Origin of the sequence: Arthrobacter sp. H-02-3, assembly GCF_003097355.1 — a bacterium.
Taxonomy (GTDB): Bacteria; Actinomycetota; Actinomycetes; order Actinomycetales; family Micrococcaceae; genus Arthrobacter; species Arthrobacter humicola.
The window spans coordinates 56,762-112,872 of record NZ_PYUI01000002.1; the positions used below are offsets into that span (position 1 = coordinate 56,762).

54 protein-coding genes (1 of these 54 cut by a window edge) are annotated in these 56,111 nt (G+C 68.7%); 41 read left to right on the forward strand and 13 right to left on the reverse strand.

The window, feature by feature from the left end; all coding sequences use genetic code 11:
* Positions 1-937: the 3' portion of a SulP family inorganic anion transporter gene (locus C9424_RS02665; protein WP_116765408.1), read on the forward strand. It extends 587 nt beyond the left edge of the window; 937 of the gene's 1,524 nt are visible here — the last part of the coding sequence; its start codon lies off the left edge, out of view; its stop codon occupies positions 935-937.
* Positions 938-1,067: 130 nt separating this feature from the next.
* Here the strand turns inward: C9424_RS02665 and C9424_RS02670 are convergent, their stop codons facing one another.
* Complete coding sequence (locus C9424_RS02670; RefSeq protein ID WP_116765409.1) at positions 1,068-2,063, reverse strand: LacI family DNA-binding transcriptional regulator; 996 nt, start codon at positions 2,061-2,063, stop codon at positions 1,068-1,070.
* Between the two features lie 107 nt (positions 2,064-2,170).
* On the opposite strand from C9424_RS02670, the gene C9424_RS02675 reads away from it, so the two are divergent.
* Together C9424_RS02675 and C9424_RS02680 are read left to right on the forward strand one after the other, a co-directional pair.
* On the forward strand, positions 2,171-3,292 hold the full coding sequence (locus C9424_RS02675; RefSeq protein ID WP_116765410.1) for a Gfo/Idh/MocA family oxidoreductase: 1,122 nt from the start codon (positions 2,171-2,173) through the stop codon (positions 3,290-3,292).
* On the forward strand, positions 3,289-4,080 hold the full coding sequence (locus tag C9424_RS02680) for a TIM barrel protein (protein WP_116765411.1): 792 nt from the start codon (positions 3,289-3,291) through the stop codon (positions 4,078-4,080). The genes C9424_RS02675 and C9424_RS02680 overlap by 4 nt, the downstream gene beginning before the upstream one ends.
* 160 nt (positions 4,081-4,240) lie before the next feature.
* Here the strand turns inward: C9424_RS02680 and C9424_RS02685 are convergent, their stop codons facing one another.
* Complete coding sequence (locus C9424_RS02685) at positions 4,241-5,347, reverse strand: GTP pyrophosphokinase (protein ID WP_116765412.1); 1,107 nt, start codon at positions 5,345-5,347, stop codon at positions 4,241-4,243.
* A 245-nt stretch (positions 5,348-5,592) separates the two neighbouring features.
* On the opposite strand from C9424_RS02685, the gene C9424_RS02690 reads away from it, so the two are divergent.
* The 10 genes from C9424_RS02690 (at position 5,593) to C9424_RS02735 (ending at position 14,854) form a co-directional block, all read left to right on the forward strand.
* Positions 5,593-6,390: an alpha/beta hydrolase gene (locus C9424_RS02690; protein WP_116765413.1), complete on the forward strand. Its 798-nt coding sequence runs from the start codon at positions 5,593-5,595 to the stop codon at positions 6,388-6,390.
* 151 nt (positions 6,391-6,541) lie between these two features.
* Positions 6,542-7,894: a Na+/H+ antiporter NhaA gene (gene nhaA, locus C9424_RS02695; RefSeq protein ID WP_116765414.1), complete on the forward strand. Its 1,353-nt coding sequence runs from the start codon at positions 6,542-6,544 to the stop codon at positions 7,892-7,894.
* Positions 7,895-8,032: 138 nt separating this feature from the next.
* Positions 8,033-8,335: a rhodanese-like domain-containing protein gene (locus tag C9424_RS02700; RefSeq protein ID WP_091255568.1), complete on the forward strand. Its 303-nt coding sequence runs from the start codon at positions 8,033-8,035 to the stop codon at positions 8,333-8,335.
* 16 nt (positions 8,336-8,351) lie between these two features.
* On the forward strand, positions 8,352-9,710 hold the full coding sequence (locus tag C9424_RS02705) for an MBL fold metallo-hydrolase (protein WP_116765415.1): 1,359 nt from the start codon (positions 8,352-8,354) through the stop codon (positions 9,708-9,710).
* Between the two features lie 122 nt (positions 9,711-9,832).
* A complete protein-coding gene (locus C9424_RS02710) occupies positions 9,833-10,792 on the forward strand; it encodes a carbohydrate kinase family protein (protein WP_116765636.1) in 960 nt (319 codons plus the stop codon).
* A 58-nt stretch (positions 10,793-10,850) separates the two neighbouring features.
* On the forward strand, positions 10,851-11,384 hold the full coding sequence (locus C9424_RS02715; RefSeq protein ID WP_116765416.1) for a YbhB/YbcL family Raf kinase inhibitor-like protein: 534 nt from the start codon (positions 10,851-10,853) through the stop codon (positions 11,382-11,384).
* 156 nt (positions 11,385-11,540) lie between these two features.
* Complete coding sequence (locus tag C9424_RS02720; RefSeq protein ID WP_116765417.1) at positions 11,541-12,359, forward strand: HAD family hydrolase; 819 nt, start codon at positions 11,541-11,543, stop codon at positions 12,357-12,359.
* Positions 12,360-12,492: 133 nt separating this feature from the next.
* Positions 12,493-12,741, forward strand: a complete 249-nt coding sequence (locus C9424_RS02725) for a hypothetical protein (RefSeq protein WP_116765418.1) — start codon at positions 12,493-12,495, stop codon at positions 12,739-12,741.
* A gap of 82 nt (positions 12,742-12,823) precedes the next feature.
* Positions 12,824-13,678 carry a glycerophosphodiester phosphodiesterase gene (locus tag C9424_RS02730; protein WP_442862008.1) on the forward strand — a complete coding sequence of 285 codons (855 nt, stop codon included), beginning with the start codon at positions 12,824-12,826 and terminating at the stop codon, positions 13,676-13,678.
* Positions 13,679-13,729: 51 nt separating this feature from the next.
* Positions 13,730-14,854, forward strand: a complete 1,125-nt coding sequence (locus C9424_RS02735; protein WP_116765419.1) for a glycerate kinase — start codon at positions 13,730-13,732, stop codon at positions 14,852-14,854.
* 90 nt (positions 14,855-14,944) lie between these two features.
* Here C9424_RS02735 and C9424_RS21605 read toward each other — a convergent pair whose 3' ends face one another.
* Entirely contained in the window at positions 14,945-15,130 is a 186-nt protein-coding gene (locus C9424_RS21605; protein ID WP_133247472.1) for a DUF6766 family protein, read from the reverse strand.
* A gap of 155 nt (positions 15,131-15,285) precedes the next feature.
* Positions 15,286-16,635, reverse strand: coding sequence for a uracil-xanthine permease family protein (locus tag C9424_RS02740; RefSeq protein ID WP_116765420.1), 1,350 nt, complete (start codon positions 16,633-16,635; stop codon positions 15,286-15,288).
* Between the two features lie 203 nt (positions 16,636-16,838).
* On the opposite strand from C9424_RS02740, the gene C9424_RS02745 reads away from it, so the two are divergent.
* The 4 genes from C9424_RS02745 (at position 16,839) to C9424_RS02760 (ending at position 21,015) form a co-directional block, all read left to right on the forward strand.
* Positions 16,839-18,119, forward strand: a complete 1,281-nt coding sequence (locus C9424_RS02745) for a M20 metallopeptidase family protein (protein WP_116765421.1) — start codon at positions 16,839-16,841, stop codon at positions 18,117-18,119.
* Between the two features lie 182 nt (positions 18,120-18,301).
* The gene (locus C9424_RS02750) at positions 18,302-18,907 is read left to right on the forward strand and encodes a malonic semialdehyde reductase (RefSeq protein ID WP_116765422.1); all 606 of its coding nucleotides are present in this window, start codon (positions 18,302-18,304) and stop codon (positions 18,905-18,907) included.
* 258 nt (positions 18,908-19,165) lie between these two features.
* Positions 19,166-19,699, forward strand: a complete 534-nt coding sequence (locus tag C9424_RS02755) for a 2'-5' RNA ligase family protein (protein WP_116765423.1) — start codon at positions 19,166-19,168, stop codon at positions 19,697-19,699.
* 155 nt (positions 19,700-19,854) lie between these two features.
* Positions 19,855-21,015 (forward strand): GGDEF domain-containing protein, encoded by a 1,161-nt coding sequence (locus tag C9424_RS02760; protein WP_116765424.1) that lies wholly within the window; start codon positions 19,855-19,857, stop codon positions 21,013-21,015.
* Here C9424_RS02760 and pgm read toward each other — a convergent pair.
* Positions 21,005-22,666, reverse strand: coding sequence for a phosphoglucomutase (alpha-D-glucose-1,6-bisphosphate-dependent) (gene pgm, locus C9424_RS02765; RefSeq protein ID WP_116765638.1), 1,662 nt, complete (start codon positions 22,664-22,666; stop codon positions 21,005-21,007). The two genes, C9424_RS02760 and pgm, sit on opposite strands and share 11 nt — an antisense overlap.
* 147 nt (positions 22,667-22,813) lie before the next feature.
* On the opposite strand from pgm, the gene C9424_RS02770 reads away from it, so the two are divergent.
* Positions 22,814-23,533 (forward strand): DUF4190 domain-containing protein, encoded by a 720-nt coding sequence (locus C9424_RS02770; RefSeq protein WP_116765425.1) that lies wholly within the window; start codon positions 22,814-22,816, stop codon positions 23,531-23,533.
* A gap of 62 nt (positions 23,534-23,595) precedes the next feature.
* On the opposite strand, the gene C9424_RS02775 is transcribed toward C9424_RS02770, so the two are convergent.
* The 3 genes from C9424_RS02775 to C9424_RS02785 all read right to left on the reverse strand — a co-directional run bounded on the left by C9424_RS02775 (position 23,596) and on the right by C9424_RS02785 (position 27,216).
* Entirely contained in the window at positions 23,596-24,459 is an 864-nt protein-coding gene (locus tag C9424_RS02775) for a phosphotransferase (RefSeq protein WP_116765426.1), read from the reverse strand.
* Between the two features lie 4 nt (positions 24,460-24,463).
* Positions 24,464-25,933 (reverse strand): peptide MFS transporter, encoded by a 1,470-nt coding sequence (locus C9424_RS02780; protein WP_116765427.1) that lies wholly within the window; start codon positions 25,931-25,933, stop codon positions 24,464-24,466.
* 161 nt (positions 25,934-26,094) lie between these two features.
* On the reverse strand, positions 26,095-27,216 hold the full coding sequence (locus tag C9424_RS02785) for an alcohol dehydrogenase catalytic domain-containing protein (RefSeq protein ID WP_116765428.1): 1,122 nt from the start codon (positions 27,214-27,216) through the stop codon (positions 26,095-26,097).
* A 351-nt stretch (positions 27,217-27,567) separates the two neighbouring features.
* On the opposite strand from C9424_RS02785, the gene C9424_RS02790 reads away from it, so the two are divergent.
* From C9424_RS02790 to C9424_RS02800, 3 genes are all read left to right on the forward strand, one after another.
* Positions 27,568-29,454 carry a sialate O-acetylesterase gene (locus tag C9424_RS02790; RefSeq protein ID WP_161958188.1) on the forward strand — a complete coding sequence of 629 codons (1,887 nt, stop codon included), beginning with the start codon at positions 27,568-27,570 and terminating at the stop codon, positions 29,452-29,454.
* A gap of 318 nt (positions 29,455-29,772) precedes the next feature.
* Positions 29,773-30,141: an ArsR/SmtB family transcription factor gene (locus C9424_RS02795; protein ID WP_116765430.1), complete on the forward strand. Its 369-nt coding sequence runs from the start codon at positions 29,773-29,775 to the stop codon at positions 30,139-30,141.
* A gap of 41 nt (positions 30,142-30,182) precedes the next feature.
* A complete protein-coding gene (locus C9424_RS02800) occupies positions 30,183-31,319 on the forward strand; it encodes a cation diffusion facilitator family transporter (RefSeq protein WP_116765639.1) in 1,137 nt (378 codons plus the stop codon).
* Between the two features lie 7 nt (positions 31,320-31,326).
* Here the strand turns inward: C9424_RS02800 and C9424_RS02805 are convergent, their stop codons facing one another.
* Positions 31,327-32,754, reverse strand: a complete 1,428-nt coding sequence (locus C9424_RS02805; protein ID WP_116765431.1) for an amidase — start codon at positions 32,752-32,754, stop codon at positions 31,327-31,329.
* Between the two features lie 312 nt (positions 32,755-33,066).
* Here C9424_RS02805 and C9424_RS02810 point away from each other — a divergent pair, with 312 nt between their 5' ends.
* The 3 genes from C9424_RS02810 to C9424_RS02820 all read left to right on the forward strand — a co-directional run bounded on the left by C9424_RS02810 (position 33,067) and on the right by C9424_RS02820 (position 34,711).
* Positions 33,067-33,393 carry a rhodanese-like domain-containing protein gene (locus C9424_RS02810; RefSeq protein ID WP_116765432.1) on the forward strand — a complete coding sequence of 109 codons (327 nt, stop codon included), beginning with the start codon at positions 33,067-33,069 and terminating at the stop codon, positions 33,391-33,393.
* Positions 33,394-33,411: 18 nt separating this feature from the next.
* Complete coding sequence (gene pheA / locus C9424_RS02815; RefSeq protein ID WP_116765433.1) at positions 33,412-34,395, forward strand: prephenate dehydratase; 984 nt, start codon at positions 33,412-33,414, stop codon at positions 34,393-34,395.
* 94 nt (positions 34,396-34,489) lie between these two features.
* The gene (locus tag C9424_RS02820; RefSeq protein WP_091255530.1) at positions 34,490-34,711 is read left to right on the forward strand and encodes a hypothetical protein; all 222 of its coding nucleotides are present in this window, start codon (positions 34,490-34,492) and stop codon (positions 34,709-34,711) included.
* A 41-nt stretch (positions 34,712-34,752) separates the two neighbouring features.
* On the opposite strand, the gene C9424_RS02825 is transcribed toward C9424_RS02820, so the two are convergent.
* On the reverse strand, positions 34,753-35,817 hold the full coding sequence (locus C9424_RS02825; protein WP_116765434.1) for a diacylglycerol/lipid kinase family protein: 1,065 nt from the start codon (positions 35,815-35,817) through the stop codon (positions 34,753-34,755).
* Positions 35,818-35,895: 78 nt separating this feature from the next.
* Here C9424_RS02825 and serS point away from each other — a divergent pair, with 78 nt between their 5' ends.
* Both serS and C9424_RS02835 read left to right on the forward strand, forming a co-directional pair.
* Positions 35,896-37,176, forward strand: coding sequence for a serine--tRNA ligase (gene serS / locus C9424_RS02830; protein ID WP_116765435.1), 1,281 nt, complete (start codon positions 35,896-35,898; stop codon positions 37,174-37,176).
* A 148-nt stretch (positions 37,177-37,324) separates the two neighbouring features.
* Entirely contained in the window at positions 37,325-38,227 is a 903-nt protein-coding gene (locus C9424_RS02835; protein WP_202615751.1) for an HAD family hydrolase, read from the forward strand.
* Positions 38,228-38,281: 54 nt separating this feature from the next.
* On the opposite strand, the gene C9424_RS02840 is transcribed toward C9424_RS02835, so the two are convergent.
* The 3 genes from C9424_RS02840 to C9424_RS02850 form a co-directional block, all read right to left on the reverse strand.
* Positions 38,282-38,881 carry a MarR family transcriptional regulator gene (locus tag C9424_RS02840; protein ID WP_116765436.1) on the reverse strand — a complete coding sequence of 200 codons (600 nt, stop codon included), beginning with the start codon at positions 38,879-38,881 and terminating at the stop codon, positions 38,282-38,284.
* Between the two features lie 80 nt (positions 38,882-38,961).
* Positions 38,962-39,717 carry a DUF429 domain-containing protein gene (locus C9424_RS02845; protein ID WP_116765437.1) on the reverse strand — a complete coding sequence of 252 codons (756 nt, stop codon included), beginning with the start codon at positions 39,715-39,717 and terminating at the stop codon, positions 38,962-38,964.
* A 100-nt stretch (positions 39,718-39,817) separates the two neighbouring features.
* On the reverse strand, positions 39,818-40,309 hold the full coding sequence (locus tag C9424_RS02850) for an inorganic diphosphatase (RefSeq protein ID WP_091255519.1): 492 nt from the start codon (positions 40,307-40,309) through the stop codon (positions 39,818-39,820).
* Between the two features lie 144 nt (positions 40,310-40,453).
* Here C9424_RS02850 and dacB point away from each other — a divergent pair, with 144 nt between their 5' ends.
* The 15 genes from dacB to C9424_RS02925 all read left to right on the forward strand — a co-directional run bounded on the left by dacB (position 40,454) and on the right by C9424_RS02925 (position 56,058).
* Entirely contained in the window at positions 40,454-41,971 is a 1,518-nt protein-coding gene (gene dacB, locus C9424_RS02855; protein ID WP_116765438.1) for a D-alanyl-D-alanine carboxypeptidase/D-alanyl-D-alanine endopeptidase, read from the forward strand.
* A gap of 110 nt (positions 41,972-42,081) precedes the next feature.
* Positions 42,082-43,299, forward strand: coding sequence for a zinc-dependent metalloprotease (locus C9424_RS02860; RefSeq protein ID WP_116765439.1), 1,218 nt, complete (start codon positions 42,082-42,084; stop codon positions 43,297-43,299).
* Between the two features lie 98 nt (positions 43,300-43,397).
* On the forward strand, positions 43,398-44,435 hold the full coding sequence (gene tilS / locus C9424_RS02865) for a tRNA lysidine(34) synthetase TilS (protein WP_202615760.1): 1,038 nt from the start codon (positions 43,398-43,400) through the stop codon (positions 44,433-44,435).
* A gap of 30 nt (positions 44,436-44,465) precedes the next feature.
* Positions 44,466-45,017, forward strand: a complete 552-nt coding sequence (hpt, locus tag C9424_RS02870; RefSeq protein ID WP_091255514.1) for a hypoxanthine phosphoribosyltransferase — start codon at positions 44,466-44,468, stop codon at positions 45,015-45,017.
* A 197-nt stretch (positions 45,018-45,214) separates the two neighbouring features.
* Positions 45,215-47,293 (forward strand): ATP-dependent zinc metalloprotease FtsH, encoded by a 2,079-nt coding sequence (ftsH, locus tag C9424_RS02875; RefSeq protein WP_116765440.1) that lies wholly within the window; start codon positions 45,215-45,217, stop codon positions 47,291-47,293.
* A gap of 9 nt (positions 47,294-47,302) precedes the next feature.
* Positions 47,303-47,947: a GTP cyclohydrolase I FolE gene (gene folE, locus C9424_RS02880; RefSeq protein WP_116765441.1), complete on the forward strand. Its 645-nt coding sequence runs from the start codon at positions 47,303-47,305 to the stop codon at positions 47,945-47,947.
* An 11-nt stretch (positions 47,948-47,958) separates the two neighbouring features.
* Positions 47,959-48,900, forward strand: a complete 942-nt coding sequence (gene folP, locus C9424_RS02885; RefSeq protein ID WP_116765442.1) for a dihydropteroate synthase — start codon at positions 47,959-47,961, stop codon at positions 48,898-48,900.
* Positions 48,901-48,913: 13 nt separating this feature from the next.
* Entirely contained in the window at positions 48,914-49,273 is a 360-nt protein-coding gene (gene folB / locus C9424_RS02890) for a dihydroneopterin aldolase (protein WP_116765443.1), read from the forward strand.
* On the forward strand, positions 49,270-49,839 hold the full coding sequence (folK, locus tag C9424_RS02895) for a 2-amino-4-hydroxy-6-hydroxymethyldihydropteridine diphosphokinase (protein ID WP_116765444.1): 570 nt from the start codon (positions 49,270-49,272) through the stop codon (positions 49,837-49,839). The genes folB and folK overlap by 4 nt, the downstream gene beginning before the upstream one ends.
* Positions 49,836-50,360 (forward strand): DUF3180 domain-containing protein, encoded by a 525-nt coding sequence (locus C9424_RS02900; protein WP_116765445.1) that lies wholly within the window; start codon positions 49,836-49,838, stop codon positions 50,358-50,360. The genes folK and C9424_RS02900 overlap by 4 nt, the downstream gene beginning before the upstream one ends.
* Complete coding sequence (locus tag C9424_RS02905) at positions 50,341-50,853, forward strand: PH domain-containing protein (RefSeq protein ID WP_116765446.1); 513 nt, start codon at positions 50,341-50,343, stop codon at positions 50,851-50,853. The genes C9424_RS02900 and C9424_RS02905 overlap by 20 nt, the downstream gene beginning before the upstream one ends.
* Positions 50,854-50,871: 18 nt before the next feature.
* On the forward strand, positions 50,872-52,551 hold the full coding sequence (locus tag C9424_RS02910; protein ID WP_116765447.1) for a PH domain-containing protein: 1,680 nt from the start codon (positions 50,872-50,874) through the stop codon (positions 52,549-52,551).
* Complete coding sequence (locus tag C9424_RS02915; RefSeq protein WP_116765448.1) at positions 52,544-53,464, forward strand: Rossmann-like and DUF2520 domain-containing protein; 921 nt, start codon at positions 52,544-52,546, stop codon at positions 53,462-53,464. The genes C9424_RS02910 and C9424_RS02915 overlap by 8 nt, the downstream gene beginning before the upstream one ends.
* Before the next feature lies 1 nt (position 53,465).
* Entirely contained in the window at positions 53,466-54,368 is a 903-nt protein-coding gene (panC, locus tag C9424_RS02920; protein WP_116765449.1) for a pantoate--beta-alanine ligase, read from the forward strand.
* 193 nt (positions 54,369-54,561) lie between these two features.
* Positions 54,562-56,058, forward strand: coding sequence for a DHA2 family efflux MFS transporter permease subunit (locus tag C9424_RS02925; RefSeq protein ID WP_116765450.1), 1,497 nt, complete (start codon positions 54,562-54,564; stop codon positions 56,056-56,058).
* Positions 56,059-56,111: the final 53 nt, after the last annotated feature.

Sequence of the window (56,111 nt, forward strand, 5' to 3'; positions counted from 1 at the left end):
CATCACCGTCCTGGCCGCCGTCGCCGTTCCCACCGTGGGGGACAAGGGTGCGCTTCCGGACTCACTGCCCTCCCTGTCCCTTCCCGGTGTGCCGTTCACGTTCGAAACGCTGCAGGTGATTTTCCCCTTCGCACTGGCCATGGCCTTCGTGGGGCTGCTCGAATCCCTCATGACGGCGAAGCTCGTGGACGACATCACCGACACCCGCTCGCCCAAAACCCGCGAGGCCTGGGGCCAGGGCGTGGCCAACATTGTCACCGGCTTCTTTGGCGGCATGGGCGGCTGCGCGATGATCGGCCAGACCATGATCAACGTCAAGGCCTCCGGCGCCCGCACCCGGCTCTCCACCTTCCTGGCCGGCGTCTTCCTGCTCATCCTCGTGGTGGCTCTCGGCGGCATCGTGTCGCTGATCCCGATGGCCGCGCTCGTGGCCGTCATGATCTTCGTTTCCGTTGCCACTTTCGACTGGCACAGCATCAGGCCCTCCACGCTCAAGGCGCTGCCCAAGAGCGAAACGCTCGTCATGGTCGCCACTGTCGCCGTCACCGTGGCCACGCACAACCTGGCGATCGGCGTCGGCGTCGGCGTCCTGGTCGCCATGGTCCTGTTTGCCCGGCGGGTGGCCCACTTCGTCACCGTGGAGCGGTCCCTGGCGGAGGGCGATGGCGGCCAACTCGCCACCTACAAGGTGGACGGCGAACTGTTCTTCGCCTCCTCGAACGACCTCTACACCCAGTTCGAGTACGCCCTGGACCCTGGCCGCGTGGTTATCGACATGCGCGACTCCCATCTTTGGGATGCCTCCACGATCGCCGCACTGGATGCCATTACCGAGAAGTACCGCCAGCACGGCAAGAGCGTCGAAGTGGTGGGCCTCAACGACGCCAGCCTGGCGATGCGCGAGCGGCTCGCCGGAAAGCTCGGCGCCGGGCACTAGCAGGCCGGCGGTGGCGGCCTTGCTGGCGTCGGGGTTTCCCCGCCTTCGGAAGTTCCTGCCGGTGTGTTGCGCCGAACCGCCGGCGATTGGCGGCGTCGTGCGTCCAGAGGTGGGGAGACTCGGCGGCCGGTCAGTTTGGGCGCGCCGGTCCGGTGGTGTTGCGGACCACCAGATGCGGTGTCCTGACCAGGTGAGCCGGGGCGTCGGCTCCTGCCAGCCGCTCGACTGCCCTGTCCACGGCGGCAGTGGCGAGGAGGGGCGCGTCCTGGCTGACAGAAGTCAGTTGCACATAGCTGAGCCGCGCAAACTGGCTGTCGTCATAGCCGACCACCGACACGTCCGCCGGCACGCGCAGCCCTGCGGTCCGAAGGCCCTCGATCACCCCGAGGGCCGACCTGTCATTGAAGGCGATCACGGCGGACGGGGGGTTGCCCCGGAGCGATGCACAGGCCCTGAGCCCGTCTTCCTCGGTGAGGCCGCCCGGAACCACGAAAGGCTCCAGCCCCCGGCGGAGCATTTCGGTGCGAAAGGCATCCCGGCGCTGGTCGGCCGAGACCGCCGCCCCGCCGTCGACATGGACAATTCTTCGATGACCCAAGGCGGCGAGGTGTTCAACGGCCAGCCGGATGCCGGCGTGGTTGTCGCTGCTGACGGAGTCCACTTGGTCTCCGACGTCGTCGCGCAGGAGGCTCACCACCGGTGCCCGGCGTGCAAACCCCGCGAGCTCCTGGCTGCCCAGCGTCGGGGAGATGAGGATCAGCGCCTCGCATCCCATATCCAGGAGAGCCTCCGCCGCACGTGTTTCCGGCCGGCCGCTGGCAACCGCGCTCAAGGCGATTTCGTAGCCCCGTTCCGCGGCGCCGGCATAGGCGGCGTCGACGATCTCGGCGTGGAACGGCTCTGACGTGAAGAAGCTCAACCCGAGAAGCCTGGTCCGCGCGCTGCGCAACAGCCGGGCCCGGCTGTCCGGCCGGTAGCCGAGTTCCCGGGCCGCTTCGAGCACCTTCTTCCGGGTGGACTCGGCCGCGCCCGGGGCGCCGCGCATCACGATGGACACCAGGGCACGTGAGACGCCGGCGGCCTCGGCGACGTCCATGAGCGTGGGGCGGCGCTGCTGTTCGGTCATTCTTGCTCCTTGCTTTCAACCAGTCTATAGAACGTTCTAGACATTCACCGGCAGCAGGTGCATCATGGTTCTACTAGAACGATCTACAACCAAGGCTAGGAGTTTTCATGAGCTATCTGCAGCACCCGGTCAGCGACCACCGGCCCGTCCGCGTCGGACTCATCGGCGCCGGCTGGATTGGCAAGTTCCACGCAGAGACCGTGGCGCACCGGATTCCGGGTGCCCGTCTGGAGGCCATTGCCGATCCCGCCCTCCCCGCGGTCGAAGCCCTCGCTGGCCGGCTGGGAGTGCGCAAAATCAGCACGGACCCGGCAGACGTGATGAATGATCCGGACATTGACGCGGTCCTCATCGCGGCGCCGGCCCGGTTTCATTCGGACCTGATTGCTGCTGCGGCCCGGGCCGGGAAGGACGTGTTCTGCGAGAAGCCGGGCGGCCGGACTATTGAGGAGTTGGACGGTGCCCTTGATGCAGCCGACGCTGCCGGCGTCATTGTTCAGTTCGGCTTCAACCGGCGCTATGCAAACGACTTCGCCGCGGCACGGAAGCTGATTGACGACGGCGCCGTGGGAGTCCCCCAGCTGCTCCGGTCGCTGACGCGGGATCCGGGCACCGCGGCAGGCCTTGCCGCCCCCGAGCGGATTGCGCCGGGAACCATCTTTCTGGAAACCCTGATCCACGATTTCGACACCCTGAACTGGCTGAACCCGGGCGCCGTTCCGGTCCGGGTCCACGCGGTCGCCGACGCGCTGGTCGCCCCTGAGCGGAAGGCCGGCGGACTGCTGGACACGGCGGTGGTGACGGTGACGTACAGCAACGGTGCCATCGCGGTGGCCGAGGCCAATTTCAACGCCCTGTATGGCTACGACGTGCGCGGCGAAGTCTTTGGCTCGGCGGGCATGGTTACTGCCGGCGGGCCCCAGGCGTCCAGCGCGACGAGCTACACCGCGGCCGGCATCGCCTCCTCCACCGTGCGGCTGAACGTGGATCTTTTCCATGACGCCTACACCGCGGAACTGGCCCACTTCGTCGACGCCGTCAAGGCGCGCCGCGGGAACCAGGCGGCCCCCGGAACCCCGGGCCCCGGCGGCACCGACGCCCGCAACGCCCTGGCAGTGGCACTCGCGGCGATCCGCTCGAACGAAACCGGGCTTCCCGTGGAGGTTTCCTCGATCGCCGAACTGCGGGCCGCCGAGCCCGCGCTTCACGCCGTAGGGCAGGGAGAATGAGCTTCCGCCTGGCCGTTTGCGCCGAGATGGTCTATGGCGAGCTGGACCTCATCGAGAGGGTGCGGCGGATCCACGGACAAGGCTTCGAGGTGGAACTCTGGGATACGCGCGGGCGGGACATCTCGGCCCTCGCGGCCACGGGTGCCCGCTTCTCCTCGATGAGCGGCTACTTCGGCGGCAGCCTGATCGACCCCGAAAGCGCCGACGAGGTGGTGGCTTCGGCCGAAAAGCTGATTCCCACCGCGCTGGAACTCGGAGTCGAGCGGATGGTGGTCCACCCGGCCGAGCTCGGGGAAGGCGGCCGCGCCGTCCGGCCAACGTACCGGTCCACGGGCCAAATGTGGCTGACCGGCCTCCGGACCCTCGAACGCCTGTCAGTCCTGGGCGAGAAACACGGTGTGACGTTTGCGCTCGAGAACCTCAACACCATCCTGGACCACCCCGGCATCCCGCTCGCCCGGGCCAAGGACACCCTCACCCTGGTCTCGGCGGTCGACCATCCCCACGTGAAGATGATGCTGGATCTGTACCACGCCCAGATCGGGGAAGGGAACCTGATCGAACTCGTCAGGGCCGCGCTGCCGTGGACGGGGGAGATCCAGGTGGCCGACGTCCCGGGCCGGTTCGAACCCGGCACCGGGGAAATCAACTACCGCGCTGTTGCGGCGGCGCTGAGGGAAGCCGGCTACTCCGGCGTCATCGGCCTTGAAGCCGGCGCCGCCGGTGGGCCCGGACTGGCTGCAGCCGACGCGGCCCTGGCCGCGTTCCGGGCGGCGTTCGAGGGCTGAGCGCGGGGCCGCCGGGCCCCCTGCCGTGCCGGAGGTTCCCCACTGTTGAGGGCTGCGCCCCGTGCGTCGGGCCGAGCCGCCGGTGATTCCCGGCGTCGCTGCTTCAAAAGTGGGGAGATTCCGTAGGGGCAGGCCGCCCCCGCCCTGCGCGAGGCCGCCACTACCCCTGCGTCAGCCGGTAGCGTTCGATCTGCTTGAGCCGCCGCAGCAGGCTGTCGCGCCGGGGGTGGGGGACGGCGTCGGCCGGCTCGGCGGTGAGCTCGATGTGTTCGGTGCCGTACTGCCACAGCAGCAGGTCATCGAGCAGCCGGTCCGGGCCGGGGGAGTAGCGGTGGTCCAGGGCCTGGCGGACCTCGGTGATCCGGTTGGCGCTGAGAAGACCGGCGAGCTGCATGGTCTGGTTGAGCCCATGGGCTGCCATGAGTTCCGCAGCCCAGCCCCAGTCGTCGTCGACCTTCCGGTCCACGTGCGGCAGCAGAGTCCGCCAGACGTCGCGGATCCGGTTGGGCGTCAGCGGTGCGGCACCCTCGCCCTCCACATCCCAGTAACTGCGGACCTCCTCATAGCGCTCGTGCAGGTCCGAAAAGGCGCTTTCCACGGTTTCCAGCATGGCTGCCGTGGCGGTGAACTGGCGGTCGAAGTGCGGGGTCCAGGCCCGGGGGTCCTCGGCCTTGAAGCGAATGTCGTGCTCGATCTCGCTCCAGGCGTGGGCGAACACCGTGCGGATCTGGCATTCGAAGAAGTAGCTGCCGTTCGGCGGGACATCCGGGTTGAAGACCTGCTGGTAGTCCTTGACCGCCTCGTTTTGGATGGTCCGCAGGATCAGGTGCCGGCTGGAGTAGCCGTAGGTGCCGGACTCGATCGAGCCGATGTCCTTTTCGCGGTCTCCGCGGCAGTCGAAGAGCTGGCGCTGGCGCTTAATGAGGTTGGCCGCCACCGCGTTTTCCGCCGGCAGCTTGGTGATCACGCGGATGCCCACCATGTCGTTCAGGGTCCGGAAGGGGTCCGGGAACTTCAGCACCAGCGGCCCGCCCGGCTCCAGCGGTTTTTCCGTGCGGGAAATCTTCTCGCGGAAGGATTCGACGGTCTTGGTGCGGCCGGTGACGAACAGCGGCATGACCTCGGTGTCCTTGAACATGGTCCGCAGAGTGAGCAGGACCTCCCGGGTAACCAGTTTCAGCGCAGGCCGGACCCGCTCGTACAATTCCACGTTTTCCTGCACGGAATCGCGCAGGCTCGGGTCCAAACGCTCCCAGTTGCTCGCCATGCGTCCAGCTTACGGCGCACCCCCGACGTCGGGCGGCAGGCACTCCCGCGGCCGGGTCGCAGCCACCCCCGACGCCGGCGCCTCCGGGCGGCATGCAGGAGCCCGACCTGCGCGGGGCCGCGCGGCGTCCACTGTAGGCTCAGCACATGGCTGATGTGCGGCGGCGGACTTGGATCGCGGCCGCAGCGACGGTGACGCTGGGGGCAGTCTCCGCCGCCTGTTCACCGGGCCCCAAGGAGGACGCTGTGAAGAGGCAGAAGTATCACTATGGCGAGGACCCCAGCCAGTGGGGCGAGCTTTTCCTCCCGGACGTGGCCGCGCCCAAGGGCGTGGTGGTGGTGATCCATGGCGGCTACTGGCGTTCGCAGTATGGTGCGGAACTCGGCGAACCCCTGGCCAAGGACCTCGCCACGCACGGCATGGCCGCCTGGAACCTGGAGTACCGGCGGGCCGGCAACGGCGGAGGCTGGCCTAACACCTTTGCCGACGTCCTGGCCGGAATCGACAAGCTCGGCGAGCTCGCGGACGAGCACGGGCTCGGCCTGGACCGGGTGGTGGCCCTGGGACACTCGGCCGGCGGCCACCTTGCAGTCTGGGCGGCGGGACGCAGCCGGCTCTCCGGACTCGGCGCCCCGGACGCGGACCGTCAGCTGGCGCGCAGGGCCGACGACGGCGGCGCGGTGCACCTGACCGGCGTCGTGAGCCAGTCAGGGGTGCTGAACCTGGCGGCCGCCGAGCGGCTCAACCTCAGCAACGGCGCGGTCAGCAATTTCCTCGGCGGCTCGTCGGAGAAATACCCCAAACGGCATAAATACGCGGACCCCATGAGTGCGGTGCCGTTGAGCGTGCCGATCTATGCCGTCCACGGCACTGAAGACGACACTGTGCCGTTCAGCCAGTCCGAGACCTACGCCGGAGCGGCCAAGGCGGCCGGTGCGCCGGTGCAGCTGCTCAAGGTGCCGGGCGACCACTTCGCGCTCATTGATCCCAAGGCGCCCGCCTACCGGAAGTGCCGCGAACTGGTGCAGCAGATGCTGGCCTGACATCCGGGCTGCGAGGCCGGGTGGTGGATTTGTGCGGGCGGCGGCTCAGGCCGGCCGCCGCCCCCAGGGGGCCGAAAGCGCATAGACTGGAGCCCAGGTGCGCCGGGAAGTCTGGTCGGCATAGTTTCGTCGACCCCACTTTGAGGACCCCATGAGCGACCTGTCCCCTTCTCCCACACCACCTCGCCTCACCGTCTTCGCCCGCGGCAGCTACGCGGAAGCGCTGCGCATCGGCGAAATCCTCCGCAAGGAAACCGTCGGCGGCGCGCTTCTGGTCGCCGCGGCGGTGGCGGCCCTGATCTGGGCCAACTCGCCGGCGTCGGAAAGCTACTTCGCGCTGCGCGATTTCACTATCGGTTACGAGCCTTGGCACCTGGACCTGAGCCTGGGAGCTTGGGCCGCCGACGGGCTGCTGGCGGTCTTCTTCTTCCTGGTCGGGCTCGAACTCAAACGGGAGTTCGTCGCGGGAGACCTGCGGCAGCTGAGCAAATCCGTGGTGCCGGTGGCTGCGGCCGTGGGCGGCGTGGCCGTTCCCGCGCTCATCTACGCGGCCGTCAACGTTGCGGACGCCGAGACCCTGCGGGGCTGGGCGATCCCCACCGCCACGGACATCGCGTTCGCGGTCGCCGTGCTGGCGCTCATCGGTTCGCACCTTCCCAGCGCGTTGCGCATCTTCCTGCTGACCCTGGCCGTCGTGGACGATCTTCTCGCCATCACCATCATCGCGGTCTTCTACACGAGCGAACTCCACCCGCTCCCGCTTCTGTTGGCTCTGCTCCCGCTCGGCCTCTACACATTCCTGGTGCAGAAATACCGGCGGTTCTTCGGCACCCACGGGCTGGCCGCCTGGGTGATCCTGCTGCCGCTCGGCGCCGCAACGTGGGCGCTGGTCCATGCGTCCGGCATCCACGCCACCGTGGCCGGTGTCCTGCTCGGCTTTGCCGTTCCTGTGATTCGCTCCCGGGCCAGCGGCGGTCCCGAGGCCGGCCCCGGCCTCGCGGAGATCTTCGAACACCGGTTCCGCCCGATCTCGGCCGGCGTCGCTGTCCCGGTCTTCGCATTCTTTTCCGCCGGTGTGGCCATCGGCGGCCTGCAGGGCCTCGGCGCCGCCCTGACCGATCCCGTTGCGGTCGGCATTATCCTGGCCCTCGTGCTCGGAAAACCTGCCGGCATCCTGGGCACGACGTGGCTTATCACCAAAGCCACCCGCGCCCGGCTGGACGGCTCCTTCAAATGGATCGACGTCTTCGGCCTGTCGATCCTGGCCGGTATCGGTTTCACGGTGTCGCTGCTGGTGGCCGAGCTGAGCTTCGGGCAAGGCACTGTCCACGACGACCACGCAAAGGTCGGAATCCTCGCGGCCTCGCTGCTCGCCGCGCTGCTGGCCAGCGCGGTACTCCGGATCCGCAACACGCACTACCGCCGCGCGGAAGAGGAAGAAAGGATCGACTCGGACCACGACGGCATCCCCGACGTCTATCAGCAGGGCCATCCGGCAGGCTAGCGCTGCAGGCTAGCCGGGGGAGTAGATTTGGCGGTGGGGCCGAAGGCGACGCCCGGAGCACGTATGATACCCCAAGGGGTATCATTATTGAGCTGGATTAAGCGCGCCGGGCCACCGGCGCCCTCGAAAGGAACAGGCATGAAGAGCATTTCCGTCAAGGACCTGGCCGCCCTGGGCGAAGCCACTGAAATCGTCGATGTCCGCGAGGACGACGAATTCGCGGCGGTCCGCGTCCCCGGGGCCAGGAGCATCCCGCTCTCGCGGTTTGTGCAGTCCCTCGACGAGGTTCCGGCCAGCGGCACCATCTACGTCATGTGCGCCGCCGGGGGCCGCAGCGCCCAGGCCACTACGTACCTGGAAGACCAGGGGTACGACGCCGTCAACGTCACCGGCGGAATCATGCAGTGGCAGGATGAGGGACACCCCGTCAACCGGGGCTGACAGCCCGGGAGGGGCCATGGAAGTCGTTGTCATCGAGACCCCGCAGCTCGGGGACCGCAGCTACCTGGTCCACGACGGCTCGGTGGCGTTGGCGATCGACCCGCAACGTGACACGGACCGCATCGAAGCGGCCGCCCGCGACGCCGGGGTCACCATCACCCATGTGGCCGAGACTCACCTGCACAACGACTACATCACCGGCGGCCTCATCCTGGCCCGCGCGCACGGCGCCGACTACCTGGTGAACGCCGCCGATCCCGTGGCGTTCGAGCGCACGCCCGTCACCGACGGCCAGACGGTCCGGGTGGGCGCGCTCACCGTCAAGGCTGTCGCCACCCCGGGCCACACGCACACCCATATGTCGTACATCGTGGACGACGGCGTGAAGCAGGCCGTCTTCTCGGGCGGGAGCCTGCTCTACGGCTCGGTCGGGCGCACGGACCTCGTTGCCGCGGCGGACACCGTCGGCCTGACCCACGATCAGTACGCCTCGGTCCGGCGCCTCGTCGCGGAGGCCGGGCACGACGCCGCGCTGTTCCCGACCCACGGGTTCGGCTCCTTCTGCTCCTCCGGGCCGGCCTCCGGTGCCCGGTCTTCCACGATCGGCGAGCAGCTCGCCGCCAACCACGCCCTGACGGACCCCGACGAGGACCACTTCGTCCGCCAGCTCATCGCCAACCTCACGGACCACCCCTCCTACTACGCCCACATGAGCCCGGCCAACGTCCGCGGACCGGGCCCCGCCGATCTGGCAGTCCCCGAATCGCTCGACGCCGCCGAGCTCGCCCGGCGACTGGACGGCGGCGAGTGGGTGGTGGATCTGCGGCATCGTGTGGCCTTCGCCAGCAGCCACCTCCAGGGCAGCGTCAGCTTCGAATACGGCACGGGTTCCAGTTTCACCACCTACCTGGGCTGGGTGTTGCCGTGGGGTGAACCGCTGACTCTCGTGGGCTCGCAGGAGGATATCGAGAAGGCCATCCGCGACCTCTCCCGGATCGGCATCGAATCCCCGGACGCCGCCGTTGGAACCGACCCGCATGGCCTTGCGCCGCAGGCCGCACTCGCGTCGTACCCCCGCGTGGACTGGGGCGGTGTGCTGACCGGCCGGGCCGCCGGGGACACCGTCCTCGACGTGCGCCGTGCCGATGAATTCGCGGCGTCCCGGGTGGTGGGCGCGGTCAACATCCCGCTACATGAACTGCTGTTGCGCCTTGAGGACGTCCCTGCCGGGAAGCTCTGGGTGCACTGCACGTCCGGGTATCGCGCAGGGGTCGCCGCGAGCCTCCTCCAGCGCGCCGGCCGGGACGTGGTTCACATCGACGCCAGGTTCGCCGACGCCGGTCCCGCCGGGATCGCCGTGGACACCGCGGCCTGAGCCTGAGCGGCCGGGGCAGCCCGGCGTGCCGGGCTGCGCAGCCGCGCCCCGGACACGCGGGGAGCTGCGAACAGGTGCAGCAACACACGGCACCGGACCCGAATCTCTGGCAGAGTATGACCATGCTCACAGTTATTGGCGAGGGGCTGGTTGATGTTGTCCAGCGTTCCTCCGGCGTCCAGGCCCATGTCGGCGGCAGCCCCCTCAATGTGGCGGTGGGGCTGGCGAGGCTGGACCATCCGGTCCAGTTCATTGGCCGCTACGGCCGGGATGCCTACGGCGAAGCCCTGGCGGCGCACCTGAAGTCGAGTTCCGTGCTGCTGCCGCTGGCACCCGACGAGCTTCCCACCAGCGTGGCCGCCGCACTGATTGACGACGCAGGCGCCGCCACCTACACCTTCGACCTCGCCTGGGAGCTCCCCGGCGTCGCGGCGCGCCTGCCGTTCCTCCTGCAGGGAACCACGCTCCTGCACACCGGCTCCATCGCCACGATGCTGGCGCCCGGCGCGGCCGAGGTGCTTGCCGCCGTCGAGCGTGCCCACCCGTCCGCCACGATCAGCTTTGACCCCAATTGCCGCCCCAGCATCATCCCGGACGTGGACTATGCCCGCGGGCAGGTCGAAAAGTTTGTGGCCCTCGCGGACGTGGTGAAGGCCTCCGATGAGGACCTTGAATGGCTCTACCCCGGAACGGACCCGTTGGACTCGGCCCGCCGCTGGCTGGCGCTGGGCGGCTCGGAGGGGCCGGCCATGGTGGTGGTGACCCGCGGCGGCAAGGGCCCCTGGGGCATCAACGCTGCCGGCGCTGCGCAGTTCGCCGCCCCCGCAGTGTTAGTCGCGGACACCGTCGGTGCCGGCGATTCGTTCATGGCAGCGCTGCTGTCCGGAGTGGTGGACCTGGGCCTGGACGGGGCACAGAACCGCAAGGCGCTGCGCGAACTCTCCGCCGAAAGCCTCCGCGATCTCCTGGCCCACGCCTCCCGCGCCGCCGCCGTGACCGTGTCCCGCGCCGGCGCCAACCCGCCCACGCGCGCCGAGTTGGCCCGGATGGAGCTTGGTGGCGTGGGGACCGGCAACGCATAGCAGGCAGTACCCGAACAGCAGGCAGTACCGAACAGCAACCAGTTCAGGAAAGGCAGCCATGACAGCCCACGATCCTTACGCGCCGCTGCCCGACGTCCCCGCTTTCGACGTCAGCAGCGCAGCCTTCCACGACGGCGACACGCTTCCCCCCGCGCAGCGAAGCGGCGTCATGGGCGCCGGCGGCAAGGACGAGTCCCCGCAGCTGAGCTGGAGCGGCGCCCCCGCCGGCACCAAGAGCTACGCGGTGACGGTCTTCGACCCGGACGCCCCCACGGCCAGCGGGTTTTGGCACTGGGCCGTGCTCAACATCCCGGCCGATGTCACGTCATTGCCCGCGGGTGCCGGATCCCGCGACGGCGCGGCCCTTCCGCCCGGCGCGCTCCAGCTAAAGAACGACGCCGGATTCGCCGGCTACGTCGGCGCCGCCCCGCCCAAGGGACACGGCCCGCACCGCTACCTGATCGTGGTGCATGCCGTGGACGTCGACAAGCTCGACGTCGGCGGGCACGGCAGCCCGGCCAGCCTCGGCTTTGCCCTGTTCAGCCACACCCTGGGCCGGGCCAGGCTGACCGGGCACTACGAACAGCACTAGAGGGCCGCGCCGCCGTCGAATTCGCCGGAGACGCTCGAGTTCGCCGGAACGTTCCGGCGAACTCGACACTTTCCGGCGACCCCGGCGCACGGGCCCGCGCAGTTCCACGTCCGGCAGGCGGGATCGGGGCCGCCGCGGCCAACGTAGACTTGCTGTATGCGGCTCGTAGCAAGCGACATCGACGGAACGATCCTCGGCCATGACGGAAAAATCAGCGACCGGACCGTCCGCGCGTTCCACGCCTGCCGCGACGCAGGGGTGGAACTCGTCTTCGTCACGGGCCGCCCGCCGCGCTGGCTCCACCCCCTGCAGGACCAGCTGGGGCATGCCGGCACCGTCATCTGCTCCAACGGCGCCGTGGTTTGGGACCTTGAGGCGGACCGCATGCTCTCAGCCCGTGCGCTGGAGCTGGACGCAGTGTTCGAGGCCCGCCGCATCATCCGGCGCCTGCGCCCGACGGCACTGTTCGCCGCCGAAACGCTGACCGGCTTCCACCTGGAACCGGGCTTCCTCAACTCCGGCACAAGCCCGCTGCTGGCCGAATTCACGCCCGCCCCGCTGCACAGCACCCTCACGGCCAACGACTCCGTGGTGAAGTTCATGGCCATCGTTCGCGAGGGCACCGCGGACGAATTCCTGGCCGAGGTGACCCCCGCCGTCGCCCATTTGGCCGCCGCGACGCACTCGGCGCCGAACATGGCCCTGCTCGAACTGTCCCTGCCCGGCGTCAACAAGGCCGTGACCCTCGCCGAATACGCCGCCTCACTGGGCATCGGCCCCGCAGACGTTGTGGCGTTCGGGGACATGCCCAACGACATCGAGATGCTCCGCTGGGCCGGGGACGGTTACGCCATGGCCAGCGGCCACCCCGAGGCAATCCGCGCCGCCGGCCAGCAAGCGCCGCACTTCGACGACGACGGCGTCGCCCAGATCCTCGAGGCCAAGCTCGCGGAACTCGGCCTCCGGCTTCCCTGAGTTCCACTCCCGAACAGCACCCCCGCGGTGACGTCCCGGTCACCGGATTCCCAGCGGGCGGTCAACTGGCGTTCACCTTGCCCTCCTAGGCTGAAGGCTCGCGACAGATCGTTTGACCGATAGTGGGGAAATCATGGCCAAGTACCGCGTCAACAAAACGGACGACCAACCTCTGCATCCGGCGGAGCCGGACCGGCACTGGCGGCAGTTGCGCCAGGGCGACCGTGTCAGCGTCCGGCTGGCCCCGGGTTTCGAGACCGGCGGCCTGGTGGACGCCGTGACGGCCGACCACAGCGTCGTCTGGGTGGACCTCGACGGCGGCCGCGGCCGGACGCTCCTGCACTGCGGCGACGGCGTCGAAATCCGGCCGCACGACTCCTGACGCCAGCTTCCGCTAACGCCGGGTGGCCCATGCCGCGTTCCGCTCAGCCCGCTCCGGATCGGGGCTCGGGTACGCTTCAGGAGTGACGAACCCGCACCCCTACTTTGCCCCCGGCGGGAATCCTGACGGCACCCGCGGCGGCGGCCCGGAGCACGCCGTGCCGGGGGACCAGGACACAGCCCGGGCACCACTCGCGATGGCCCACCGCGGCTTCTCCCTGGACGGGCTGGAGAACTCGATGGCCGCGTTCCGCGCCGCCGTCGACCTCGGATTCCGGCACCTGGAGACTGACGTCCACACCACCGCCGACGGCGTGCTGGTGCTCTTCCACGACAAGACCCTGGACCGGGTCACCCAGGAACGCGGCCGGATCGCCGACTTGCCCGCCGCGACCGTAGCCCGGGCCAGGATCGGCGGAACTGAACCGATCCCGCTGTTCGAGGAACTCATCGCGGCCTTTCCCGACGTCCGGCTCAACATCGACGTCAAGGACTGGAATTCCGTCGACGCCCTGGCCTCGGCAATCGAACGCCATGCGCTGCACGACCGCGTGCTGGTCGCCAGCTTCTCGGACCGGCGGCGCCGCGCCGTGCTTCGGCAGCTGAGCCGGCCGGCCGCGGGCTCTGCGGGCACCGTGTCCAACGCCGTGTTCGTCCTGCTGGGCCCGGTACTGCCGGCGACGCTGATGGGCTTCGTGGCGCGTCGGGCCCTGCAGGGGGTCCATGCGCTCCAGGTACCGGTCCGCTACGGCGCGGTGACCGTGGTGACGCCCGGCTTTGTCCGGCGGGCGCACCGGCACGGGCTGCAGGTGCACGTCTGGACCGTCAACAAACCGGCGGAAATGCACCGTTTGCTCGATCTTGGCGTCGACGGGATCGTCACGGACCGCGCCGACCTGCTCAAGACGGTCCTCACGGAGCGCGGGACCTGGGCCTAAACACCGCGTCCTGTCAGCGTGCCGGGCCCTCCGGACTGGCAGGATAGTGCCATGCGTATCCTCATCGCCCCAGACAAGTTCAAGGGCTCCCTGACCGCCGCCGAAGCCGCCTCCGCCATCGCTGAAGGCGCCCTGCGCGTCTATCCCGACGCCGAAGCCATCCAGATTCCGGTGGCCGACGGCGGCGAAGGGACCCTGGAGGCGGCCGTCGCGGCAGGCTACGAGGAAAGGCTCAACGCCGTCGTGGGCCCGATCCTGGCTCCGATCGGTGCCGCGTGGGCTATCCGCAAGGACGCCTTCGGCGGGGCCACTGCGGTGATTGAAACGGCGCAGGCATCCGGCCTGGCGCACATGGAACCGACGCCGGCCAACGCGCTGCGGGCCCACAGCTACGGCTGCGGCCAGCTGATCGCCGCCGCCCTGGACGCAGGGGCCACGGAAATCGTGCTGGGCGTGGGCGGTTCGGCCATGAGCGACGGCGGCAGCGGCGCACTCCGGGCGCTCGGCCTCAAGCCGCTGGACGCCGCCGGCAACGTGGTACCCCTCGGCGGCGGGTCGCTTGCCGACGTCGTGACGGTGGATGTCAGCGGGCTGGATCCGCGGCTGTCCGCCGTGAAGTTCAGGATCGCCGTCGACGTGCGGAACCCGCTGTTCGGCAGCGACGGCGCCGCGCACGTGTTCGGCCCGCAAAAGGGCGCCGACGCGGATGCTGTGGAGCTGCTCGACGCCGGCCTGCGCAACTGGGCCTCGGTCCTGCGCGAGTCCACCGGCCGGGACGTCAACGTCCCCGGAGCCGGTGCGGCCGGCGGCTTCCCGGCGTCGTTCCTGGCCTTCAGCAACGCCGCCCTGGAGGGCGGATTCGAGCTCGTGGCCGGCCTCACCGGGCTGGCCGGAAAGCTCGCGGTGGCCGATCTGGTCATCACCGGGGAAGGCTCCATGGACAGCCAGTCGCTGACCGGCAAAGCGCCCATCGCGCTGGCCGATGCCGCCCGCGCCCGCGGCATACCGGTGATCGTGGTGGCCGGACGGATCCTCGTCACCCCGGAGGACCTTGCCCGGCACGGCGTGGTGGCCGCGGCCCAGCTGCTGGATGTCGCCGCGAGCCCCGACGACGCTGTCGCCAACGCTGCAAAGTACCTTGCGTGGGCCACCAGCCAGGTCCTCGAAGGGGCCTGACGGCGGCTCCGACAGCAGGGGCGACGAAAGGAGGAGCGGAGAAAGCGCTGAACGCCGGGTCCGCAACCCGCTGACCGATGGGCGCGGGGGTCAGGCGCCCGTCTCGTAGTGCGGTTCGGCCACCGGCTCGGACTCGGGGGATCCCTTCTCCCGCAGATAGACCGACGCGCCCACCAGTCCGGCGACCGTCAGGAATCCGCTCTGCCCGGTCTGGAGCACCCGCAGTTCCTGCAGCCCTACATTTCCGGCGTGGTGCTGCCCGTCACCGGGGGGCAAGGGCCTCTGAGCTGTACCCCGACGGCGGGACGCATCCGGCCGGAGCGCCGGGCCTGAGCCAGTTCGGCGCAGAAGACCAAGACAAGTGCAAGACAAGTGCAAGAGAGTCCGGAGCAGGACGCTCCGGCGGAGCGGGGCGGTAACGGGGGATGCCGCTAGCGGCGCTTCTTCGGTGCGCGCTTCGCAGCGGCCTTCACCGCCGCCGTCGCAAGGGACGCCGGATCCTCCGTTTCGGGCTCCGCCACCGTGCCGCGTGCCTTCGCGATCGCCTTCATGCCGTGGTAGATCACCAGCGCGGCGGCCGAGCCGAGCGCGATGCCGTTGAACGTCAGGTCGCCGACGGTCCACGTGTAGTTCGCGATGCCGATGATCAGCGCCACGGCGGCCGTGGTCAGGTTGATCGAGTTGGAGAAGTTCACCTTGTTCTGGACCCAGATCTTGACGCCCAGCACGCCGATCATGCCGTACAGCATTGTGGCCGCGCCGCCCAGGACGCCGGCGGGGACAGTGGCGATGAGTTCGCCAAACTTCGGTGAGAAGCTCAGCACCACCGCGAAGATGCCCGCCACCCAGTACGCCGCGGTGGAGTACACCTTGGTGGCAGCCATGACGCCGATGTTCTCGGCATAGGTGGTGGTTCCGGACCCGCCGCCAAACCCGGCCAGCATGGTGGCGGCGCCGTCGGCCAGCAGCGCCCGGCCGGACACGCCGTCGAGGTTCTGGCCCGTCATGGCGGACACGGACTTCACATGACCGATGTTCTCCGCCACCAGCACCAGCACGACAGGCACGAAGAGGCCCACGACGCCGAGGTGGAATTCCGGGGTCTGGAAGTGCGGCAGGCCAACCCACGTGGCGCCGTCCACCTTGGCGAAGTCCACTTCGCCCCGGATCATCGCGACGAGGTAGCCCACCACGACGCCCACCAGGATGCTCAGCCGGCCCAGGATGCCGCGGAACAACACGCTGACCACAATGATGACGGCCAGCGTGATGAAGGCAGTGACGGGGGCTTTGTCGAAGTTGCTCTTCGCGGCGGGCGCCAGGTTCAGGCCGATCAGGGCAACGATCGCGCCGGTCACGATCGGCGGCATGAGCCGGTTGATCCAGCCGGCGCCGAACTTCTGCACCACGGCGCCGACGACGGCGAGGGCCGCGCCGGCCAGCACGACGCCGCCCAGCGCCCCGGGGATGCCGAACTGCTGCTGCGAGGCCAGGATCGGTGCGATGAACGCGAAGCTTGACCCGAGGTAGCTCGGAACGCGTCCTTGGGTGATGACCAGGAACAGCAGGGTGCCGATGCCGGAGAAGAACAAGGTGGTGGCCGGCGGCATGCCCGTGAGGATCGGGACCAGGAAGGTGGCGCCGAACATGGCCACGACGTGCTGCATCCCGATCCCGATGGTCAGCGGCCAGGTGAGCCGCTCATCCGGCCTGACGACCTCACCGGGGCGGACGGACTTGCCGGTGCCGTGGAGCTTCCATTTGGTGCCGAGCATGCTCATTGCCGGGAGCCTTTCAGAGAATGTGGGGCCGGAGCGGAAGGAATCTTCCAGGCAACTTTACCGCGCAGGCCGGGCGCGTCCGGCGCCGTCCGGCGCCGCGACAGGTCCGGGCGCGGATATGGGGAGTGGCCGTCGGCGACCGTTGCGTTTTCCGGGGAGTCCGGCCATACTCCGGGGAAGGCCGGTGGAAGGAGTGTTGGGTGATGTCAGCGGACTTCGACTCCCAGATCGACCGATTGGCCCGGGCACGCCGCGACGAGCTGATCCGGCTCCGTCACCGGGTCCACCAGCATCCCGAGCTCTCCAACCGGGAGAGTGAGACCTCCGCCCTGGTCGCTGATCACCTCCGTTCGATCGGTCTCGACGAGGTCCGTACAGGCATCGCCGGACACGGCGTCGTCGGAGTCCTTCGCGGTCTGTTGCCGGGGGAGAGGGTCGCTGCCCTGCGGGCGGACATGGATGCCCTCCCGGTGGCCGAGTCGACGGGCGTCGAGTTTGCGTCGACGACCGTCGACGACAGCTATCCTGGCGGGCCTTTCCCGGTCGCGCACGCATGCGGCCATGACTGTCACACCGCGGTTGTCCTTGCGACGGCAAGCGTCCTGGCGGACATGCGAGATCGGCTGCCCGGCACTGTGCTGTTCATTTTCCAGCCCGCCGAGGAGGGGCCGCCGCTGGATGAGACCGGCGGAGCCCGCGCCATGCTCGCGGCGGGAGCCCTGGCCGACCCCGAACCAACCATGGTTTTCGGCATGCACGTCGGGCCGCTGCCCGCCGGGGTCGTCGGCTACCGTGCCGGAATCTCCTATGCGGCGTCGTGCGTCGTGCGGGTCACCGTCACAGGAAGGCAGGTGCACGGCTCCACCCCGTGGATGGGAATCGACCCGATGCCCGCGGCTGCAGGCATCATCGGCGGAGTCGGCGAGCTTTACCGGCAGGTTCCCGCGCAGCACGCGACATCCGTCAGCATTGGCCACGTCCAGGACGTCGGCCGGTTCAACATCATCGGGCAGACCGTCACCCTGTTCGGAACCATACGCTGCACTATCGACGCCGACATGGCTGCAGTCCAGCAGGGGATGCGCCGGCTGGCCATGCACCAAGCGGAGGCCTTCGGCTGCACGGCCGATGTTGAGTTCCTGCAATCTGTTCCGGGAGTCATCAACCAGAGGGAGTGGATTGATGCAATCCTGCCCGCCCTTGGCAGGATTGTCGGCCGGGAGAGGATCGTCGAGGTGCCCGTGACGCTTGGCTATGACGATGTGTCGGAGTTCGTCAACGCCTACGGCGGCGCGTACCTCAGCTACGGGGTCCAGGACACGCGGATCGATGGCGACCAGCTAAGGCCGGTGGAGGGTGGCCGCGGGCTGTTCCCGAACCATAGCCCCGGGTTTTATGCGGACGACGATTGCCTGGTTGATGCAGTCCGGGTGCACGCGGGCCTCGCTGTCGGCCATCTCGCCGGAGAGATCACCGCTCGTTAAGAGGCCGTGTCAGGCTCCTGTCTGCCTTGATAGGCCTTGCAACGGGGCTGCGCACCCTGCATTGCTGTGCCGGACATCACAGGGCGCAGCGGGAAGCAAGCGCTGCTAGTTGAAGTTGCAACTATGGACAGCAGGAGACGCCAGCAGCCTGACGGTGCGCCGGCCCAGCGAAAGGGACGCGAATGACGATCGCCCATGAAGAAGCAGTAATCGACGCCGCAGCGGTGGACGCCATCTTTGCCGAGGCCCGCACGGCGAACGCCTTCACCGGCGACGTTACCGACGATCAGGCCCGTGCCATCTACGAACTGACGAAGTTCGGTCCCACCGCCTTCAATTCACAGCCGCTGCGCGTCACGTACGTGCGCTCGGATGAAGCCCGGGCCACGCTTGTGGACGCACTTTCCGCCGGAAACCGCGCCAAGACGGCATCGGCGCCCCTCGTCGCAGTCCTGAGCTACGACACCGCCTGGCAGGACCAGTGGGACAACTTCCTCCCCGGCTACAACGCCCCCAAAGCCATGTACGACGCCGCCCCTGACCTTGCCGCGGCCACGGGCAACAACAACGCCCACCTGCAGGCCGGCTACTTCATCCTCGCGGTCCGCTCCCTGGGCCTCGCCGCCGGTCCCATGACGGGCGCGGATTTCGCCGCCATCGACGCCGCATTCTTCCCCGACGGCAGCCAGAAGAGTTTCCTGGTGGTCAACATCGGCCAGCCCGGTGCGGACGCCTGGGGTGCGGCCAAGCCGAAGTTCGCCTACGAGGACGTCGTCCGCACCGTCTAAGGACTGTCTGAGCACCACCGGCACTGTCCCGCGGAGGTGCCTCCGGCACTGTTTTCCCGCGGAGGTGCCTCCGGCACCATGGGGGACAGGCCGGAGGCACACGGGACGCATTTCTGCGGTTCAGCGCATGGCCTGCATCCGGGGCCACTTCCCATTTTAGTCCGCACCGCCGCCTCCGGCACGGGGCGTTCGCGACGTCGCCGACCCCGGTCAGGATCCGGGCGCCGCTCCGACCGCCGGGCGTGGCACACTTTTCCCATGCGGAACCTGATCGCGGTGGCCTTTGTGGAACCGGTTGTCGAGGGACTCGAGTTTCCCCGTGACGACTGGCCGCTGCACATCACCCTGGTGAAGTTCGACGTCGTCGAACCCCAGGCAGCGGCCGGCGCACAAATCGAGACGCCACCCGGCTCCGGCGATCCGCTCGCCGCGAAGATCTCCGCGCTCATGGCGGACCCCGTGGCCGCGGCCCTGGGCTGCCGGGTGAGGGTAGGCGGGGAAGCGCGGTTCGGGCGGGCAGGGTCCATCCCGGTCAACCTGATCGAACCCAACGAGCACCTGCAGGCCCTGCACAATGCCCTGGTCGGGATCGTGGAGCAGCTGCCCGGCAGGATCCCTACACCCGCCTATACCCTGGCAGGGTACCGCCCGCATGTCTCCCACCACGGCGACAGACGGCTTCGCGAGGGCGACGCCGTCGCGCTGGACCGGATAGCACTCGTGGACATGGCGCCCGGCGGCGGGCACTCCACCCGGCGGATCCTCACGCTGTGGACCGACGGCCCGGCATAAGCCCCGGAACGGCGGCAACAAGAATCCGCACGTCATATCGTGGCCACCACGAGGCTTTCCCGACGACGGGTGCCATACTTGGGTCAACTTCGGCGGTTATTCGACGGTGAAGTGACGCATTGCGGGCAAATTACAGCGGACCGGGGGGCCACTAGATGATGCTTGACACCGCCACACTGCGGGTTGCCTTGGCGCTGGTCGACCTCACGCTGCTCATGCTCTTCTACTTCATTACCTTCCGGCGCACCCGCTCCGCCTACAGCGGCTGGTGGTGCATGGCCCTCCTGCTGTTCCTGGTCGGCAACGCCGCGTACCTGCTGGACGGCACGGTGTACCAGGCCTGGTCCAACCCCGCCGGCAACATCCTGCTGGTCGCCGGCGCGGCCAGCATCTGGGCTGGCGCCCGCTCGCTGCGGGCACCCTCACCCCGGCCCTGGCAGCTCGCGGCCGGTCCCGGCGTCGTCGGCGTCGTGTCGGTGTTCGACCACCCGGCCACAAACATCTGGGCCGGAGGCCCGGTGTACCTGGCCTTGATGGCCGTGCTGATCGGCATGGGATCCCGGGAGCTGTTCCTGCTTGAGCGCGACTACTCGCGCGTGCACCGGCCCCTCGCCGTGGGCGCCGGCATCCTGGCCGTCTTCTACCTGGGCCGCCTCATCGCCTTTTTGACGGACGGGCCGGGCGGGGCGGTCTTCACATCGTTCTTCGGTTCCGCGCCCATGACCGTGTTCTCGACGGTCACCCTGGTGGTGGCCTCGTTCACGATGGCCGAGCTGAGCTATGAACAACAGACTCGCGACCTCCGGGCACGCGCCACCGTGGACGGCCTCACCGGCCTGCTGAACCGCTCAGCGTTCCTCGACCTCGCGGGCAACGAACTGCGCCGGTTGCGGCGCACCGGAACCACGGCCTCGCTGATCCTCGCGGACCTGGACCACTTCAAGACGATCAACGACCAGTTCGGCCACTCGGCCGGGGACTCCGCCCTGCAGGCGTTCGCCGGAGCCTGCGCCGGCACCGTCCGCTCCACCGATCTCGTGGGCCGCTACGGCGGCGAGGAATTCATCCTCCTGCTCCCGGGCGTCACACCGGAACAGGCCCGGGAAATCACCTCCGACATCAGCCTCCGGCTTCAGGAATCCGGCTCGGAAGTCATTCCCCGGCTGCCGACAGTGAGCTACGGTATTGCATCCACCGATGCCGGACCGGGCGGCCTCGACGCTGTAGTGGCCTCGGCCGACGCGGCCCTCTACCAGGCAAAGACGCTTGGCAGGGACCGCGCCGTGGTGGCCGCGGTCGGCGGAACTACGAAATAACCCCGTCCACCAGGGCCTTCGCCTCGGCCTGGACCTGCTTGAGGTGCTCGGCGCCCTTGAAGGATTCGGCGTAAATCTTGTACACGTCCTCCGTACCGGAGGGCCGCGCCGCGAACCAGGCGTTTTCGGTGACCACCTTCAGGCCGCCGATCGCCGCGCCGTTGCCCGGCGCCTCGGTCAGTTTGGCGGTGATCGTTTCGCCGGCGAGTTCGGTGGCGGTGACGTCCGACGACGACAGCTTGCCCAGTGCGGCCTTCTGTTCGCGCGTGGCGGCGGCATCGATCCGGGCATAGACGGGGTCGCCGAACTGGTCCGTGAGGCCCTTGTAGAGCTGCGACGGCGACTTGCCGGTGACGGCCGTGATCTCCGAGGCCAGCAGGGCCAGCAGGATTCCGTCCTTGTCGGTGGTCCAAACACTGCCGTCCATCTTATTGAAGGACGCGCCCGCGGATTCCTCGCCGCCGAAGGCCCCTTCGCCGGACAGCAGGCCCGGGACGAACCACTTGAAGCCCACGGGAACCTCCACGAGCTTGCGGCCCAGGCTCGCGGCCACGCGGTCGATCATCGAAGAGGACACCAGGGTCTTGCCGATGACGGACTGCGGGTTCCAGCCGGTGCGGTGCCGGTACAGGTAGTCGATGGCGACGGCGAGGTAGTGGTTCGGATTCATCAGCCCGCCCTGACCGTCAACAAAAGGTGTGACGATGCCATGGCGGTCGGCGTCGGCGTCGTTGCCGGTGGCGACGTCGAACTTCGCCCCGTCGGACATCCGGCCGATCAGCGACGCCATCGCGAACGGCGAGGAGCAGTCCATCCGGATCTTCTCGTCCCAGTCCAGGGTCATGAAGGCCCACTGCGGGTCAACGGTCGGGTTCACCACCGTGAGGTTCAGGTGGTGGCGTTCGGCGATCTCGCCCCAGTAGTCCACCGACGCCCCGCCCATGGGGTCCGCGCCGATCCGGACGCCGGCCTCACGGATGGCGTTGAGGTCCAGGACGGAGGGGAGGTCATCCACGTAGCTGCTGAGGAAGTCGAACTTTCCGGTGGTCCCGGCGGCAAGGGCGTCGGCCACGGGGATCCGCTTGACGCCGCGCAGGCCGTTTTCCAGGAGCTCGTTGGCGCGGTTGGCGATCCAGCCGGTGGCGTCGGTGTCCGCAGGGCCGCCGTGCGGGGGGTTGTACTTGAATCCGCCGTCGCCGGGAGGGTTGTGGCTGGGGGTCACCACAATCCCGTCGGCCTGCGGTGCGCCCGGGCCGGCGTTGCGGTTGTGCGTGAGGATAGCGTGGCTCAGGGCAGGGGTGGGTGTGTAGCCGTGGCGGGCGTCGATGAGGACGTGCACGCCGTTGGCGGCCAGCACCTCGAGGGCGGAGTTTTGGGCCGGTTCGCTCAGGCCGTGGGTGTCCTTCGCCATGTAGAGGGGCCCGGTAATGCCCTGGCCCGCACGGTATTCCACGATCGCCTGCGTGATGGCGAGGATATGCGGTTCGTTGAAGGACGCCTTCAGGCTCGAACCACGGTGCCCGGAGGTGCCGAAGGCCACCCGCTGGCCCGGGTCCGTGAGATCCGGCGAAACGTCGTAGTACGCATCCAAAAGCGCAGTGAGGTCAACAAGGTCTTGGGGTTGGGCAACTGTGCCCGCGCGGCTAGCCATGGCACCAGCATGCCAGACGACGGCGGGGTGCAACACGCTTTCGCGCCAAACCCGCTCCTGTGACGCAAGAAAGCCGCAGACCGGGCCGGCCCCAACGCAACCCTCCGGCGGTAGTCTGGATCCAGGGACTTCTTGAGGGGACACGCCATGACTGAACAGCCACAACAGGGTAAAGACGAGAGCAAAGCCGGGCCAGGCAAAGACGGGATGCCCGAGGGCTACCAGCCGACGCTGCGTCTCCCGGACCACCAGCCGGACGTTCCGCCGCAGGCACCGCCCGTCGGCCAGGAACCCGGCCAGGCGACCGGGCAGGAGGCCGGCCAACCGGCGACGCACCAGTTCGCGCAGCCCGAGCCGCCGCAACAGCCGGACTACCCGCAAGAGCCCTCCGCGGGCCGGCAGCCCGGGCAGGAGCACTACGGCCAGCCCGCACAGGATCAAGGCCAGTTCTCCAGCCCGTACCCGCCGATCTACGGCCAGTCCGGCACGACGCCGTATGCGCCCGGCCAGGGGGCTTACGGTCAGCCGGCCCAGCAGTACGGCCAGCAGTCGCCGTACGCCCAGCCGGGCAGCGCGAACGCCTACGGCCAGCCCGCCTACTACAGCGTGCCGGCAGCGCCGAAAGGCCTGAGCATTGCCAGCATGTGCTGCGGCATCGCCGCACTGGTGGGATTCGGGTTCTTCCTGCTCCCGCAGCTGGCTGCGGTCATCCTGGGACACCTGGCCCTGCGGCGCGAACCGGCGGGCCGGGGCATGGCGATCGCCGGTCTCGTGATGGGGTATGTGGCGATCGCCGTCACGGTGCTGGTGATGGTCATCTTCGGACTGGTCATCGGCAGTGCGCGCAGTCGCGGCTACGGAGTCTAAGGACGGCGTCCCGCGCCGGTTGCGCCGTACCCGGGCCGGCGGCCGCGGCTGCCGCCGGAGGCTCAGCGTGTCAGCGCGGCCACCAGCGGGCGGGCATTGGCCTCAAGCCAGCCCCGCCGTCGATTGATGAGCCCGCCCACGCCGTCCTGCCACATCCGGGCCCAGCCGCCGCCCAGCGTCGCGGCGTTGTGCCGCATCCGTTCGTAGCTCAGCTCCGCGGCGTCGATCCCGGCACCTGGCACCCGGCGTCGTTCCTCCTCGGACCAGCCGTAGGCGTCGGCGAAGAGGCGCAGCCGGCGGAACGGATCCTGGTCCTCCCAGCCCGGCCATGCGTCGGACGGGTCGCGGAGCGGCACCCAGTGCATGGCGGTGTTGAGCGAATCGTGGAAGGCCGTGGACGGTCCGGCGAGGTCGAAATCCACCAAACCGGCGGCCAGACCGTCCCGGACCACCACGTTCTGCGGCGTTACGTCCAGATGGCAGATGAGCCTGGAAGCCTCAGTGGGGTCCGGGCGGACCGGACTGCGCGGAAACGGACTGCGCGGAAACGGATGGTCCCGCGGCACGTAGCCCGCCGACGCCCTGTGGAGCCGCCGCACCAGGCGGCCCACCGAGGCCACAAGGTCCGCAGACTGTGCCCAGGCTTCCGGCAGGGCCCCGGCGCATTGTCCGGGCACGAAGGTCAGGACGTCCCGGCCCTGATCGTCCCGGCCCAGGAACCGGGGAGAGCCCTCAAAACCGGCGTCTTCCAGCCAATCGAGGTACCCGGCCAGGGACTGCGGCTGGTGCGGGCGGCGGATGGTTCCGCCAACCCGCACCACACCGTCGGTGACATCGCCCGCCGGCATGAGTTCGACGTCGGACGCCTCGCCTGGGGCGGGGACGTAGACGCGCGCTGCAACCGGGACGCGATGTGCGGAGCTCATCGGGTCAGCGTACGCCGCCCATGAGCTTCTTGATGGCCGGCGAGGCAGCCGCCATGCCGACGGCCAGCAGGATGGCCGTTCCGCCCACACCGATGAAGTACGGCAGCTCGTCATTCGGGTTGTACAGGCCGGACAGAATGCCGGCCAGTGTGGTGCCCAGGGACACGGACAGGAAGAACAACGCCACCATCTGGGTGTGGAAGGCCTTCGGCGCCAGCTTGGTCGTGACGGACAGCCCGATGGGGGACAGGAACAATTCCGCCAGCGTGAACAGCAGCAGGATTCCCGCCAGAGCCAGCAGCGGAGTCTTGCCGTCGCCGGAGAGCGGAATGAAGGCCAGGAAGGCCAGGCCCATCACGAACAGGCCGATGGAGAACTTCAGCGCCGATCCCGGCTGCTTGCGGCCGAGCCGTGTCCACAGGGCCGCCATGACGCCGGCGAAGATGATGATGAACACCGGGTTAATGGACTGGACCCAGGCGGCAGGCATTTCCCAGCCGAAGAAGTTGCGGTCCAGCTTCTCCTCCGAGTACACCGCGATGAAGGTGAACTGCTGCTGGAACAGGGCCCAGAACGCGGCCGAGGCGATGTACAGCGGGATGAACGCTGCCACCCGTCCGCGTTCGGTGGCGGTGACCTTCTTGCTCCGGAAGATCAGGGTGAAGTAGACCACCGACGCGCCGATGGCGGCGTACGCCATGGATGTGGCCAGGTTCTCGGCGTTCACGGTGCCCGAGATGAACAGCGCGGCGATGACCGCGGCGATGCCGACGAAGATCAGTCCGTACTGCTTGCGCTGCGCAGCCGGGAGGGGATGCGCAACCCGCTGGGTCTGCGCGGGGAGCTTGTTGCGTCCCAGCGCGTAGACGGTCAGGCCCACAGCCATACCGACGGCCGCAGCGCCGAAGCCCCAGTGGAAGCCTTGGCTTTCCTGCAGCCAGCCGGTGACGAGGGGGCCGATCAGCGCGCCGGCGTTGATGCCCATGTAGAAGATGGAGAAACCGGCATCGCGGCGTTCGTCCTTCTCGCCGTACAGGCTGCCGACAAGGGCGGTGGCATTGGCCTTGAGCCCGCCGGAACCGACGCCCACCAGCACCAGGCCGGCGATCAGGCCGGGGACGCCGGGCACGAGGGCCAGCGCGATGTGGCCGCCCATGATCATGATGGCAGAGCCGAACAACACCTTCTCGGAGCCGAACAGCCGGTCAGCGAGCCACGCGCCCAGGATCGTGGAGAGGTAGACGCCGCCGCCGTACGCGCCGACGAGGCTGGCGGCCAGGCCCTGCTCAATCCCGAGGCCGCCCTTCTCGACCGAGAAGTACATGTAGTAGAGCAGGATTCCCTGCATGCCGTAGAAGGAGAAGCGCTCCCACATTTCTACGGAGAAGAGGCTGGCCAGCATCTTTGGGTGGCCAAAAAACGAGGTATCGCCGGGCGTTGTAGCGGGGCGAGTTTCTAAATGAGTTGTGCTCATTTACTTAATGCTGACATTATGACGCGCGATTGTCACATTCGCGGCGCCCCGGGGCAAGTAACCCCGACGGTGTTTCGCCCCTATTTTCCCGCTGTTCGGTCGTGTGGACGCCGCCCCACCCCCCCTCCGGTCAGGGCTCCGGTTTGGCCCGGAGCCGGCCGTCAGGCGGGACCGCCGGCGTCGAACATGATGATCTGCCGGATGGCGTGCCCGTCTGCCAGCTGGTCCATGGCCCGGTTGATATCGGCCAGAGCGATGCGGTCCGAGATCAGTTCCTCGACCGGCAGCTTCCCGTCCCGCCACAGCTGGGCGTATTTCGGGATGTCCCGCGACGGGACAGCGGAGCCAAGGTAGCTCCCCACGATCGTCCTTGCCTCTGCGGTGATTGTCAGAGGCGGCAGCTGGGCGCGGGCGTCGGGGGAGGGCAGCCCGGCCGTCACGGTGGTGCCGCCGGGGGAGGTGGCGGCGAAGGCGGTTTCGAAGGCGCGCGGATTGCCGGCGCACTCGATCACGAATCTGGCTTTAACCCCGCCGTCGAGGACCTGCTGCGGCGTGTACGTTTCGTGGGCACCGAGGCGGCGGGCGTGGTCGAGTTTCTGCTCCAGCGTGTCCACGGCGATGATCCGCGAGATTCCTTGGGAGACGGCGGTGATGAGGGCCGCCATGCCCACCCCGCCCAGGCCGACGATCATGATGCTGTCCTCCGGCCGGGGCCGGGCCGCGTTGAGCACGGCGCCGCCGCCGGTCAGCACGGCGCAGCCCAGGACCGCCGCAATGTCTGCCGGGATGTCGTCGTCCACCGGCACGGCCGAGGCGCGGTCCACCACGGCGTATGTGGCGAATCCCGAGACACCCAAGTGGTGGTGGACGGGCTCCCCGCCTCGGCTCAAGTGCCGGGACCCGTGCAGCAGGGTTCCGTCGTTGTTGCTCTTCGAGCCGGCCGTGCAGGGCAGCCGGCCGTCCTCGGCGCAGTTCGCGCAGCTCTCGCACCGGGGCAGGAAGGACATGACTACGCGCTGACCGGGCTGCAGATCCCCGACGCCGGACCCCACCTCGACGATCCGGCCCGCCGCCTCGTGGCCCAGCAGCATGGGCACCGGCCGGACCCGGTTGCCATCGACAACGCTCAGGTCCGAGTGGCAGATCCCGGCGGCCTCCAGCCGAACGAGGATCTCGGTGGGCCCGGGAGCGGACAGATCCAGCTCGCAAATGCTGATCGGCCTGGATTCCGTGAAGGGGCGCGGGCGGCCGATTTCCTCAAGTACTGCACCGGTGATCTTCATCGATCCTCTTTCGCGGCCTCGTCGATTTTGAGTGAACGATAGCCGCCGGCCGGAGCCAGCGTCCATTTGGCGGGGGCAAGAAAACCCCAAGGTGGCTCGGCAAGAGTGTGGTCCATGGCTGGTTGGGGCAAGCTTTGTCGTCCCCCGAACGCGGCGCGGCCGCCGGTGCGGACATTACCTTCCTCAACGGCGGCCTCTGGGCCACGGCAGCCCCGGCACCCGGGCTGCAGGCCCCCGGCGCGGCCCACGGCCCGGAGCCTCCACCGTGTCCTGATCGGTCTCGCGGTCTTCGCCCTGATGACGGCGGGCGTCGTGCCGGCGCGGGCTGCAACGGCCATCACCACTCTGCACGTGTTTCTCGCGGTCGGGCAGTCGAACATGTCCGGGCGAGGTCTTCCCATCGATGGCGCGGCAGACGTTGAAGACCCGCGCATCTTCCAGTTCGGAGCTAAGACCCGCACCTTGCGGGCCGCCTCGGTCCCGCTGGACATGCACGACACCCCCAGCGGCCTTTCCCCCGCCACCACGATGGCCAGGGAATACCTGAAGACCCAGCCCGCCGACGTCGGGGTCCTCATCATCCCGGCGGCGCACGGCGACACCGGATTCACCGGCGCGCCAGGGACACTGACCTGGTCCGTCGGTGCGGCTTCGGCCCCGGACTACGATCTGCCGACACTGGCCGTTAAGCAGACGTTGAGCGGCCTCGCGGCGGCGAAGACGGCCGGCTATGCGGTGGAGCTCAAGGGCATTCTCTGGCATCAGGGCGAGAGCAATTCCTCCACAAGCACTTCGGCCTACAGCGCCAAGCTGGACCAGCTCATTGCGTTCTTCCGGGACCGGCTGTCGGCCCCGAAGCTGCCGTTCGTCCTCGGGCGCATGTCGCCGGAGGGCATCGCGGCCACGCCGGGCAGGGCCAATGTGGACGCGAGTCACTACCAAACGCCGGGCCGCGTCGCCTACACCGGCTTCGCGCCCTCGCTGGCGTGTGCCCTGAATTCGGGGGACACGACCCATTTCTCCCGGGTGGGTATCGAATATCTGGGACGGGCATACCTGGCCGCGTACCGGCAGGCGGCCGCGAACACCCAGGCGTCCGCGGTCGCCACCCCCGCGCTCACTGTGCCGAACTGTGCGGGCCGGGCCATAGCGATGGACCCGACGCGATTCCTCGATACCAGGATCTGGCCGGGGCGCGTGGCTGCGGGCGGGTCGGTTTCCTTCCGGGTAGCCGGCGTAAGGGGTGTGCCGACCAGCGTGTCCGCGGTTGTGGTCAACCTGACCGCGACGTCGCCGACGTCGCACGGGGTCATCACCGCCTATGCCTCGGGGACGGCCAAACCCGGGACCTCGAATCTGAACTACGTTGCCGGGCAGACCGTCTCGAACCTCGCTACGGTGCCCGTCGGCACGGACGGCCGGCTGACGCTCACCAACTCCTCGTCAGGCTCCGTGCATCTGATTGTGAGTGTGTCCGCGTATTTCCATGCCGGCACGCCGTCGTCGCCCGGGACGTTCAGTGCCGTGGCGCCCGCCCGCCTGCTGGACACGCGGAAGTCTTCCGGGGCCGTTTCCGGCGGAAGCTCGGTGTCCTTCATGGCTGGCGGGAAATCGGGGATCCCCACGAATGCCTCGGCGGTGGTCCTGAACCTCACGGCGACCGAGACAAAGTCGTACGGCTTCCTGACCGCATACGCCGCGGGGTCCTCGAAACCGAGCCCGTCCACTCTGAACTACTCGGCGGGGCAGACCGTGTCCAACCTCGTCGTGGTCCCGCTCGGGACCGACGGGAAGGTAACAGTCTCGAACACGTCGTCCGGGTCGGCGCAGGTCATTGCCGACGTCGAGGGGTATTACCTGTCCGGCAAACCGGTCCAGGCCGGTGCCTTCGCAGCCCTGGCGCCCACCCGGTTCCTGGACACGCGGCTCTCTTCAGGAGCTGTCCCGGCGGGAGGGTCGGTCACTTTCCATGTGCGCGGCGTCAAGGGGATACCCACCACCGTGGCCGCCGTGGTGGTCAACGTGACGGCCACCGCGGGCAAGTCCTACGGACTCCTCACCGCATTCGCCTCGGGGTCCTCCACCCCGAAAGTCTCAAGCCTGTTCTATTTGCCAGGACAGATCGTCGCTGACCTCGCCGTGGTTCCCGTGGGGCCGGACGGCAACATCAAAATTACGAATACGTCGAGCGCCTCGGTGCAGATCATCGCCGACGTCGCGGGCTACTTCCGCGGGTAGCGGCAGCGGGTGTGGGTGCGGCAGTTCGCGGAACCGGGGATCTGCTGAACGGCCCGTGGGGGGACATGCCCATTCCTGGCACCCGCGCGTGGACATGATGGCATTGTGCCCACGTCTCGCCGCGATGGAGGAGCATGTCCCCGGGCCGGCGCCGGACATGTCCAACGCCCCTCACCACGGCCGGACATGTCCACGGGCGCCTGGAGAAGTGCCGGACGCCGCTGTGCTGCCCGTGTGCTGCCGGCGAACTCCTCAGGCCCATCGACCCGGGCCCGGCTGGTCGATGCAATGGGGCAACAAGTGTGAAATAATCTGCGTATGGATGCAGATAAGCAGATATGCGGGCGCGAGCCGGACAGCCAGTATGTCGAACTCGCCGTTGAGATTTTTGCCATGCTCGCCGACGCCACGCGTGTCCGGATTATTCTTGCCCTGCGCGAGGGCGAACTGCCGGTCAACCAGCTGGCCGAGATCGTCCACAAATCTCCGGCGGCCGTTTCCCAGCACCTGGCAAAGATGCGCCTCGCGCGCCTGGTGACCACCAGGCAAGACGGAACACGCGTCTTCTACCGCCTGGAGAACGAGCACGCCCGCCAGCTCGTTACCGACGCCATCTTCCAGGCCGAACACTCACTGGGGGGAACCCCCCGCCACCACCACCACCCCGAAAGCGCGGACCTATCGTGACCGAATCCCATGACCTCCACCGTCCCGGGGCGACAGCGCCCGTGCACGCACAGCCGGACGCTGGCAGCCATGATCACGGGTCCGAGGACCACGGCCATGACCATGATCATGACCACGATCATGACCACCACAGCCACGGGCACGACGGCCACGATGATCATGACCATGGGCACGGCCATTCCCATGAGCATCCGACGGGGATCAAGGGCTTCCTGTACGGATTGTTCGTCCCGCACACCCACGACGCCGCGGACTCTGTCGACGACGCCCTTGAGGCGAGTGAACACGGCGTCAGGGCGGTGAAGATCAGCCTCTTCATGCTTCTTGGCACGACTGTCCTTCAATTCATCGTGGTGCTGATGAGCGGTTCGGTGGCACTCCTCGCGGACACGATCCATAACTTCTCCGACGCCATGACGGCTGTGCCGCTGTGGATCGCGTTCCTGCTGGCCCGCCGGCCGGCGACCCGCCGTTACACCTACGGCTTCGGGCGTGCCGAGGACCTGGCCGGGCTCTTCATCGTTGTGGTCGTCGCGCTCTCCGCCGTCGTGGCCGGGTGGCAGTCGATCGACCGGCTGTTGAATCCCCAGCCGCTGCAGAACCTGTGGTGGGTTGCGGCAGCGGGTCTGGTGGGCTTCGCCGGCAACGAAGCCGTGGCCATCTACCGGATCCGGATCGGCCGGAAGATCGGCTCCGCCGCACTGGTGGCCGACGGTGTCCACGCCCGGATGGACGGTTTCACGTCGCTTGCCGTGGTGCTGGGCGTGATCGGCGTGTGGGCCGGGTTCCCGCTGGCCGACCCGATCGTTGGTCTGCTGATCGCGGCAGCCATTGTCATCCTGTTGTGGGGAACGGTCCGCAGCATCGGCCGGCGCCTGATGGACGGCATTGAACCGGACCTTGTTGACAGGGCACGGTCGGCCCTGGCCTCCACCCCCGGCGTGGACGCCGTCCCGGCGCTGCAACTGCGTTGGATCGGCCACCGCCTCCAGGGCAACGCCAGTATCCAGGTCGCAGACATGCCGGTCTCCGCAGCCGAACAGATCGCCGCGGATGCCAGGCACCGCCTCGGCCACGCTCTGCCGAACCTGGACGGCATCGCGATCCGGACCACCACCGGGTCGGTACACGACGGCGGGGATCTGGCGCGGTCAGCGTCCTCGCACGGACACGAATAACCCCGGCCTAGAAACCCAGCTGGGCGGCCACCCGCAGCAGCAGCCCCTCGGAGCCCATCGGCCCGATCAGCTGAATGCCCATCGGCAGGCCGGAACCCGGAGCGCCGCCGGTCCAGTGCACGGGGACCGTGATGGCCGGCAGGCCGCAGACGTTCACCATGGAGGACCACGGCGCGTATTCGCATTGCTTGCGGTAGTCGCCGTCGGCGTCGCCCGCCCATTCAGCGGCCGGCCAGTAGCCGACGCCGTGGGCCGCGCCGGTGAACCAGCCCACCGGCCGGGGCGTCTGCGCCAGGGCCGGGGTCACGATGAGGTCCCAGCGGGCATACTGGGCGATCGTGTCCCGCTGGAATTGACGCAGGAACCCGAGGCATTCATTGAGCTTGGACGTACTGCGCTGCTGCGCGCGCCGCCGGAACGTCCTGGTGAGCGGGGTCAGGAGTGCCTCGCGCTGGGGTGCTATTCGCGCGCTGCCGACGCCGGCGGTCCAGGCAGTGGTGAAGGCATCCGGGTAGCGGTTGTCATAGCGGATCGCCGCCTCCGAGGTCTCGTGGCCGGACGCCTCCAGCCGTGCGACGCCGTCGGCCAGCGCATCGAGCGCCTCGCGGTCCGGGGTGAATGGGAAAAACGTCTGCCACGGGCTGTCCAGGCTGACGCCGATCCGCAGCCGGTCCGGCTCCCGGGCGGTCAATTCGAGGTAGCTGGCATCTGCCGGGCCGGGCACCAGGGCATCGAGCATCAGGGCGGCATCGGCGGCGGAGCGGGCGAGCGGGCCGGCAACCACAAGCTGGGCCGGATCGCCTGAGCTTTCCCCGGCCGGCACGAGCCCGCGGCCGGGCTTCAACCCGATGAGTCCGCAGGCGGCGGCCGGAATCCGCACGGAGCCGCCGCCGTCGGATCCGGGGGCAAACGGCAGCAGCCCCGCGGCCACCGCGGCAGCGCTGCCGCCCGAGGATCCGCCTGAACTGCGGCTGAGGGCATACGGATTGCGCGACGGCGGGGCGATCCGGTTCTCGCTGTAGGCTGTCAGGCCGAATTCCGGGACCTGCGTTTTGCCCAGCGACACCACCCCCGCGGTCTTGAGCACGGCGGGGAGTGCGCCGTCCGTCAGCGCCGGTTTGTGCTCCAGAGCGGCGCTCCCATGCGTGGTGATCACCCCTGCCACATCTGTCAGGTCCTTGAATGCGAGCGGCATGCCGTGCAGCGGCGGCAGGCCGCCGTCGCTCGGGGCATGGCTTCGGAGGGCATGGAGTTGGTCTGCGGCTGCGGCATCCTTCCGGGCCTGGTCGGCGGTGACGGTGATGAAGGCCCCGAGGTGCGCGTTTTGGGCTTCGATGCGGTCCAGGAAATGATCGGCGGCCTGCCGGGCGGAGAGCTCCCCGGAACGGAGTGCATCCCGGAGTTGAACAGCAGAGAGCTCGTGGATTTCAGCCAAAGAAACGGGGCTCCAGGCCGTCCCGGAACCGTTCGGCAGGCATGGTGTGCCCTGCGGCCGCTCCGACGAGGGGAGGACATGTCCATTGTTGGGGACTGCGGGCGGGCACTTTGGCATTATGCCCAACCCTGGCGGCGAGGGGAGGGCATGTCCCGCGGCGGGAACCGCGGACAGACCGCTCCGCGGGGTGTTTGGCAGCCATGAGGTCTCCTTTGCGCTCTCCAGAAGCGTAACGTGCCGACTGCGGGGGCGCTCGGCCAGCGGCGGGGGATACGCTGGGAACGGACCTTGAAATCTGCGGAAAGGGCGAACATGAGCGACTTCCACACCGTCAGCGTGTCTGGCATCCCCGATGGTGCCAAGATCCTTGATGTCCGCGAGGACTATGAATGGGTCGCGGGCCACGCCGAGGGCGCCCTGCACATTCCCCTGGACCAGCTGCCCGCCCGGCTCGAGGAGCTCGACCCGGACGAGGACGTCTATGTCATTTGCCGTACAGGTGGCCGCTCCCACCGGGCCGCCCAGTGGCTCGTCGGCATGGGATATTCCGCGCTGAACGTGGCCGGCGGCATGGACCAGTGGGTAGAGACCGGCATGCCGCTCGTGTCCGACAACGGCCTCAAGCCAGTCATCCTGTAACCGAAGAAGGAAAAGCCGATGCCCGCACCAACCGTCACGTACACATTCCTCGGCCCCGAGGGGACCTTCACCGAGGCGGCCCTGATGCAGGTTCCGGACGCGGCGCACGCCATCCGCATTCCGGCCTCGAATGTCAACACGGCGCTGGACAAAGTGCGGGATGGCTCCGCCGATGCGGCCATGGTGCCGATCGAGAACTCCGTCGAGGGCGGCGTCACTGCGACCCTCGACGCCATCGCCACCGGCCAGGAACTCAGGATCCTCCGGGAGGCACTGGTGCCCATCAGCTTCGTCCTAGTGGCCAGGCCGGGCGTGGAGATCGGGGACATTCGGCGCGTCTCCACCCACGGCCATGCCTGGGCCCAGTGCAGGCTCTGGGTGGACGCCAATATTCCTAATGCGGAATACATTCCCGGGTCTTCCACCGCCGCGGCCGCCATGGGCCTGCTGGACGCGGACGGCGTCCACTACGATGCCGCGATCTGCGCCCCGATCGTGGCCCAGGAACAGCCGGGCCTGTCCGTTCTTGCCGAAAACATCGGCGACAACCCCGGCGCCGTCACCCGGTTCGTGCTGGTGGGCCGCCCGGGCGAACTGCCCGCCCGCACGGGAGCGGACAAGACCACGGTGGTGGTCCCACTGCCCGAGGACCGACCCGGTGCGCTGATGGAGATCCTGGACCAGTTCGCCACCCGCGGTGTCAACCTGAGCCGGATCGAATCCCGCCCCACCGGGCAGTATCTGGGCCATTACTTCTTCAGCATTGATGCCGACGGCCACGTGGCCGATGCCCGGGTGGCGGACGCGCTCGCGGGTCTCCACCGCATCAGCCCGGCCACTCGCTTCCTCGGCTCTTACCAGCGTGCGGACGGCCACCGCAGCATCGTGGCGCCGCATACCTCGGACCAAGCATTCCGGGCCGCGCATGCATGGGTCAGAGACATACTGAGTGGCGCATCTGCCGTGGCGGAATATACCCCGGGGGCTTCGCCCAGAGCGTAGGCAAATGCCTTCTGGTGCACTTCCACCGCTTCCCAACTGTGCGTATGCTTGCCTGATCCATATTGGGGAAGTCCTCTACCGGAGGGAGCGGGTCATGTCAGGAACCAGCACAGACAATGACGGCCAGGGAATGATTGTCAATCCCAAGCCGACAGCTGACAACCAGGACTGGGACGGCGACGACGCCGACCGCGCGGACCGTCTGCGCTTTGAAGAAGAGCAGGCAATGATCCGTGAGCAGTCCGAGGCCAGGGCCGCCAAAGCTGCAGCAGATGCGAAGAAGGCCGCAGACGCCAAGAAGGCCGCCAGCGCCTAGTCCCCCTCAGAGGAGCCGCCGTCAGACTAACCGGCGGGGGCCTAGTCGCCTCCCGCCCCGTCCTTGACCCGGACCAGCAGGGATCCCGGGGCCACCTGGACGGTGACCGTCGTGGCCTCGCCGGAAGGATCGCCGTCGATCTGGGTAGGCATGGGTTCGGAGCACCGGATGGTGATCTTGCCGGAACGGTAATACGTCATGACCGGCAGATCCTTCTTGTGCTTCAGCACGATCTTTGTGTACATCGCCAGCCAACCGATTGCACTGCGCGGGCTCATCACCACGACGTCGAGCATCCCGTCATCGATCATGGCCTGCGGGATAAAGTCGATTCCCCCGGGAATCAGGCCACAGTTCGCGAACAACACACTGCGGATCTTCCGCGACTGCTCAGGCTGGTCATCCAGCCCAATCGAGACCTTCTTGCGGCGCCCCGGGAGGTGCCGCACCCCGGCTTCCGTATACGCCAGCCAGCCCACGGCCTTCTTCAAACCGTCATTGGTATCACTGACCACCTCGGCGTCCATGCCCATGCCCGCGATCACCAGGAAAGTGTGCTCCGCTGACTCCCCGGTCCGCGCATTCTCCACGGTCATCCGCGCCGTATCGATGAACCGCTGGTGACCGAATAGGGCCGCGTGCACGTTGCCCTGGAGGTCGTTGACCTCCAGATGCACATTGCGGGCCAGGAGGTTGCCGGTGCCGAGCGGAATCAGGCCCATGGCGGTGTCCGTCCCGGCAAGGACCTCGGCCACGACGCGCACCGTCCCGTCCCCGCCGCCGGCCAGGACGACGTCGGCCCCGCTGGCCACCGCCGCCCGCGCCTGCGAGAATCCGGGGTCCTCGGCGGTGGTTTCAAAGATGCGGGGCGGCTCCCAGCCGGCCTCGGCGCACGCCGCTTCAATGAGTGCCCGCGCCTCTGCCGAACGGGCCTTGATGGGATTCAGGACCACGGCAACCTTCTGCCGCTCCAGGTCCGGGCTGTGGGTTTGCTCCCACACGGCACTGCGGGTGTGCTTGGCCCTCAGCCGGCGCACCCCCCACCAACTGGAGGCGGCAAACGCCAGGACCCCAGCGATGACGAGGTAGAGCAGCCAGTCGCGCATTGTAATCCAACAGTATCCCGCCAGCGCCCCGTGACCTGCTTGCCCGGTAACGCCGGCCGGATTGGATACTCTTGTCTGGTGATCGACGTAAAAGACCTCAGCGAAAACCCGGACAAGTTCCGTGCCAGCCAGCGCGCCCGCGGCGCCGACGAATCCGCGGTGGACGCGATCATCGCCGCGGATTCGGCCAGGCGCGCGGCGCTGATCCGGTTCGAGAACCTGCGGGCCGAACAGAACGTGTTCGGCAAGAAGGTTGCGCAGGCCAAGGGCGAGGAAAAGCAGGCCCTCCTCGCCGAGGTCAAGGTCCTTGCCGCCTCCGTCAAGGCCGCATCGGCCGAGGCCGATGTAGCCCAGGCGGCCCAGGAGGAGCTGCTCCGCACCATCCCCAACCTGATCGAGGACGGCGTCCCGGCCGGCGGCGAGGACGACTACATCGTTGTCAAGACCGTCGGCACGCCACGCGAATTCCCCGACTTCGAGCCCCGGGACCACCTGGAGATCGGCGAGCTGATCGGGGCCATCGACATGGAACGCGGGGCGAAGGTGTCCGGTTCACGCTTCTACTTCCTGCGCGGCGTCGGCGCCCGGCTGGAAATGGCGCTGCTCCAGATGGCCATGGACCAGGCGATCGAGGCCGGGTTCGTCCCCATGATCACGCCCACCCTGGTCCGCCCGGAAACCATGCAGGGCACGGGCTTCGACGTCAAGCACGACGCCGAGATCTACCGTCTCGCCGAAGACGACCTCTACCTTGTGGGCACCTCCGAAGTGGCCCTCGCCGGCTACCACGCCGACGAGATCCTGGACCTGTCGGAGGGTCCCATCCGCTACGCGGGCCAGAGCTCCTGTTACCGCCGCGAGGCCGGCTCGCACGGCAAGGACACCCGCGGCATCATCCGGGTCCACCAGTTCAACAAGGTCGAAATGTTCATCTACACCACGGTCGAAGAGGCGGCTGCCGAGCACGCCCGCCTCCTGGCGTGGGAAGAGGAAATGCTGGCCAAGTGCGAGCTCCCGTACCGCGTGATTGACACGGCTGCCGGGGACCTGGGCAATTCCGCGGCCCGGAAGTACGACTGCGAAGCCTGGGTCCCCACCCAGGGCGCGTACCGGGAACTGACCTCGACGTCCAACTGCACCACCTTCCAGGCCCGCCGACTGAACATCCGCGAGCGTGTCCTGAACGAGGACGGTGCGCCCAAGGGCACCCGGGCCGTGGCCACGCTCAACGGAACCCTGGCCACCACGCGCTGGATCGTCGCCATCCTGGAGCACCACCAGAACCCCGACGGCTCTGTCAACGTCCCCGCCGCCCTGCAGAAGTACCTCGGCGGCATGACGGTCTTCCCCGTTCTCTAACCACCGACCCCTAACTACCAGCCGGGCCTCCGCCCGCCGCCGGGTAAACATTCACACTGTGGACAGGCTGTGGGTGTTTACCGCAAATTCACGCCCTGCTGTGGCCTGAGTCCTAGCGGCAGTCGGGGGTCTCTGCTCTACTTGTGAGATGACAACCATGACTGAATCCTCAGTCGCCGGCAACGATGACCGGCGCACCACACACGAGAACAACTTGCAGAACACCGAGGCCCGGAACAACACGGCCCCGAAGAGCCCCGGCGACAAGATGATGGTCGCCCTGGATGTCGACGGCACCCTGGTGGATCACGACGGCCACATGTCGGTCCCGGTCCGCGAGGCCGCCCAGGCCGTCGTGGCCGCGGGCCACCACGTCACGATCGCCACGGGCCGCTCGCTCAACGCCACGCTGCCGGTCATCGAGCACATCGGGATCGAGAACGGTTACGCGGTTTGCTCCAACGGCGGCGTGATCCTGCGCGTCGACTCCGGACTGTCCGACGGCTACGAGGTAATCCACAAGGCAACCTTCGACCCCGGTCCGGCCCTCCGCGCCCTGCGCAAGCGGCTGCCCTCGGCCAAATACGCCCTCGAGGACGAATCCGGCAACTTCCTGTCCACCGAGCGCTTCCAGGACGCCAGCTTCGGCGTCGAGGCGGTCGGCGTCGACTTCCAGACCATGCTGGAGGCAACCGCCGTCCGCGTGGTGGTCTTCAGCTCGGAGAACACCCCGGAGGAGTTCAACGCCGCGATCCGCCACATCGGGCTTGCCGGCGTGACCTATTCGGTGGGCTGGACGGCGTGGCTGGACATTGCCGCCGCCGGCGTCACGAAGGCCAGCGCGCTGGAACACCTCCGCGGCCGGCTCAGCATCGAAGCACACCGCACAATCGCCGTCGGCGACGGCCGCAACGACATCGAGATGCTGACCTGGGCGCGCCGCGGTGTGGCCATGGGGCAGGCCCCGGTGGAAGTGATTGCCGCGGCCGATGAGGTGACGAAGTCGGTTTACGACGACGGCGCCGCGCACGTACTGCGCAGCCTCCTTTAGACGCCCGGCCGGGCGGTCCGGGAGCCCGGACCGCCGCGGCCAGCGGATGTCGGGCTAGCGGACGTCGAGGATGAGGCCCAGGAGCCGGGCCGCCGCGGGACGAGCCGCGTGTTCTTCGTTCCACTGGGACCGGGCCACGGCCTTGCTGACGGCCTGCGTGGTGATCCCGAGTTCCTCGGCGACGGCCTTCTGCTGGCCGCGGACTCCCGGAGTGAGCAGATCCAGGACCCGCCATTCGGCGTGGCTGCGGTCGTGCACAATGTGGCCCAGGAGGCGCAGCACGGCCTCGGCTTCCGCGGCGAGGTCCGCCAGCGGGCCCTCCACGGCCACCCGGATGCGGTCCTTGCCGTTCCGCAGGCGGTCCACGGCGCGCCGGGCATAGATTAGCCCGTGGCCGGAGGCGTCTTTGATCTGGTTCGGCAGGGGTTCGTTCACCGGGCCCACCCCGATGCCCACATACCAGCTGCCGCTGCGCAGGGCGATCATGGCCGCCTCCACCGCCTGATGCGGACAGTCCACGATGCCCTGGACCTCGTCCTCCACGGAGCGGTCGAAATCAAGGCGCGCCGGGATGTGCCGCAGGTCCTTCAAGAGCTGCGGCACGCGGTCGCCGTCGCGCCGGCTGTCGGTTTGATTGATGGTCAGCGTGAACATTCTGGATCACACACTACCCGGTGGCAGTTCGGGGGCAAGTTGCCGGCAGGGCCGCCATGCCGGGGCCGTAACAGAGGCGGCTAGCCGCCCTCGAGCCCGGAAAGATGCCCGGACGGCAGGTGGATCCAGCCCTCGCTCACGGCTGCCGCGGCATCGCCGGGCCCGGGGCGCAGTGTTTGCCCCAGACTGACGGCCCGTGCCGTCAGCGAAGCGATGACGGCATCAAACATGTCATCGGAGGCGGCAAGGTCATCCCGGTACCCCGCCAGGTCCAGCCAAGGGGCTTTCAGGGTCAGATCCGCCAGCGCCAAGGACAGCTTCTCCGCTTCCGGGGCTCCGCGTCCCTTGTAGCCGCGGGCCTGGATCCCCCAGAGTTTCAGGGATGCCGCGGGATAAACCTCGGCGAGGCGGCCGGAGCCGTCCCGGGCCTGCGGCCCCGCGTCCCGGGCGATCTTGGCCTGGATCACGGCGCACCGCATGGCCGGGTGGGCCAATCGGTCAGCGGACACGCTGAGCGGAATCAGCCCGGTTCTGGCCGTGACGAACCGGTCGGTGTCCCGGTAGGCGAGCAGGCGGCGGCCCTCGATCCCGTCGTAGCCGAGCACCGGCCCGGCGTCGAAAGCCAGGTGCCCCGCAAGGAAGGGAAGGAAGGCGTCCGGCCAGCCCAAGGGGCAGTCAACCCCGGTCATATCGCTGCTGCCGAAGAGCCTGACGATCTCCTCGTCGCCGACGTCCAGGGACAGATGCGCCAGGTGCGCGGCGCCGTCGGCCCATTCGATGACGGCCACGGCCGTCTTCTTCGCAGCCGCAGCGAGGTCGACGCCGAGGGTCCTCACCGGTGTGCCCGCACGCCATGAAAAAACGCGGGGTCACGCACCGCCCGTTCCGGAGCTCCGGAACGGCAGTATGTGACCCCGCGTTGCAGTGTGGAAACGACTAGTGTCCGGCAGCCGGAACGTAGCGCTTGATGGAGGCCTCGAGCTCGGCCTCGGCGGCGGCGCGGTCGCCCCAGCCCTCGGCCTTGACCCACTTGCCCGGCTCCAGGTCCTTGTAGCGGGTGAAGAAGTGCTCGATTTCCCTGATCAGGAACTCGCTGACGTCGCTGATTTCCTTGATGTGGTCAAAGCGCGCATCGGTCGGCACGCAGAGGACCTTGGCGTCGCCGCCGCCGTCGTCGGTCATGTTGAAGACGCCGATCGGGCGGGACTCGACGATCACGCCGGGGTAGAGGTCGAAGTCCTGCAGGAGCACCAGCGCATCCAGCGGATCTCCGTCCTCCCCCAGGGTGTTCTCGAAGAAACCGTAGTGGGTGGGGTACTGCATCGACGTGAAAAGGACGCGGTCCAGGCGGACGCGGCCGGTCTCGTGGTCGACTTCGTACTTGACGCGCGATCCCTTGGGGATCTCGATAGTCACGTCATGCTTCATGGAATGCTCCTTGACGACTTCAGGGGGTGCGCGGCACGTGCATTAGGGCCGTCGGTGCCGCCGACTACTATTGAGGATATAGCGAGAGGCGCTGGTTTCAGGAACTAGTGGGGACATTTCAGGACTATAAGGACCAGCAGCAGCATGAAACCGAGAACCAGCCCCGAGGGCACCAGGCCGGTGCCCGGCAGGCGTCGGGGGATCCTCGTGCTGCTGCTCCAGAGCCTCCTGGTGGCGGCCGTGGCACTGCCGGCCGGCATCGCCGTCGCCCCGGCTTTCCTCGGCCCGGACCGGTCCCCGGACGCATCCCGGGCAGCCCCGCCCTGGCAGCAGGTCCCCGCCACACTGAGCGATTCCAACGGATCAGACGGGATCGGTCCCCTCACTGATACCGCACCCGTTCCCGCCGGCGCCGCCCTCTCGGACCGGCTCAACGAGACCCTGAGGACCGACGGCGGCGGCACCTTCACCGGGATCGTCCAAGACGCGGCCACGGGGCAGGTGCTCTTTGACCGGTCCGCCGACGAGGCCCGCATTCCGGCGTCGAATATGAAGCTCCTCACAGCCAGCGCGGCCCTGCGCGTCATGGGCCCCGACCACCGCTTCAGCACCCGGGTTTTGGCAGGGCCCACGCCCGGGTCGGTGGTGCTGGCCGGCGGCGGAGACGTACTCCTGGGGGCGGGCGAATCCGATCCCGGGGCGGTCCTCGGCCGTGCCGGGCTGGCCACGCTCGCCCAGGCCACCGTCCGGGCACTCCAGGACGGTGGCGCCGGCAGCGGCGACGGCGGCGGCGCAGCCACCGGCACCGTGCGCGTCCTGCTCGATGACTCCCTCTTCACCGGCCCGCCGCTCCGACAGGCCTGGAGTCCCGAGGACGTCGCCGCCGGCGAAATGGCCTCGGTGTATCCGCTGGCACTGAACTCGGCCCGGTTCGATCCCGCCAAAACCACCGGACCCCGCCCGCAGGACGCCGCCATGACTGCCGCCGAGGCCTTCGCCGCCCGGCTCACGGCGGCTGCCGCGGCGGCGGGGCTGACCGTGGCACCGGGCGTCGCCCGCGTTCAGGCCGGTGCCACGCCGGACAGTGCCCACGCGAAAGTCCTGGCCGAGGTCCAGTCCGCCACGGTGGGGCAGCAGGTGGACCTCATGCTGCAGACCTCGGACAACTACCTCGCCGAGGTGATGGGACGGATGACCGCCCTCGGCGCCGGCCGGCCCGGCAGCGGCGACGACGCCATCGCCGCCGTGCTGCAGCAGGTCAAGGACCTGGGCGTTTCCACGGATGCGCTCCGGGCCGCGGATGTCTCCGGCCTGGCCCCGGCCGATCAGGTCTCGGCCCGGCAACTCACGGACGTGGTCCGGGCTATGACCTCCGGCACGGACACCAGGCTGCGCGCCGCCCTCGCAGGCTTCCCGGTCGCCGGGCTCACCGGCACCCTGGGGGGCCGGTACACGGACGCCGCGACGGCCGCCGGGGCCGGGCTGGTGCGCGCCAAGACAGGCACGTTGAACACGGTAATCGCGCTCAGCGGGTACGTCGTGGACGCCGACGGCCGGCTGCTGGTCTTCTCCTTCGTGGGCAACGGGCTGACCCCCGGCGCCGCGAACAAGGCCGCCCTGGACCGCTCCGCCTCCGTCCTGGCCGGCTGCGGCTGCCGCTGACCGGCGGAGTGCCGCCCTGAACCTGCGCGCGGCCGGTTCAACTGCCGGGTTCGCCGGCCGGTTCGCCGGTCAGCGAAAATTAAGGCGGATAGTCGGGGCCCTGTGATCTGATGGACCCCATGGAGTCCTCTGCGAGCGAGACATCAGGCAAGACAAACACAGGCAAGACAAACACAGGCAAGACATACTTAGGCAAGACAAACAGCAAGCCGTACGGCCAGACCTCAGGCGGGACACCGGTCCAGGCCCAGGATCTGATCAACTGGGAGCTTGCCGCCTCGACGGCCGCGCGGCTGACACCGGCCGGTCCCGTCCTGAGCCCTGCCGAGATCGGCGCCGCCGTTGAGAACCTGCGGCTCATGGCGGACATTTCCGTGCCGCACGTCCACGACATCACCGGCCTCGACGCCGCCCGGGACCTGCGCGATTCCGAGGTCCTGGTGGTGGACCGCGCCTCCTGGGCCAAAGCCAACACGCAGAGCTTCGCCGTCATGCTCGGGCCGGCCATGGAAAAGATGCTCGAGGGCCGCGGCACCCTTAACCCCGGGGCCGCGAGCGTCAGCGGCGCCATCACCGGCAGCCAGCTCGGGGCTATCCTTGCGTTTCTCTCCAGCAAGGTCCTGGGCCAGTACGACCCCTTCTCCGCGCTCGCCGAGAGCTCCACGGCCCCCGCTGCCGGCCGCCTGCTGCTCGTGGCGCCGAACATCATCTCCGTGGAACGTGAACTGAACGTCACCCCCGCCGACTTCCGGCTCTGGGTCTGCCTCCACGAACAGACCCACCGGGTGCAGTTCGCCGCCGCCCCGTGGCTGCGGCACCACATGCTCGACGAGATCGAAAACCTCAGCGGCCAGCTGCTCGGCAACGTCGATTCCCTGATGGAACGGGCCTCCGCGGCCGCGAAGTCATTGAAGGACCGCGCCGCACCCGGCGCGGCCCCCGGCCGGGGCGCCATCCTGGACCTGCTCCAGAACCCGGAGGAACAGGCCGCCCTGTCCCGCCTGACCGCGCTCATGAGCCTGCTCGAGGGCCACGCCAACGTGGTCATGGACGCCGTGGACGCCAGCATCGTGCCCTCGGTGAAGACCATCCGGCAGCGCTTCAACGCCCGCGGCAAGGATCGCGGCATGATTGAGAAGTTCATCCGCAGCCTGCTCGGCCTCGACGCGAAGATGCGCCAGTACAGTGACGGCTCCAAATTCGTCCGGGAAGTAGTGGACGTCGTCGGCATGGAAGGCTTCAACAAAGTCTGGGAGTCCGCTGACCGGCTCCCCACCGAAGCCGAGATCCACGACTCCAAGCTTTGGCTCAACCGGATGGGCCTCTAGCGGTCATGACAGCCCGTAATCCCGCCGGTTCGTCGTCGGTGTCCAGCGGACGACGCCGGCCCGGCCGCCTTGCACCGGTGGTCGGCACCGCGCGGAAAATGCTGCAGGACGCGCTTGCCGCCGCGGGCTACCCGGAGCGTGTCCTGGTCGCCTGCAGCGGAGGTCCTGACTCGCTGGCCCTCGCGGCCGTCGCCGCCTATTTCGGCCGCCGGGGCCATGTGGATGGCCACCCCGTGTCCGTGGGCGCCGTCGTGGTGGACCACCAGCTTCAGCCCGGCTCCGCCGCGGTCGCCGCAACCACCGCCCGGACCCTCGAGGACCTCGGGCTCTCTCCCGTGCAGATCCGCGCAGTCGACGTCGCCGCCACCGGCATGGGCCCGGAGGCGGCCGCCCGCGACGCCCGCCACGCGGCCCTCGACGCCGCGGCGGACGAGGCCGGCGCCGGCGTGATCCTGCTCGGCCACACCCTCGATGACCAGGCCGAGCAAGTGCTGCTTGGCCTGGCGCGGGGCTCCGGTACCCGGTCCCTCGCCGGGATGCGGCCCTCCCGCGGCCGGCTCCTGCGCCCCTTCCTGGGCCTGCGGCGCGCGGACACCCTGGAGATCTGCCAGGCGGAGGGCCTGGAACCCTGGCACGACCCGTCCAACACGGATCCCGCCTACGCCCGCTCCCGGACCCGGGTTGAGGTGCTGCCCCTGCTGGAAGACAAGCTCGGCCCCGGCGTCGCCGAATCCCTCGCCCGCACGGCCGCGATCCTGCAGCTCGACGCCGACTATCTGGAGGACGTGGCGAACGACACCTTTGCCCGGCTGCGGGAGCAGGACGGGGAGGAAATCAGCCTTCCGGAGGCGGCACTGCGGGACCTGGCCCCGGCCGTGAGGTTCCGGGTGATCGCCAAGGCCGCCGCCGCCGTCGGCGGTCAACAGCCCAGCTACCAGCGACTGCTTGCCGCCGAAGCGCTGCTGCGCCGGCAGGGATCGGCCGGCCCGGTGGAGCTTCCCGGTTCGGTCAGCGTCTTCCGGCTCTCGCTCTCGCAGCTCCTGGCGGAGCGGCCGTCCGCCGCCGGCGGCGTTCCCCGCGAAGCCGCCCGCTGTGGGAAGCTTGTATTCCGGCCTCAACAGCCGCCCCGAAAATAGTCGCACCCCGCATCTACACAGGAGCCATTGGTGGATTCAAACGACGTCCAGGCAGACCTCAAGCACGTTCTCTACACCAAGGAACAGATCCAGCAACGGATCACCGAACTCGCGGCGCAGATCGACAAGGACTACGAGGGCCGCGATCTGCTGATCGTCGGCGTGCTCAAGGGCGCCGTGATGGTCATGGCAGACCTCGCCCGCGCACTGCACAGCCACGTCTCCATGGACTGGATGGCCGTGTCCTCGTACGGCTCCGGCACCCAGTCCTCCGGTGTGGTCCGCATCCTGAAGGACCTCGACACCGACCTCATGGGCAAAGACGTCCTGATTGTCGAGGACATCATCGACTCCGGCCTCACGCTCTCCTGGCTCAAGACCAACCTGGAATCGCGCGGCACCGCTTCGGTGGAAATCTGCACCGCGTTCCGCAAGCCGACGGCCGCGAAGGTCAAAATCGACGTCAAGTACGTCGGCTATGACATTCCCAACGAGTTCGTCGTCGGCTATGGCCTGGACTACGCCGAGAAGTACCGCAACCTGGACTTCGTCGGCACCCTGGCGCCGCACGTATACGAATAGATCGTTCACGCGGAGACGCCCCCGCCCGGGACCGGGCGGCAGGAGGCCGCGTCCCGCTACGCCCACAGGGAACTTTTGCACTTCACCGTGCGTGAGTTAGTGCGACGGTGTATAGCTAGAACCTGACGCAGCACCACACGCGCGCAGAACGGTCGCCGTGCAGCACTACCAGGAGGGACGGGGCCAGCCCCGAACAGATGAAAGCTAAGAGTTTCTTCAAGGGCCCGGGGATCTGGATTGTCGTCGTGGTGGCCATGCTGCTGCTTGCCTTCGCCACCCTGGCGCCGGGCGGCGCAAGCCGGATTGACACCGACAAGGGCCTTGAACTGCTGAATTCCGCCGGCAAGGTTGAACAGGCCAAGATTTTCGACGCCGAGAACCGCGTGGACCTGGTCCTGAAGGACAACCTGCAGGTCGACGGCCAGGACAAGGGTAAGAACGTCCAGTTCTACTTCGTCAACGCCCGCGCCCAGGACGTCGTCAAGGCGGTCACTGATGCCAAGCCGTCGGGCGGTTTCACGGACCAGCCGATCGAGAACAACTGGTTCTCGGGGCTCTTCTCCCTGCTGGTGCCCGTGCTGCTCCTTGGTGTCCTGTTCTGGTTCCTGCTTTCCCGGATGCAGGGCGGCGGGTCCAAGGTCATGCAGTTCGGCAAGTCCAAGGCCAAGCTCGTCAACAAGGACATGCCCCAGGTGACCTTCAGCGATGTCGCTGGCGCCGATGAGGCCGTCGAGGAACTTGAGGAGATCAAGGAATTCCTGCAGGAGCCGGCCAAGTTCCAGGCCGTCGGCGCCAAGATCCCCAAGGGCGTGCTGCTCTACGGCCCTCCGGGCACCGGCAAGACCCTCCTGGCCCGCGCCGTCGCCGGCGAAGCCGGCGTGCCCTTCTTCTCCATCTCCGGTTCCGATTTCGTGGAAATGTTCGTCGGCGTGGGCGCCTCCCGCGTCCGCGACCTGTTCGAACAGGCCAAGTCCAACGCGCCGGCCATCATCTTCGTCGATGAGATCGACGCCGTCGGCCGGCACCGCGGTGCCGGAATCGGCGGCGGCAACGACGAGCGCGAGCAGACCCTCAACCAGCTGCTGGTTGAAATGGACGGCTTCGACGTCAAGACCAACGTCATCCTGATTGCCGCCACCAACCGGCCCGACGTCCTGGACCCCGCCTTGCTGCGTCCGGGCCGCTTCGACCGGCAGATCTCGGTCGAGGCCCCCGACCTGATCGGCCGCGACCAGATCCTGCAGGTGCACGCCAAGGGCAAGCCGATGGCTCCCGGCGTCGACCTCAAGGCCGTCGCCAAGAAGACTCCGGGTTACACGGGCGCGGACCTGGCCAACGTCCTGAACGAGGCCGCGCTGCTGACTGCGCGCTCCAACGCCAACCTGATCGATGACCGCGCGCTGGACGAGGCGATTGACCGCGTCATGGCGGGCCCGCAGAAGCGCAGCCGGGTCATGAAGGAACACGAGCGCAAAGTCACCGCCTACCACGAAGGCGGCCACGCCCTGGTCGCGGCAGCCCTGCGGAATTCCGCCCCGGTCACCAAGATCACCATCCTGCCCCGCGGCCGTGCCCTGGGCTACACCATGGTGGTCCCGGAAAACGACAAGTACTCCATCACCCGCAATGAGCTGCTCGACCAGATGGCCTACGCCATGGGCGGCCGTGTGGCCGAGGAACTCGTCTTCCACGACCCGTCCACCGGCGCGTCCAACGACATCGAGAAGGCCACCGGGATCGCCCGCAAGATGGTCACCGAGTTCGGCATGAGCGAACGCGTCGGCGCGGTGCGCCTCGGCCAGGGCGGCGGAGAGCCCTTCCTGGGCCGCGACGCCGGCCACGAGCGCAACTACTCGGACCAGATCGCCTACATCGTCGACGAGGAGGTCCGCCGCCTCATCGAGGGCGCCCATGACGAGGCCTATGCGATCCTCACCGAGAACCGGGACGTTTTGGACCAGCTCGCGCTCGAACTGCTGGAACGCGAAACCCTGAACCAGGCCGAAATCGCCCAGGTCTTCACCGACATCCGCAAACGCGATTTCCGTGAGGTCTGGCTCTCCAAGGAGACCCGCCCGATCCTCTCCGCCGGCCCGGTGGAATCCCGCCGGGAGAAGGCCGAACGCGAAGCGCAGGAGGAAGCCACCCAGGCACGGCTCGAAGAGCCGCTGGATGCCCGGCCGCCGCACGCCCAGGGTGTCCCCGGACAGGAGCCCTTCCAGGGTGGTGTTGGCGGCGGAGTTACGGATATCGGGACTGACGGCCTTCCCGGCTAGGCTTCTTCTGTGACTTCTAACTTCGACGACGACGTTCCCGCCCCCGCTGCCGCTTCGGCGGGGGGCGGGGAAGCCCCGCATCCAAGCACCAAAGTGGACCGCCCCCGGATCGAGGCGGCCGTGCGGGAGATCCTGCTGGCCATCGGCGAGGACCCGGACCGCGGAGGGCTCCTGGACACCCCGAAACGGGTGGCCAAGGCCTATGCCGAAATGTTTGCCGGCCTCCACCACGACCCCGCCGAGATCCTGGCCACCACCTTCGACCTCGACCACGAGGAACTCGTGCTGGTCAAGGACATCCCGTTCTACTCCACATGCGAGCACCACCTCGTCCCGTTCCACGGGGTGGCGCACGTAGGCTACATCCCCTCCCACGACGGCAAGGTCACGGGCCTGAGCAAGCTGGCCCGCGTGGTGGACATGTTCGCCCGGCGCCCGCAGGTCCAGGAACGCCTGACCACCCAGATCGTCGAGGCCCTCGTCACCCACCTCAAACCGCGCGGCGCGATCGTCGTCGTCGAATGCGAACACCTGTGCATGTCCATGCGGGGCATCCGCAAGCCCGGCGCCAAGACCGTCACCAGCGCAGTGCGCGGGCAACTGCATGACCCGGCCACCCGTGCCGAAGCCATGAGCCTCATACTCGGAAGGTAACAACACAGACTATGGACTCCCTAGCTGCAGCCCCAGGGACCGGCCCCGCAACCTCGCCCCTGCCCATCCTGCGCAAACCGCGCCCGGCAGCGAAGTTCCAGGACCTGCCCACGGACCGGACACTCGTCATGGGAATCCTGAACGTCACCCCCGATTCCTTCAGCGACGGCGGCGACTACGCGACGCCGGACACCGCGATCGCGGCGGGCCTGCGGATGTTCTACGCCGGTGCGGACATCATCGACGTCGGCGGCGAATCCACCCGCCCGGGCGCCACGGCGGTCGGCGTGGACGAGGAACAGCGCCGCGTGCTGCCGGTTATCGAGGCCCTGGTCAAGGCCGGCGCCCTGGTCAGCATCGACACCACCCACGCCGCGACGGCGGCCGCCGCACTGAAAGCCGGCGCCGCGATCATCAACGACGTCTCCGGCCTGACCCTCGAACCGGAAATGGCTGAACTGGCCGCCCGGACCAAGGCGCCCTATATCCTGACGCACCGCCGCGGCGACGCCAGCACCATGAATGACCTCACCGACTACGATGACGTCGCCCGGGACGTCGTCGCCGAACTCGCCGGCGTCCGCGACAAGCTCTACGCCGCAGGCGTCAGCCCGGAACAGATCATCGTGGACCCGGGGCTGGGCTTCGCCAAGAACGACGTCCAGAACTGGGAACTGCTGCAGCGCCTGGACGTCCTGCAGGCCATGGGCCACAAGGTCCTCGTGGCCGGCTCCCGCAAACGCTTCCTCGGCAGCCTCCTGACGGTGGCCGGCAAGGCCGCCCAGCCGGTTGAACGCGATGCCGCCACCGCCGCCGTGACCGCCATCAGCGCCTTCCGCGGCGCCTGGGCGGTGCGGGTGCACGACGTCGGCCCGAGCCTGGACGCCGTCAAGGTCGCCGCCCGCATGGCACCCCCGGCGCACTCCGCACCGGCCGCCGCCGGCACCAACTGATCCGGCCGGCGTCATGGACCAGATCACGCTGCGCGGCGTCACCGCCGTCGGCCATCATGGAGTGTTCGACTTCGAGCGCCGCGACGGCCAGCCGTTCGTCGTTGACGCGGTGCTGCACCTTGACTTCAGCAAGGCTGCAGCGTCGGACGACGTCCTGGACACCGCACATTACGGCGAAGTCGCCGGCTGCATCCGGGACTGGATCACGGGAGAGCCGCTGAACCTGATCGAGGCACTCGCCGTGCGGATTGCCGACGACGTCCTGCAGAAGTTCCGCGTGGCCGCCGTGGACATCACCGTGCACAAGCCGAAGGCCCCGATCGAGGTCGAGTTCGGCGATGTCTCCGTCAGCGTGCACCGGAGACGGACATGAGCCCGCTCTACACCCGCGCGGTGATCGCGCTCGGCAGCAACCTGGGGGAGCGCAGCGACACGCTGTCCGCCGCCGTCGCCGATCTCGTCGACCCGCCGGAAGTACGCCTCCTGGCCATCTCGCCGATCGTCCAGACGAAGGCCGTGGGCGGCCCCGCGGATCAGCCCGACTTCCTCAACATGGTGATTGCGGTCGAGACGTCCCTGCCGCCTCGCGAACTGCTGCGGCACTGCCACGCCGTGGAACAGAAGCACCTGCGGGTGCGTGAGGTCCGGTGGGGACCGCGGACCCTGGACGTGGACATCATCACCTACGGTGACGTGGTGAGTTCCGACCCCGAGCTCACCCTGCCACACCCCCGGGCCGCGGAACGGGCGTTCGTGCTCTACCCGTGGTCACTGATCGATCCCGCGGCTGAGCTCAACGGCCAACGTGTGGGCGAGCTCGCCGCCAAAGCCGGCGATTTCGCCGATCTCGCACCGTTTGACGGTTTCCGGCCCCCGGCCCCCGCGGACGTCACAGGCGCAGACGCCGCCGGCGTCCCCGGCAGGGTGGACCGGCCGTGAAGCTGACCAACCCCCTGCTCCTGCTGGCCATTGCTGTGGTCCTGGCCGTGGCGGGCTGGTTCGCCACCGTGATGGCCGGCCGCTACAGCCTGGCCACCCCCGTCCTGCCGCTCACCGGGCTACTGACCATGGGCGTGATCGTGGTGCTCACCCTCGTGCTGGGCATCCGCGTGCTGCGCTGGCGCAACGGCAAGAAAAAGAAAATCCTCAACCCCATCCTCGCGGCGTGGACCCTGGTCCTGGCCCAGGCCTGCGCCTACACCGGCACGGTCCTGCTGGGCTGGCACGCGGGAATCGTGATCGAGCAGCTGCGGCTGTGGAACCTGCGCAGCAACCAGGACATCACCTGGCAGGCCCTTGCGATGGCCGGCGGCGGGCTGATCATGGTGGTCGTCGGGCTGGTCGTCGAGCGGTTCTGCCGGATTCCGCCCGAGGACGGCGACGCCGAATCCGGGCACGAGGTGCAGGGAAAGCGCAACAAGCCCTCCGCAGAAGGCGAATATGCCTACCGAAGCGATTGACCCGCCGGGCATCGACTGGCTCAGGGTGTCACCGAAGTACGTCACCGTGCGCCTCGCGGAGTGGGCGCTGGGCAACCTGATCGCAGTGGTCCTGCTGACGCTTCCCCTGGTGCTGGTGCTGAACGGCGCCTGGACGTGGCCGCCGCTTTGGCTGGCCGTTGCCGTTCCCGCCGTCTGGCTGCTTCTGGCGGTCTGGCGGCTCGTCCTGATTCCCCGGCAGGTGCGCTCGATCGGCTACGCCGAGCGTGACGATGACCTCCTGGTCCGCCGTGGCATCTTCTTCCAGCGAACCCTTGTGGTCCCCTACGGGCGGATGCAGTACGTGGACATCGCGGTGGGACCCGTCGAACGCCCCCTGGGCCTGTGCACCCTGAAGCTGCACACGGCGTCCGCCGGGACCAACGCCGAGATCCCCGGACTGCCCGCCGGTGAGGGAGCCCGGCTCCGCGAACAGCTGTCCGCCCGCGGCGAAGCCCGTCTGGCCGGGCTGTGACGGGAAGGCCATGACGGCATGGCGCTGACACCGGAGGGTCTCCCGGCGGCGCGGGAGCCGGGAACCGGCCCCGGTTCGGGAGACACCCGTACCGCCGGTGGAACCAGCCCCGGTTCGGGAAACACCGGAACCGCCGACGCCGGCTGGCTGCGCGTCCACCCGGGATCGCCTTTCGTCCGCGGCTGGGTGGCAGTGGCCGCGCTGTTCTTCTTCTTCGGACGGGACTCCTTCGAACGACTGCTCCAGGGCGGCCCGGTCTTTGACGAGCGATTCGCCGGCCGTGCGCCGTGGTTGTTGCTCGGCGGCGGCACCCTCCTGCTGCTGACCGTGCTCGGCTTCGTCCTGAGCTGGTACTTCACCCGCTACCAGGTGGCGGACGGGTACGTCCGGGTCAACACCGGGTTCCTGTTCAGGCAGCAGCGCCAGGCCCGGCTGGACCGGGTGCAGGCCATCGACGTCGTGCAGCCCCTGCTGGCCCGGATTTTCGGCCTGGCGGAACTCAGGTTCGAAGTCGCCGACGCCGGAGAATCCGCTGTGCACCTGGCCTACCTGCGTGCGGACGAGGCCCGCCAGCTCCGCGCGACAATTCTCGCCGGTGCCTCCGGGGCCGCCGGTGCCTCCGGGGCCGCCGGTGCCTCCGGCGGGACGCTGTCGCCGTCGCAGGCGACGGAACCGGGGCAACCCGGGACCGCCGCTGTTGAGGCACCGGAACGGACCATCCTGACCGTGCCGCCGGCGCGCCTGATGGGCTCAGTGCTCCTGAGTGAACAAGGCCTGGCCATCGTGGCCGGCGGCGTCGCCTCCGTGCTGCTGTCCGCCATCACCGAAAACCGCAGCTTCACGGTTTTCCTGATCCCCGCCGTGATCGGACTCGCCGCCTCCTACTGGTCCTCGTTCAACAAGGGCTACAACTTCACCGTCGCCGTTTCCCCGGACGGCATCCGGCTGCGCTACGGCCTGCTGGACACCCAGGCGCAGACCGTGCCGCCGGGCAGGATCCAGGCCTTGAAGATCAGCCAGCCGCCGCTGTGGCGGTTGTTCGGCTGGTACCGGATCCAGATCAATGTGGCCGGCTACGGCCTGGCCGGAAGCGCCCGGGAAGGCTCCCACCGGACCACTCTGCTGCCGGTGGGATCCCTCGCCGACGTCCTGAAACTCCTCTCCCTGGTGCTCCCGGACCCCGGAACCGCGGATCCAGCGGGCGTCTTCACGGCAGGAATTAACGGACTCGCGGACCCAACCGGAACACCGGACACCGGAGCACAGGAAACAGCGGCCCGGCAGGACGCCGACGGCGGCTTCGTCACCACGCCGCGCCGGGCCCGGCTTCTGGCACCGCTGGGCTGGCGGCGGAACGGCTTCACCGCAACGGAGACCGCACTGCTGCTGAGGTCCGGACGGTGGTGGCGGAACCTCGTTGTGGTGCCGCACCAGCGCACCCAGTCGATGGCGCTGCAGCAGGGGCCGCTCGCCCGCAGGTTCCGGGTGGCGGACCTGGTCCTGCACACCACCGCGGGCCCGGTCGCCCCGCGGCTCATCCAGGCCGGCCTCGATGAGGCCCGGGCCCTTCTGGATGCCCAGGCCGCCCGCGCCCGCGCCGCCCGCAAGCGCCAAACGAGCGAACACTGGATGGAACCAACGACGCCGTCCGCGCAATCACCCGCACCAGACACTCAGGAAGGCCCGCATCATGGCTAAACCAGGACGCCTCGGCGTCGGAATCATCGGTGCAGGGAAGGTCGGTGCCGTCCTGGGGGCGGCGCTGCGCGGAGCCGAGCACGCCGTCATTGGGGTGTCCGCCGTGTCGGACGCCAGCCGCGAACGCGCCGAAACACTCTTGCCGGGCGTGCCCATCCTGGAAGTGCAGGACATCGTGGAGCGCGCCGAACTGGTCCTGCTCGCCGTCCCGGATGACGCCCTCGGCCCCCTCGTGGACGGCCTTGCCAAGCTGGGCGCCTGGCAGCCCGGCCAGCTCGTGGCGCACACCTCCGGGCGCTTCGGCGTCGGGATCCTGCACCCGGTCCGCGCCGCCGGCGCCGTGCCGCTCGCCCTGCACCCGGCCATGACGTTCACGGGCATGAGCCTGGACCTCACCCGGCTTCTGGACTGCACCTTCGGCGTCACGGCCGACGCCGCGATGCTGCCGATCGCCCAGGCACTCGTCGTCGAAATGGGTGCCGAACCCGTCGCTATTGCAGAAGCCGACCGCGTCCTCTACCACGCTGCCCTGGCGCATGGCTCGAACCATCTGGTCACGCTCGTGGCGCAGGCCTCGCAGCTGCTCCGCGACGTCGGCGTCGAAGCCCCGGACCGGATGCTGGGCCCGCTGCTCCGCGCCACGCTGGAGAACGCGCTCGCCTCCGGCGAATCGGCCCTGACCGGGCCCGTGGCCCGCGGCGACACCGGCACGGTCGCCGCGCACGCCGGTGCCCTCCGCGAGTACGACGGCGGCTCAGGCGGCGATATTCTGGAGGCGTACCTGGCCATGGCCCGTGCGACAGCCCGCCGGGCAGGAAGCCGCGGGCTCTTGAAGCCGGACCAACTCGACGGCATCGAACAGGCGCTCCGCGGCCCCGACCAGAACGGGACCCGCGCCCCGGAAGGACCCTGACATGGCAATCCAACTCGTCACCACCGCTGCCCAGCTCCGCACCGCAAGCGCCCGGCTGTTGGCGCAGAAGGGCGGCACATCCCAGGGGCTGGTGCCCACGATGGGCGCCCTGCACGAGGGGCATGCCCAGCTGGCCCGCACCGCCGTCGTCCAGAACGACGTCGTCGTGGCCAGCATCTTCGTCAACCCCCTGCAATTCGGCGAGGCCGCGGACCTGGACCGGTACCCCCGGACGCTGGAGGCCGACCTCGCCCTGCTTGACGCCGAAGGCGTTGACCTGGCGTTCGCGCCGGCGGTGGAGGAGGTCTACCCCGGCGGGGAGCCCCTCGTGCGGATCACGGCAGGGCCCCTGGGCGAAAAGTGGGAGGGTGCGTCCCGGCCCGGACACTTCGACGGCGCGCTGACCGTCGTCGCGAAACTGCTCCACTATGGCCTGCCGGGGGCCGGGCTGCCCGGCGGAGGCCAGCCGGCCTACCGCGCCTACTTTGGCCAGAAGGACGCCCAGCAGCTGGCCCTGGTCCAACGCATGGTGGCGGACCTGAATTTCCCGGTGGAGATCGTACCCGTGCCCATTGTGCGCTCGCCCGACGGCCTGGCGCTGTCCAGCCGCAACCGCTTCCTCTCCGAGGACGAGCGCGGGGCCGCCCTGGTCCTCTCCCGGGCGCTGCGGCTCATCGAGGAGCGCGCCAACGCCCATCAGCCCCTCGACGTCGAGTCCGCACAGGCCCTGGTCCGGTCCCAGCCGCTCGTGGAACTGGACTATTTCGAGGTCGTGGATCCGCGCACCCTCGAACCCCTCGCGGAGAACTGCAAGGAAACCCCGTTCCGCGGCGAAGCGCTGGCAATCATTGCGGCCAAGGTGGGTCCGGTGCGGCTGATCGACAACGTGCCGCTGGACGCCTGACACCAGCCGGACCAGCAAACAGCAACGCGGGGTCAGACACGGTCCATGCCGGGGCCGGACGTGACCCCGCGTTGCTTTTCCGGCGGTGGAATTCTGCTCCGGTGACGGGAATGCGCCCAGGGCTTAGACTGTTGCAACCTGCAGCAGCGCCGACGCTCGCCGGACCCACACCCAACGCCCTGAGGGAATTCCCATGTCAACAGACGTCTCTTCCAACAACGCCGGCGCCCCCGCGCCGGGCGCTGGTCCCGCCAGCCCGGGACCGACGCCGGCCGCGCCCGCCTCAGCTCCCACGCCGGCCAAGATGTCGCGGGAGTCCGTCACCATCATCGTGACGTTGCTGGTGGCCACGTTCGTCGTGATCCTCAACGAGACGATCATGAACGTGGCCCTGCAGCGGCTGATGGTGGACCTCGGTGTTGACGCCCCCACCGTGCAGTGGCTGTCCACCGGTTTCATGCTCACCATGGCGGTCGTGATTCCCACCACCGGGTTCATCCTGCAGCGGCTGTCCACCCGTGCCGTGTTCCTGCTGGCCATGGGGCTGTTCTCCGGTGGAACTCTGCTGGCCGCCGTCGCCCCGGGCTTCGAAGTCCTGTTGCTGGCCCGCATCGTCCAGGCCGGCGGCACGGCCATCATGCTGCCGCTGCTCATGACCACCATCCTCACGCTCGTGCCGCTGGAACGCCGCGGCGCCGTCATGGGCAACGTCAGCATCGCCATCTCGGTGGCGCCGGCGCTCGGCCCCACGGTTTCCGGCCTGATCCTCCAGCACTTTTCCTGGCGGTTCATGTTCGTCTTCGTGCTGCCGATCGCGCTCGCCGCACTGGCCATCGGGGCCAGGTACCTGACCAACATCGGCGAGACGGAGAAAACCCGGCTTGATGCCCTCTCGGTAGTGCTGACGGTCCCGGCGTTCGGCGGCCTCGTGTACGGCCTCAGCCAGATCGGCGGCGGCGACGCCGGATCCCGCACTCCCGCCGTGCTGGCGCTGGCCGTTGGAGTGCTGGCCCTGGCAGCGTTCGTCCTGCGCCAGCTGAAGCTGCAGAAGAGCGACCGGCCCCTGCTGGACCTGCGCGCGTTTACCTTCCGGATGTTCACGGTGTCCGTACTCCTGCTGGTCGTGGCCATGGTCGCGTTGTTCGGCGCGGTAATCCTGCTGCCGTTGTACCTGCAGGAAATCCGCGGCCTGAAGTCGCTCGAGACCGGCCTGGTGCTGCTTCCGGGCGGCCTGGCCATGGGCCTGCTGGGGCCCTTCATCGGCCGCGTTTTCGACAAGATCGGCCCCCTGCCGCTGACGGTGACGGGCTCGGTCATGATGGTGCTGTCCCTGTGGCAGTTCTCCATGCTGGACGCCGCGTCACCGGTGGGGTGGATCATTGCCTTGCATGTGACCCTGAGCCTGGGCCTCGCGCTCGTATTCACCCCGGCCTTCACGACCGGCCTGAACCCGTTGCCCCCGCACCTGTACTCCCACGGCTCGGCGATCATGAGCACCCTGCAGCAGGTGGCCGGCGCCGCCGGCACCGCGCTCCTGGTCTCGATCTATGCGTTCGTGGCCGCAGCCTCGGGCATGGTGGCCGGCATGCATGCGGCGTTCCTGACGGCGGCCGTCATAGCGCTCGGCGCCGTCGTGCTGTCCGCCATGATGCGCAAGACCGCGGGCGTGGCACAGCCCGCCGCCCACTAGCTGCAATTAACAAGCAACGCGGGGTCACCTCGCGGCCATGTCCGGACTTCCGG

Excerpts from the sequence above, each read along its gene's own strand:
- C9424_RS02860 (WP_116765439.1), top strand. The coding sequence starts at position 42,082 with ATGGACCCCATGGAGTCCTCTGCGAGCGAGACATCAGGCAAGACAAAC.
- C9424_RS02820 (WP_091255530.1), top strand. The coding sequence starts at position 34,490 with ATGTCAGGAACCAGCACAGACAATGACGGCCAGGGAATGATTGTCAAT.
- C9424_RS02750 (WP_116765422.1), top strand. The coding sequence starts at position 18,302 with ATGACGATCGCCCATGAAGAAGCAGTAATCGACGCCGCAGCGGTGGAC.
- C9424_RS02825 (WP_116765434.1), bottom strand. The coding sequence starts at position 35,817 with ATGCGCGACTGGCTGCTCTACCTCGTCATCGCTGGGGTCCTGGCGTTT.
- C9424_RS02740 (WP_116765420.1), bottom strand. The coding sequence starts at position 16,635 with ATGAGCATGCTCGGCACCAAATGGAAGCTCCACGGCACCGGCAAGTCC.
- C9424_RS02785 (WP_116765428.1), bottom strand. The coding sequence starts at position 27,216 with ATGAAGATCACCGGTGCAGTACTTGAGGAAATCGGCCGCCCGCGCCCC.
- C9424_RS02905 (WP_116765446.1), top strand. The coding sequence starts at position 50,341 with ATGCCTACCGAAGCGATTGACCCGCCGGGCATCGACTGGCTCAGGGTG.
- C9424_RS02915 (WP_116765448.1), top strand. The coding sequence starts at position 52,544 with ATGGCTAAACCAGGACGCCTCGGCGTCGGAATCATCGGTGCAGGGAAG.
- dacB (WP_116765438.1), top strand. The coding sequence starts at position 40,454 with ATGAAACCGAGAACCAGCCCCGAGGGCACCAGGCCGGTGCCCGGCAGG.
- C9424_RS02925 (WP_116765450.1), top strand. The coding sequence starts at position 54,562 with ATGTCAACAGACGTCTCTTCCAACAACGCCGGCGCCCCCGCGCCGGGC.
- C9424_RS02840 (WP_116765436.1), bottom strand. The coding sequence starts at position 38,881 with ATGTTCACGCTGACCATCAATCAAACCGACAGCCGGCGCGACGGCGAC.
- C9424_RS02780 (WP_116765427.1), bottom strand. The coding sequence starts at position 25,933 with ATGAGCACAACTCATTTAGAAACTCGCCCCGCTACAACGCCCGGCGAT.
- C9424_RS02850 (WP_091255519.1), bottom strand. The coding sequence starts at position 40,309 with ATGAAGCATGACGTGACTATCGAGATCCCCAAGGGATCGCGCGTCAAG.
- C9424_RS02755 (WP_116765423.1), top strand. The coding sequence starts at position 19,166 with ATGCGGAACCTGATCGCGGTGGCCTTTGTGGAACCGGTTGTCGAGGGA.
- C9424_RS02795 (WP_116765430.1), top strand. The coding sequence starts at position 29,773 with ATGGATGCAGATAAGCAGATATGCGGGCGCGAGCCGGACAGCCAGTAT.
- folB (WP_116765443.1), top strand. The coding sequence starts at position 48,914 with ATGGACCAGATCACGCTGCGCGGCGTCACCGCCGTCGGCCATCATGGA.
- C9424_RS02705 (WP_116765415.1), top strand. The coding sequence starts at position 8,352 with ATGGAAGTCGTTGTCATCGAGACCCCGCAGCTCGGGGACCGCAGCTAC.
- C9424_RS02715 (WP_116765416.1), top strand. The coding sequence starts at position 10,851 with ATGACAGCCCACGATCCTTACGCGCCGCTGCCCGACGTCCCCGCTTTC.
- C9424_RS02675 (WP_116765410.1), top strand. The coding sequence starts at position 2,171 with ATGAGCTATCTGCAGCACCCGGTCAGCGACCACCGGCCCGTCCGCGTC.
- C9424_RS02910 (WP_116765447.1), top strand. The coding sequence starts at position 50,872 with ATGGCGCTGACACCGGAGGGTCTCCCGGCGGCGCGGGAGCCGGGAACC.
- C9424_RS02685 (WP_116765412.1), bottom strand. The coding sequence starts at position 5,347 with ATGGCGAGCAACTGGGAGCGTTTGGACCCGAGCCTGCGCGATTCCGTG.
- C9424_RS02735 (WP_116765419.1), top strand. The coding sequence starts at position 13,730 with ATGCGTATCCTCATCGCCCCAGACAAGTTCAAGGGCTCCCTGACCGCC.
- pgm (WP_116765638.1), bottom strand. The coding sequence starts at position 22,666 with ATGGCTAGCCGCGCGGGCACAGTTGCCCAACCCCAAGACCTTGTTGAC.
- folK (WP_116765444.1), top strand. The coding sequence starts at position 49,270 with ATGAGCCCGCTCTACACCCGCGCGGTGATCGCGCTCGGCAGCAACCTG.
- C9424_RS02680 (WP_116765411.1), top strand. The coding sequence starts at position 3,289 with ATGAGCTTCCGCCTGGCCGTTTGCGCCGAGATGGTCTATGGCGAGCTG.
- C9424_RS02745 (WP_116765421.1), top strand. The coding sequence starts at position 16,839 with ATGTCAGCGGACTTCGACTCCCAGATCGACCGATTGGCCCGGGCACGC.
- C9424_RS02725 (WP_116765418.1), top strand. The coding sequence starts at position 12,493 with ATGGCCAAGTACCGCGTCAACAAAACGGACGACCAACCTCTGCATCCG.
- pheA (WP_116765433.1), top strand. The coding sequence starts at position 33,412 with ATGCCCGCACCAACCGTCACGTACACATTCCTCGGCCCCGAGGGGACC.
- C9424_RS02810 (WP_116765432.1), top strand. The coding sequence starts at position 33,067 with ATGAGCGACTTCCACACCGTCAGCGTGTCTGGCATCCCCGATGGTGCC.
- C9424_RS02720 (WP_116765417.1), top strand. The coding sequence starts at position 11,541 with ATGCGGCTCGTAGCAAGCGACATCGACGGAACGATCCTCGGCCATGAC.
- panC (WP_116765449.1), top strand. The coding sequence starts at position 53,466 with ATGGCAATCCAACTCGTCACCACCGCTGCCCAGCTCCGCACCGCAAGC.
- C9424_RS02770 (WP_116765425.1), top strand. The coding sequence starts at position 22,814 with ATGACTGAACAGCCACAACAGGGTAAAGACGAGAGCAAAGCCGGGCCA.
- C9424_RS02775 (WP_116765426.1), bottom strand. The coding sequence starts at position 24,459 with ATGAGCTCCGCACATCGCGTCCCGGTTGCAGCGCGCGTCTACGTCCCC.
- C9424_RS02700 (WP_091255568.1), top strand. The coding sequence starts at position 8,033 with ATGAAGAGCATTTCCGTCAAGGACCTGGCCGCCCTGGGCGAAGCCACT.
- tilS (WP_202615760.1), top strand. The coding sequence starts at position 43,398 with ATGCTGCAGGACGCGCTTGCCGCCGCGGGCTACCCGGAGCGTGTCCTG.
- folP (WP_116765442.1), top strand. The coding sequence starts at position 47,959 with ATGGACTCCCTAGCTGCAGCCCCAGGGACCGGCCCCGCAACCTCGCCC.
- ftsH (WP_116765440.1), top strand. The coding sequence starts at position 45,215 with ATGAAAGCTAAGAGTTTCTTCAAGGGCCCGGGGATCTGGATTGTCGTC.
- C9424_RS02710 (WP_116765636.1), top strand. The coding sequence starts at position 9,833 with ATGCTCACAGTTATTGGCGAGGGGCTGGTTGATGTTGTCCAGCGTTCC.
- C9424_RS02670 (WP_116765409.1), bottom strand. The coding sequence starts at position 2,063 with ATGACCGAACAGCAGCGCCGCCCCACGCTCATGGACGTCGCCGAGGCC.
- nhaA (WP_116765414.1), top strand. The coding sequence starts at position 6,542 with ATGAGCGACCTGTCCCCTTCTCCCACACCACCTCGCCTCACCGTCTTC.
- C9424_RS02760 (WP_116765424.1), top strand. The coding sequence starts at position 19,855 with ATGATGCTTGACACCGCCACACTGCGGGTTGCCTTGGCGCTGGTCGAC.
- C9424_RS02835 (WP_202615751.1), top strand. The coding sequence starts at position 37,325 with ATGACAACCATGACTGAATCCTCAGTCGCCGGCAACGATGACCGGCGC.